At 69.2% G+C, this 57671-nt stretch carries 43 protein-coding genes and 11 pseudogenes (1 of these 54 running past the window's edge); 19 read left to right on the forward strand and 35 right to left on the reverse strand.

The features are described 5' to 3' along the window. From G6N16_RS00005 to G6N16_RS22080, 5 genes and pseudogenes are all read right to left on the reverse strand, one after another. Nucleotides 1-386: pseudogene (locus tag G6N16_RS00005) on the reverse strand (cytochrome P450); the annotation flags it as partial. Nucleotides 387-401: 15 nt separating this feature from the next. Next, nucleotides 402-1136 carry an acetoacetate decarboxylase family protein gene (locus G6N16_RS00010; protein WP_163787706.1) on the reverse strand — a complete coding sequence of 245 codons (735 nt, stop codon included), beginning with the start codon at nt 1134-1136 and terminating at the stop codon, nt 402-404. 43 nt (nt 1137-1179) lie between these two features. Further along, nucleotides 1180-1702 (reverse strand): annotated as a pseudogene (locus G6N16_RS22070) (LLM class flavin-dependent oxidoreductase). Between the two features lie 88 nt (nt 1703-1790). Then, a pseudogene (locus G6N16_RS22075) lies at nt 1791-1952 on the reverse strand (LLM class flavin-dependent oxidoreductase); the annotation flags it as partial. 58 nt (nt 1953-2010) lie between these two features. Beyond that, nucleotides 2011-2145, reverse strand: a pseudogene (locus G6N16_RS22080) (LLM class flavin-dependent oxidoreductase); the annotation flags it as partial. A 373-nt stretch (nt 2146-2518) separates the two neighbouring features. On the opposite strand from G6N16_RS22080, the pseudogene G6N16_RS22085 reads away from it, so the two are divergent. From G6N16_RS22085 to G6N16_RS00040, 6 genes and pseudogenes are all read left to right on the forward strand, one after another. Next, nucleotides 2519-2620: pseudogene (locus tag G6N16_RS22085) on the forward strand (DNA-binding protein); the annotation flags it as partial. A gap of 325 nt (nt 2621-2945) precedes the next feature. Next, nucleotides 2946-3098 (forward strand): annotated as a pseudogene (locus G6N16_RS22090) (OB-fold domain-containing protein); the annotation flags it as partial. A 168-nt stretch (nt 3099-3266) separates the two neighbouring features. Continuing rightward, nucleotides 3267-4323, forward strand: a pseudogene (locus tag G6N16_RS00025) (thiolase domain-containing protein). Continuing rightward, nucleotides 4323-5511, forward strand: a pseudogene (locus G6N16_RS00030) (thiolase domain-containing protein). The pseudogenes G6N16_RS00025 and G6N16_RS00030 overlap by 1 nt, the downstream one beginning before the upstream one ends. A 94-nt stretch (nt 5512-5605) precedes the next feature. Continuing rightward, nucleotides 5606-6748, forward strand: a complete 1143-nt coding sequence (locus tag G6N16_RS00035; protein WP_083030921.1) for a 3-ketosteroid-9-alpha-monooxygenase, oxygenase component — start codon at nt 5606-5608, stop codon at nt 6746-6748. A 29-nt stretch (nt 6749-6777) separates the two neighbouring features. After that, entirely contained in the window at nt 6778-7197 is a 420-nt protein-coding gene (locus tag G6N16_RS00040; protein ID WP_163787945.1) for a hypothetical protein, read from the forward strand. A gap of 23 nt (nt 7198-7220) precedes the next feature. On the opposite strand, the gene G6N16_RS00045 is transcribed toward G6N16_RS00040, so the two are convergent. The 5 genes and pseudogenes from G6N16_RS00045 to G6N16_RS00065 form a co-directional block, all read right to left on the reverse strand. Beyond that, nucleotides 7221-7748 carry an alkylhydroperoxidase, AhpD family gene (locus tag G6N16_RS00045; protein WP_083030920.1) on the reverse strand — a complete coding sequence of 176 codons (528 nt, stop codon included), beginning with the start codon at nt 7746-7748 and terminating at the stop codon, nt 7221-7223. A gap of 3 nt (nt 7749-7751) precedes the next feature. Continuing rightward, a pseudogene (locus G6N16_RS00050) lies at nt 7752-8276 on the reverse strand (redoxin domain-containing protein). Between the two features lie 96 nt (nt 8277-8372). Next, nucleotides 8373-9527 carry a sulfotransferase family protein gene (locus tag G6N16_RS00055; RefSeq protein WP_083030918.1) on the reverse strand — a complete coding sequence of 385 codons (1155 nt, stop codon included), beginning with the start codon at nt 9525-9527 and terminating at the stop codon, nt 8373-8375. 111 nt (nt 9528-9638) lie between these two features. After that, nucleotides 9639-10420 (reverse strand): annotated as a pseudogene (locus G6N16_RS00060) (SDR family oxidoreductase). Between the two features lie 4 nt (nt 10421-10424). Next, on the reverse strand, nt 10425-11552 hold the full coding sequence (locus G6N16_RS00065) for a hypothetical protein (RefSeq protein ID WP_083030915.1): 1128 nt from the start codon (nt 11550-11552) through the stop codon (nt 10425-10427). Between the two features lie 97 nt (nt 11553-11649). On the opposite strand from G6N16_RS00065, the pseudogene G6N16_RS00070 reads away from it, so the two are divergent. Then, nucleotides 11650-12568, forward strand: a pseudogene (locus G6N16_RS00070) (IclR family transcriptional regulator). 50 nt (nt 12569-12618) lie between these two features. Here the strand turns inward: G6N16_RS00070 and G6N16_RS00075 are convergent. The 4 genes from G6N16_RS00075 to G6N16_RS00090 form a co-directional block, all read right to left on the reverse strand. Continuing rightward, on the reverse strand, nt 12619-13209 hold the full coding sequence (locus tag G6N16_RS00075; protein ID WP_234805847.1) for a hemophore-related protein: 591 nt from the start codon (nt 13207-13209) through the stop codon (nt 12619-12621). 141 nt (nt 13210-13350) lie between these two features. Further along, on the reverse strand, nt 13351-14412 hold the full coding sequence (dmpG, locus tag G6N16_RS00080; protein WP_083030912.1) for a 4-hydroxy-2-oxovalerate aldolase: 1062 nt from the start codon (nt 14410-14412) through the stop codon (nt 13351-13353). Continuing rightward, nucleotides 14409-15341 carry an acetaldehyde dehydrogenase (acetylating) gene (locus G6N16_RS00085; RefSeq protein WP_083030910.1) on the reverse strand — a complete coding sequence of 311 codons (933 nt, stop codon included), beginning with the start codon at nt 15339-15341 and terminating at the stop codon, nt 14409-14411. Before G6N16_RS00085 ends, dmpG begins: the two co-directional genes overlap by 4 nt. 15 nt (nt 15342-15356) lie before the next feature. Continuing rightward, nucleotides 15357-16142, reverse strand: coding sequence for a 2-keto-4-pentenoate hydratase (locus G6N16_RS00090; protein ID WP_083030909.1), 786 nt, complete (start codon nt 16140-16142; stop codon nt 15357-15359). A 63-nt stretch (nt 16143-16205) separates the two neighbouring features. On the opposite strand from G6N16_RS00090, the gene kstD reads away from it, so the two are divergent. The 3 genes from kstD to G6N16_RS00105 all read left to right on the forward strand — a co-directional run bounded on the left by kstD (nt 16206) and on the right by G6N16_RS00105 (nt 20437). Continuing rightward, nucleotides 16206-17894 (forward strand): 3-oxosteroid 1-dehydrogenase, encoded by a 1689-nt coding sequence (kstD, locus tag G6N16_RS00095; protein WP_083030907.1) that lies wholly within the window; start codon nt 16206-16208, stop codon nt 17892-17894. Nucleotides 17895-17899: 5 nt separating this feature from the next. After that, a complete protein-coding gene (locus tag G6N16_RS00100; RefSeq protein WP_083030906.1) occupies nt 17900-18760 on the forward strand; it encodes an enoyl-CoA hydratase ChsH3 in 861 nt (286 codons plus the stop codon). 204 nt (nt 18761-18964) lie between these two features. Next, nucleotides 18965-20437 (forward strand): PPE family protein, encoded by a 1473-nt coding sequence (locus G6N16_RS00105; RefSeq protein ID WP_083030929.1) that lies wholly within the window; start codon nt 18965-18967, stop codon nt 20435-20437. Here the strand turns inward: G6N16_RS00105 and G6N16_RS00110 are convergent. From G6N16_RS00110 to G6N16_RS00135, 6 genes are read right to left on the reverse strand one after another with little or no spacing between them, the layout of a single operon-like run. Continuing rightward, the gene (locus tag G6N16_RS00110; RefSeq protein WP_083030904.1) at nt 20434-21594 is read right to left on the reverse strand and encodes a 17-hydroxy-3-oxo-4-pregnene-20-carboxyl-CoA lyase; all 1161 of its coding nucleotides are present in this window, start codon (nt 21592-21594) and stop codon (nt 20434-20436) included. The two genes, G6N16_RS00105 and G6N16_RS00110, sit on opposite strands and share 4 nt — an antisense overlap. Further along, nucleotides 21591-21998 carry a MaoC family dehydratase gene (locus tag G6N16_RS00115; RefSeq protein ID WP_083030903.1) on the reverse strand — a complete coding sequence of 136 codons (408 nt, stop codon included), beginning with the start codon at nt 21996-21998 and terminating at the stop codon, nt 21591-21593. Before G6N16_RS00115 ends, G6N16_RS00110 begins: the two co-directional genes overlap by 4 nt. Continuing rightward, on the reverse strand, nt 21995-22978 hold the full coding sequence (locus tag G6N16_RS00120) for a bifunctional MaoC family dehydratase N-terminal/OB-fold nucleic acid binding domain-containing protein (protein WP_083030901.1): 984 nt from the start codon (nt 22976-22978) through the stop codon (nt 21995-21997). Before G6N16_RS00120 ends, G6N16_RS00115 begins: the two co-directional genes overlap by 4 nt. 2 nt (nt 22979-22980) lie before the next feature. Continuing rightward, a complete protein-coding gene (gene fadE29 / locus G6N16_RS00125; RefSeq protein WP_083030900.1) occupies nt 22981-24153 on the reverse strand; it encodes an acyl-CoA dehydrogenase FadE29 in 1173 nt (390 codons plus the stop codon). Next, the gene (locus G6N16_RS00130) at nt 24154-25161 is read right to left on the reverse strand and encodes an acyl-CoA dehydrogenase family protein (protein WP_083030898.1); all 1008 of its coding nucleotides are present in this window, start codon (nt 25159-25161) and stop codon (nt 24154-24156) included. A 4-nt stretch (nt 25162-25165) separates the two neighbouring features. After that, nucleotides 25166-26407 carry a cytochrome P450 gene (locus G6N16_RS00135; protein ID WP_083030897.1) on the reverse strand — a complete coding sequence of 414 codons (1242 nt, stop codon included), beginning with the start codon at nt 26405-26407 and terminating at the stop codon, nt 25166-25168. Between the two features lie 181 nt (nt 26408-26588). Between G6N16_RS00135 and G6N16_RS00140 the strand changes: the two genes are divergently transcribed. The 4 genes from G6N16_RS00140 (at nt 26589) to G6N16_RS00155 (ending at nt 30244) form a co-directional block, all read left to right on the forward strand. Further along, the gene (locus G6N16_RS00140; protein ID WP_083030895.1) at nt 26589-27740 is read left to right on the forward strand and encodes a steroid 3-ketoacyl-CoA thiolase; all 1152 of its coding nucleotides are present in this window, start codon (nt 26589-26591) and stop codon (nt 27738-27740) included. Then, a complete protein-coding gene (locus G6N16_RS00145) occupies nt 27740-28120 on the forward strand; it encodes a DUF8021 domain-containing protein (protein ID WP_083030894.1) in 381 nt (126 codons plus the stop codon). The genes G6N16_RS00140 and G6N16_RS00145 overlap by 1 nt, the downstream gene beginning before the upstream one ends. Before the next feature lie 9 nt (nt 28121-28129). After that, entirely contained in the window at nt 28130-28609 is a 480-nt protein-coding gene (locus tag G6N16_RS00150) for a nitroreductase family deazaflavin-dependent oxidoreductase (RefSeq protein ID WP_083030892.1), read from the forward strand. Nucleotides 28610-28786: 177 nt separating this feature from the next. Then, nucleotides 28787-30244: a histidine phosphatase family protein gene (locus tag G6N16_RS00155; protein ID WP_083030891.1), complete on the forward strand. Its 1458-nt coding sequence runs from the start codon at nt 28787-28789 to the stop codon at nt 30242-30244. Nucleotides 30245-30325: 81 nt separating this feature from the next. Here G6N16_RS00155 and G6N16_RS00160 read toward each other — a convergent pair whose 3' ends face one another. Continuing rightward, nucleotides 30326-31240, reverse strand: a complete 915-nt coding sequence (locus G6N16_RS00160) for an SDR family oxidoreductase (RefSeq protein ID WP_163787707.1) — start codon at nt 31238-31240, stop codon at nt 30326-30328. Between the two features lie 40 nt (nt 31241-31280). Then, nucleotides 31281-32045, reverse strand: coding sequence for an SDR family oxidoreductase (locus G6N16_RS00165; protein ID WP_110810839.1), 765 nt, complete (start codon nt 32043-32045; stop codon nt 31281-31283). 74 nt (nt 32046-32119) lie between these two features. Between G6N16_RS00165 and echA20 the strand changes: the two genes are divergently transcribed. The 4 genes from echA20 to ipdC are packed head-to-tail and all read left to right on the forward strand — an operon-like array spanning nt 32120 to nt 35628. Beyond that, a complete protein-coding gene (echA20, locus tag G6N16_RS00170; protein ID WP_083030888.1) occupies nt 32120-32875 on the forward strand; it encodes a (7aS)-7a-methyl-1,5-dioxo-2,3,5,6,7,7a-hexahydro-1H-indene-carboxyl-CoA hydrolase in 756 nt (251 codons plus the stop codon). A 43-nt stretch (nt 32876-32918) separates the two neighbouring features. Further along, nucleotides 32919-33797 carry a cholesterol ring-cleaving hydrolase subunit IpdA gene (gene ipdA / locus G6N16_RS00175; RefSeq protein ID WP_083030886.1) on the forward strand — a complete coding sequence of 293 codons (879 nt, stop codon included), beginning with the start codon at nt 32919-32921 and terminating at the stop codon, nt 33795-33797. After that, nucleotides 33794-34558, forward strand: coding sequence for a CoA-transferase subunit beta (locus G6N16_RS00180; RefSeq protein ID WP_083030885.1), 765 nt, complete (start codon nt 33794-33796; stop codon nt 34556-34558). The genes ipdA and G6N16_RS00180 overlap by 4 nt, the downstream gene beginning before the upstream one ends. Then, nucleotides 34555-35628 (forward strand): (3aS,4S,5R,7aS)-5-hydroxy-7a-methyl-1-oxo-octahydro-1H-indene-4-carboxyl-CoA dehydrogenase, encoded by a 1074-nt coding sequence (gene ipdC, locus G6N16_RS00185; protein ID WP_083030883.1) that lies wholly within the window; start codon nt 34555-34557, stop codon nt 35626-35628. The genes G6N16_RS00180 and ipdC overlap by 4 nt, the downstream gene beginning before the upstream one ends. 7 nt (nt 35629-35635) lie before the next feature. Here the strand turns inward: ipdC and G6N16_RS00190 are convergent, their stop codons facing one another. Next, nucleotides 35636-36358, reverse strand: a complete 723-nt coding sequence (locus tag G6N16_RS00190) for a M15 family metallopeptidase (protein WP_234805846.1) — start codon at nt 36356-36358, stop codon at nt 35636-35638. Nucleotides 36359-36489: 131 nt separating this feature from the next. Between G6N16_RS00190 and G6N16_RS00195 the strand changes: the two genes are divergently transcribed. Further along, on the forward strand, nt 36490-37602 hold the full coding sequence (locus tag G6N16_RS00195; protein WP_083030882.1) for an NDMA-dependent alcohol dehydrogenase: 1113 nt from the start codon (nt 36490-36492) through the stop codon (nt 37600-37602). Nucleotides 37603-37607: 5 nt separating this feature from the next. Here G6N16_RS00195 and fadA6 read toward each other — a convergent pair whose 3' ends face one another. The 12 genes from fadA6 to G6N16_RS00255 form a co-directional block, all read right to left on the reverse strand. Further along, nucleotides 37608-38768, reverse strand: coding sequence for a steroid 3-ketoacyl-CoA thiolase FadA6 (gene fadA6, locus G6N16_RS00200; protein WP_083030880.1), 1161 nt, complete (start codon nt 38766-38768; stop codon nt 37608-37610). 9 nt (nt 38769-38777) lie between these two features. Beyond that, the gene (locus G6N16_RS00205; protein WP_110810834.1) at nt 38778-39377 is read right to left on the reverse strand and encodes a TetR/AcrR family transcriptional regulator; all 600 of its coding nucleotides are present in this window, start codon (nt 39375-39377) and stop codon (nt 38778-38780) included. Between the two features lie 120 nt (nt 39378-39497). Beyond that, nucleotides 39498-40676: a hypothetical protein gene (locus G6N16_RS00210; RefSeq protein ID WP_083030879.1), complete on the reverse strand. Its 1179-nt coding sequence runs from the start codon at nt 40674-40676 to the stop codon at nt 39498-39500. Further along, nucleotides 40673-41593 (reverse strand): hypothetical protein, encoded by a 921-nt coding sequence (locus tag G6N16_RS00215; protein ID WP_083030925.1) that lies wholly within the window; start codon nt 41591-41593, stop codon nt 40673-40675. The genes G6N16_RS00210 and G6N16_RS00215 overlap by 4 nt, the downstream gene beginning before the upstream one ends. Then, a complete protein-coding gene (locus G6N16_RS00220; RefSeq protein WP_083030877.1) occupies nt 41593-44076 on the reverse strand; it encodes a GAP1-N2 domain-containing protein in 2484 nt (827 codons plus the stop codon). The genes G6N16_RS00215 and G6N16_RS00220 overlap by 1 nt, the downstream gene beginning before the upstream one ends. Next, nucleotides 44073-46280, reverse strand: coding sequence for a SaeA-related protein (locus tag G6N16_RS21670; protein WP_083030876.1), 2208 nt, complete (start codon nt 46278-46280; stop codon nt 44073-44075). The genes G6N16_RS00220 and G6N16_RS21670 overlap by 4 nt, the downstream gene beginning before the upstream one ends. A 2-nt stretch (nt 46281-46282) precedes the next feature. After that, entirely contained in the window at nt 46283-48943 is a 2661-nt protein-coding gene (locus G6N16_RS00230; protein WP_163787708.1) for a hypothetical protein, read from the reverse strand. A gap of 2 nt (nt 48944-48945) precedes the next feature. Beyond that, nucleotides 48946-52497 carry a tubulin-like doman-containing protein gene (locus G6N16_RS00235; protein ID WP_083030873.1) on the reverse strand — a complete coding sequence of 1184 codons (3552 nt, stop codon included), beginning with the start codon at nt 52495-52497 and terminating at the stop codon, nt 48946-48948. Then, nucleotides 52497-55595, reverse strand: coding sequence for a vWA domain-containing protein (locus G6N16_RS00240; protein ID WP_234805845.1), 3099 nt, complete (start codon nt 55593-55595; stop codon nt 52497-52499). Before G6N16_RS00240 ends, G6N16_RS00235 begins: the two co-directional genes overlap by 1 nt. A gap of 5 nt (nt 55596-55600) precedes the next feature. Continuing rightward, nucleotides 55601-56179 (reverse strand): hypothetical protein, encoded by a 579-nt coding sequence (locus G6N16_RS00245; protein ID WP_083030871.1) that lies wholly within the window; start codon nt 56177-56179, stop codon nt 55601-55603. A gap of 19 nt (nt 56180-56198) precedes the next feature. Continuing rightward, complete coding sequence (locus tag G6N16_RS00250) at nt 56199-56924, reverse strand: DUF4190 domain-containing protein (RefSeq protein ID WP_083030870.1); 726 nt, start codon at nt 56922-56924, stop codon at nt 56199-56201. Between the two features lie 46 nt (nt 56925-56970). Further along, a protein-coding gene (locus G6N16_RS00255; protein WP_083030868.1) for a DUF4190 domain-containing protein crosses the window boundary here: on the reverse strand, nt 56971-57671 show its 3' portion. It continues 64 nt past the right edge of the window; 701 of the gene's 765 nt are visible here — the last part of the coding sequence; its start codon lies beyond the right edge, outside the window; its stop codon occupies nt 56971-56973.

The raw sequence follows: 57671 nt of genomic DNA on the forward strand, positions 1-57671 counted from the left end.
GCGCGGCGATCTGGCGGACGTAGTCGCATTCGCAAACCTCGATGACCGCGTCGATCAGCGTGTCGCAGCTCGATGGATCCCTTGTCCATCACCCGCTTGCGGGTGAAGCCGGAGTTGACGAGTTTACGGCGCAGCAGGTGCGCCGGGTCGTCCATGTCGATCATGTAGGGCATGCCGGGCTGGTCGGGGCGGATGCCCTGCGGCCGAGAACACCTCGGGTTGCGTTCGGCGTCGAGCACGGCCTGGTAGGTGGTGGCGGCGGCCAGCCCGTTGCGGTCCCGGAAGACCGGCTGGTTGGCCCGCATCCACTTGTAGGCTTCGCGGGCGCCGCCGTCGGCGTAGAACGTGCCGTCGGTCAGGTCGATGTCGAGCGTGGTCGCGGTCATGTGATTGATCTCCCCCTACTGCGGAATCTCTTGTGCGTCGCCGAAACTCATCTCGACGTTATCGGCGGTCTGGCTGAGGAAGGCGCGTTTGGGCAGGCCGAGTGCGCGCAGTTCGTCGGCGTACGGGTGATCGCCGAGTCGCAACCACACCGCCCGGGCGCATCCGCACCCGGTGGCCCGCGAATCGCCGAGGGTCTCCCGGGTCACCCCGTCGGTATGCGAATAGGTGCGGTAGACGGTCGGCTTGCCGGCAACCGCATTCGGCACCGGGACGCCGGGCCGGAACTCCAGATCGGCGATCAGTAAGCCGTCGTGGCTGACGTTGAAGGCCATCTCGTCGGCGCCGCGGACGGCGAACGCGGCACGGACCTTGGGGTAACCCCAGATGGTGCGCCCGGCCTCCAGGGTGAAGTCCTGGTCGACGGGCAGGTGGTGGATGAACGCCCCGGCCTCGGCCAGCCTCCGCGGCCCGCTCAGGGTCTGCCCCGGCGGGTTGACCATGACGTTGGTGCCGTACTCGAAGTACTGGCCCAGATCCGAGTCGGTGTAGTGCATCAGCATCAGCACGACGACGGCCTTGCCGGGACGCAGCCGGAACACCCGCAGCCCGCTGTAGTCGATCATCGCCTGCGCCGCGCCGGCGTCGACGGCGAACATCGCCGTGCGCTGGCGGGCCCGGCGCACCCGCACCGGCATGGTCAGTTCGGTGCCGGCGATGACGTGGCGGGATACGGGCGCTGTGTCGGCCATCACGCCAATCTAGAACGTGTTCTAATCCCGGCGCAAGGACGGGTTACATCAGCGCGGCGAGGTCGTTGATCTGCTCGACGGTCTTGGCGCCGACCACCATCATGGTCACGCCGGACGCCTGCCACGCCGCGATCTGCTCACGCACGTAGTCGATGTTGCCGACGATCGCGGCGTCGTCGACCAGTTCGTCGGGGATGACGGTGGCGGCTTCGTCCTTGCGGCCGGAGCGGAACAGCCGGGTGACGTCGTCGACCACCTCGGCGTAACCCATCCGGCGGTACACGTCGGCGTGGAAATTTGTCCTCGGCACCCATGCCACCCATGTAGAGCGCCAAGAAGGGTTTGATGGCGGCCAGCACCGCGGGCCGGTCGTCGGTGACCACCACCTGCGCGGTCGCGCAGATCTCGAAGTCGGCGCGGCTGCGCCGGGCGCCCGGGCGGGCGAAGCCCTCGTCGAGCCATTCGTTGTACATCGGTGCCAGCCGCGGGGAGTAGAAGATCGGCAGCCAGCCGTCGGCGATCTCGGCGGTCATCGCGATGTTCTTCGGCCCCTCCGCACCCAGCATGACCGGGATGTCGGCGCGGAGTGGGTGGGTGATCGACTTGTGGTTTGCCCAGGCCGGTGGCGCCCTCGCCGGTCAGCGGCAGCGGATAGTGCGGGCCGTCGCTGGTCACCGCGGCCTGCCGCGCCCACACCTGGCGCAGAATGGAAATGTATTCGCGGGTCCGGGCCAGCGGTTGGCCGAATTTCGCGCCGTACCAGCCCTCCACCACCTGCGGCCCGGACACGCCCAGGCCCAGGATGTGCCGAAGCACCGCTGAGGTGATCCAGGGTCAGGGCGGCCATTGCGCAGGCGGTCGGGGTGCGCGCGGACAGCTGCACCACCGAGGTGCCCAGCCGCAGCCGGGTGGTCTCCCGACCCCACCAGGCCAGCGGGGTGTAGGCGTCCGAACCCCACGCCTCGGCGGTGAAGACGGCATCGAAACCGGCGGCCTCGGCCGCGGCCACCAGTTCACCGTGATTGGTCGGCGGCTGCGCGCCAATAACCCAGCTGCAGTCCAAGCTTCATTCCTGCGCCCTTCTCCGGTCCTTGCGACACTTGTTAGAACCTGTTCTACTCGATGCCGTGAATGCCAGTGCTGCCAACCCTGCGCAGATCGACGGCCATCAGCCGCCGCTGACCGCGCCGCTGAAACTGTCCTTCGACTACACCCGTTCGGTCGGTCCGGTGCTCGGTGCGTTCTTCACCGCGCTGCGCTCACGACGCATCGTGGGCACCCGCGGTTCCGACGGCCGAGTGTTCGTCCCGCCTGCCGAGTATGACCCGGTGACCTACCAGCCGTTGACCGAGGTGGTCGAGGTGTCCCCGGTCGGCACCGTGGTGTCCTGGTCCTGGCAGTCCGAGCCGCTGGACGGCCAACCGCTGGACCGGCCGTTCGCCTGGGCGCTGATCCGTCTCGACGGAGCCGACACCGCGATGCTGCACGCCGTCGACGTCGCGGAGGGTGCACTGCGGACCGGCGACCGGGTGCACGCGCACTGGGTGGACGCGCCGGTCGGCGCCATCACCGACATCGCCTACTTCACCCGGCGAGGACGCCGAGTACCGCCGAGGCCGACGACCGCGACCCGGTGCGGATGCTGGTGGTGCCCTCGCACATCGAGATCGAGCACAGCGCCTCGCATCCGGAAGGGGTGTTCCTGCGTGCCTTGCAGCAGGGCAAGCTGCTCGGCGGCCGCACCAAGGTCGGCCGGGACGGCAAACCCGGGCCGGTGTACTTCCCGCCCAGGCCGACCCGGCCACCGGAATGGAACTCGACGAGTTTGTCGAGCTGCCCGACCGCGGCACCGTCACCACGTTCGCGATCATCAACATCCCGTTCCCCGGGCAGCGGATCAAGCCGCCGTATGTGGCGGCCTATGTGCTGCTCGACGGCGCCGATATTCCGTTCCTGCACCTGGTGACCGAGATCGACGCGGCCGAGGTCCGGATGGGCATGCGGGTGCAGGCGGTGTGGAAACCCGCGAGGAGTGGGGCCTGGGCATCGACAACATCTCGCATTTCAAGCCCAGCGGCGAACCGGACGCCGACTACGACACATACAAGCACCACCTGTAAGGGATCGAGAATGACAACCAGTGCCCGCGACGTGGCCGTCGTCGGTTTCGCCCACGCTCCGCACGAACGCCGCACCGACGGCACCACCAACGGTGTCGAGATGCTCATGCCGTGTTTCGCCAGCCTGTTCGCCGAGTTGGGCCTGCAGCAGACCGATATCGGTTTCTGGTGTTCGGGTTCCTCGGATTACCTTGCCGGACGGGCATTCTCGTTCATCTCGGCGATCGACTCGATCGGCGCGGTGCCGCCGATCAACGAGTCGCACGTGGAGATGGACGCCGCCTGGGCGCTGTATGAGGCTTACATCAAGATCCTGACCGGTGAGGTCGACACGGCGCTGGTATACGGCTTCGGCAAGGGCAGCGCCGAAACCTGCGCCGGGTGCTGGCCCTGCAGACCGACCCGTATACCGTTGCGCCGCTGTGGCCGGACTCGATCTCGATGGCCGCGCTGCAGGCCGGGCTGGATTCGGGTTCTTGGACCGCCGAGCAGATGGCCCAGGTGGCACTGGATTCGTTCGCGGCCTGCCCGCGGGTCGATCGGGTCGAGCCGGCCGCGACGGTCGCCGAACTGCTGGACCGCCCGCTCTACGCCGATCCGCTGCGTCGGCACGACATCGCGCCGATCACCGACGGCGCCTCGGCGATCGTGCTGGCCTCGGCCTCCGCGCCCGCGAATTGCGGGAGAACCCGGCCTGGATCACCGGTTTCGAGCACCGCATCGAGACACCCGTCCTGGGCGCGCGGGATCTGACCACCTCGCCGTCCACGACGGCCTCGGCGCGGGCGGCCACCGGTGGGGACACCGGCTTCGACGTGGCCGAGCTGCACGCGCCGTTCAGCCATCAGCAGCTGATCCTGGCCGAGGCCATCGGCCTGGGCGCCGGCACCCGGATCAATCCGTCCGGCGGTGCGCTGGCCGCCAACCCGATGTTCTCCGCGGGCCTGGAGCGCATCGGTTTCGCCGCCCGGCACATCTTCGACGGCACCATGCGCGTCCTGGCCCATGCCACCAGCGGCCCTGCGCTGCAACAGAATCTGATTGCCGTCCTGGAAGGTGCCAACTGATGGCCAACAAAGCTGCGGTCCTCGGTACCGGGCAGACCCGCTACGTCGCCAAGCGCACCGACGTATCGATGAACGGCCTGGTGCGTGAGGCCATCGATCGTGCGTTGGCCGATTCCGGCGCCACCATGGCCGATATCGACGCCGTGGTGGTCGGCAAGGCGCCGGACTTCTTCGAGGGCGTGATGATGCCCGAGCTGTTCATGTCCGACGCGACCGGTTCGACCGGCAAGCCGCTGATCCGGTGCACACCGCCGGTTCGGTGGGCGGCTCGACCGCGATCGTCGCGGCCAGCCTGGTCAAGTCCGGCAAGTACCGCCGAGTGCTGACCATGGCCTGGGAGAAGCAGTCGGAGTCCAATGCCATGTGGGCGCTGAGCATTCCGGTGCCGTTCACCAAGCCGGTGGGCGCCGGTGTGGCGGCTACTTCGCGCCGCACGTGCGCGCCTACATCCGTCGCTCCGGTGCGCCGAACCACATCGGCGCGATGGTGGCCGTCAAAGACCGGCTCAACGGGGCCCGCAACCCGCTGGCGCATCTGCACCAGCCGGACATCACCGTGGAGAAGGTGATGGCCTCGCCGATGCTGTGGGACCCGATCCGCTACGACGAGACCTGCCCGTCTTCCGACGGTGCGGCGGCCATGGTGATCGGCGACGAGGCCGCCGCGGACGCCCGGGTGGCCGACGGTCACCCGGTGGCCTGGATCAACGCAACCGCGCTGCGCACCGAGCCGCTGGCCTACGCCGGACGCGATCAGGTGAACCCGCAGGCCAGCCGGGACGCGGCGGCGGCGCTGTGGCGCGCGGCCGGGATCGACAGCCCGATCGACGAGATCGACGTGGCCGAGGTGTACGTGCCGTTCTCCTGGTACGAGCCGATGTGGCTGGAGAGCCTGGGGTTCGCCGCGGAGGGTGACGGCTGGAAGCTGACCGAGGCGGGCGAGACGGCGATCGGCGGGCGGATTCCGTTCAACCCGTCCGGCGGGGTGCTGTCATCGAACCCGATCGGCGCCTCGGGCATGATCCGGTTCGCCGAGTCGGCGATCCAGGTGATGGGCAAGGCCGGCGATCACCAGGTGCCCGGAGCCCGCAAGGCGCTCGGTCACGCCTACGGCGGCGGTGCCCAATACTTCTCCATGTGGGTGGTGTCGGCGGACAAACCCGCGGGGGACCTGGGAACGGGACCTTAGTCACCCGTTTAACCAGGTGAAGCCTGCGTTATTGCGTCCCGACGGGTACAAACTGTAACGTGTTCTAGTTAGAGGGCAAGGACTGGGAGGCGTCATGGCTACGGAGACCGCTGCGGGTATTCGCGATATCGACACCGGTGATCTGCCGGACCGCTACGCACGCGGCTGGCACTGCCTGGGCCCGGTGGCGTCCTTCCGGGACGGGCAGCCGCACAGCGTGCACGCGTTCGGCACCAAGCTGGTGGTGTTCGCCGACTCGAACGGCGACCTGCAGGTGCTCGACGGCTACTGCCGGCACATGGGCGGCGACCTGTCCCAGGGCACCATCAAGGGCGACGAGGTGGCCTGCCCGTTCCACGACTGGCGCTGGGGCGGCGACGGCAAGTGCAAGCTCGTCCCCTACGCCAAGCGCACCCCGCGGCTGGCCCGCACCCGCAGCTGGCACACCGACGTGCGCGGCGGGCTGCTGTTCGTCTGGCACGACCACGAGGGGAACCCGCCGCAGCCGGAGGTCCGCATCCCCGAGATGCCGGAGTACGACAGCGGCGAGTGGACCGACTGGAAGTGGAACTCGATGCTGATCGAGGGCTCCAACTGCCGCGAAATCATCGACAACGTCACCGACATGGCGCATTTCTTCTACATCCACTTCGGGCTGCCTACGTACTTCAAGAACGTCTTCGAGGGCCACATCGCCAGCCAGTACCTGCACAACGTCGGCCGCCCCGACGTCAACGACATGGGCACTGCCTACGGTGAGGCCAGCCTGGATTCTGAGGCGTCCTACTTCGGCCCATCGTTCATGATCAACTGGCTGCACAACACCTACGGCACCTTCAAGGCCGAGTCGATCCTGATCAACTGCCACTATCCGGTGGATCAGAACAACTTCATGCTGCAGTGGGGCGTCATCGTGGAGAAGCCCAAGGGGCTCGACGACGCCACCACCGACAAACTGGCCACCGCGTTCACCGAGGGCGTCAGCAAGGGCTTCCTGCAGGACGTCGAGATCTGGAAGCACAAGACCCGCATCGACAATCCGCTGCTGGTCGAGGAGGACGGTGCGGTCTACCAGATGCGGCGCTGGTACCAGCAGTTCTACGTCGACGTCGCGGACGTGACGCCGGAGATGACCGACCGGTTCGAGCTCGAGGTCGACACCACCGCGGCGGTGGCCAAGTGGAACATCGAGGTCGAGGAAAACCTGGCGCAGCGCGCGGCCGAGCAGGCACAGTGACCCCCGACGTCGACCGGATCGCCCGGTCGATGGTGGCGCTGCACGGCGGTCATGACGATCACGATCACCCGCTTCCCGGCGACGCCGTGCACGACGCCCGATCATGGAGCAAGGCACCGGATTTCGCCGGCGACCCGGATCGGGCCGCGGCCGTGCACGCGGCCACCGCGGCCGACCGGCAACGCTATCTGACCGCGGGCCTGACCCCGGTGGACTGCCGGTTCTGCCACGCGACGGTGGCGGTGCGCAAACTCGGTCCGGAATATACGGCCGTGCAGTGGAATTCGGGCTCGACGTCGCAGTGCGCGCATTTCGCGGCCATTCGCGAACAGGGCGGCAATCCCAGCCGGGAGCGGTCCTGCCCGCGGCTGTCCGACAGCATCAAACACGCCGTCGCCGAGGGATGCCTGGAAGCGTTCTCCAGTGCGCCATCCCCCGGCGACGGGTGATTGTTCTTTTGTGACAGGCGGTTTTACGCCAGGGCGTCGGCGACGGCCAGCGCCTGGCCGACACCACCGATGATCGACGCCACCCGGATCGCCTCGAAGATGGCGGTCTTGGACAGCCCACCCTCGCGGACGACCGCCTCGTGGGAGGCGACGCAGTGCTCACAGCCGTTGATCGACGACACCGCCATCGACCACAGCTCGAAATCGACCTTGTCCACGCCGGGGTTGCCGATGATGTTCATCCGCAGGCCCACCCGCTGGTCATCGTAACGACCGTCCAGGTAGCCCCGGGCGCGGTAGAACACGTTGTTCATCCCCATGATGGCGGCCGCGCCGAGAGCGGCGTTGTAGGCCTCCTCGGAGAGGATGTCCAGGGCGTCCTCGGTGATCTCCTTGATCAGCCGCGGGTTGCGCGTGGCGGCCGCAGTGGCCACCAGCGCTCCCCACAGCTGCTGCTCGTTCAGCTCGGTCGAGCGGACGATCGAGCCGAGGTTGAGCTTGAGATCCTTGGCGTACTCGGGAAGTGCTTCCTTGAGTGCGTCGACGCTCAAGGTTTACACCGCCTCGTTGAGCAGCTCGCCGACGTTCAGCGTCGGGTCGCCCTTCTTCCAGTTGCAGGCACACAGCTCGTCGGACTGCAGCGCGTCGAGCACACGGAGCACCTCGTCGACGTTGCGGCCGACCGACGCACCGACACGAACTGGATGACGTTGTTGGGGTCGATGATGAAGGTCGCGCGGTCGGCAACACCGTCGGCGTTGAGCACACCCGTCCGCGACGAGCTTGAGGTCGCTGGCCATCGGGAACCAGCGTCTTGAACGGCGAACTCGTTGTCGATGGAGACACCGGTTGGTGTCGCGGTCCTCGAAGTCGACCGAAGGCGGCGATCTCGGTCGGGCAGAGAAGGTGAAGTCCTTCGGCCAGAAGAACACCACGCGCCACTTGCCGGGGTTGTCGTCGCTGGTCACGGTGGTGAAGTAGTCATCGGGCGACTGGGCGTTGACGGCGGACAGGTCGCCACCGACCACCGCGGTCATGTTGTAGGCCGGGAACTCGTCGCCGATCGTCAGCAAAGGCATGTCACACTCTCTCATTGGATTGAATCAAGTTTACGACTCCATTGTGCCCACAAAGCCCTGGCCGCGAAAGGGCCTTTCGGCCCTCTGTAAGTAAGCTCACAATTGGGCGAAGCGCTCCCGCACCTGCTCCACCGTCAAACCGTAGTCGGCCAGTGAATACTCATGTTTCGGTGCCCGCGGGCCGCGCCGGCTCTCGTCATGCATGTCGACCATCGCCGTTCGCGCGTCCTCGGTGAGCTCCAGCCCGAAATGCCCGTAGATACCGGCCACCGTCGCGATCGGATCCGCGACGAACTCCCGGTAGTCGACATCGCAGAACTGCGCCGGATCGTGCCGGGCGCGCTCGGCGTTGAACAGCTCAAGGCCCCGCGACCAGGTGTCGAGGGCATCGGCGCCGATCTGCGCTCCGACGAAGCTGTTGGACCAGCCCGCGGTGGTGTGCGCCGACAGGGAACACATCGAGGCCATGATCGTCTCGGCGGGCCGGTGGCACTGGACGACGAGCGCGTCGGGGTAGGTGGCCATCAGCGCGTCGAGGGCGAACAGGTGGCTGGGATTCTTCAGCACCCAGCGCTTGCCGACGTCGTTGAGCCCGATCAGCTGCAGGTTACGGCGGTAACGGGCATAGGATTTCGTCCAGTCCCGGTCGGCCAGCCAGTGCGCATAGCTGGGCAGGTGCGCCAGCGTCTCATAGGACACCGAGTGGAACGACTGGCGCAGCAGCTGCCAGCACTCCTCCACCTCGGCCGCGGACATGAAATGCAGGCCCAGGTATTCCGGATCGTCGTTGTGCGCCTTGGCGAATTGCTCCTCGAGAGACGCGAAAACCGGGTCTTCCGACCAAGTTTCCCGCGGCGGGCGCGGCTGCGGGAACTCAGCCAGCCACAGCTGAAGCCCCTGATGGGCGGGGTCCGCGGTCAACAGCCGGTGCAGCGCCGTGGTGCCGGTGCGCGGCAGCCCGGTGACGAAGATCGGCCGCTCGATCGGCACCTGCGCGTACGACGGGTTGGCCTTCCAGGAGGCCTCCGACATCAGCCGGGCCACCAGCGCATTGCGCAGGAAGAACCGGCTCATCTTGGAGCCGAGCTCGGTCAGGTCGGCGTCGCGGCGGTAGGACTCCAGCAGGACCGCCAGCGCCTCGCGGTAGTCGTCGTCATCGGACCCGAAATCATCCAGGCCGACAGCCTTGGACGCCGAGGCGTGCAGATCCTCGACGGTCCCGACATCGGTACGGGGGGAGCTCAGGCTCATTCGCTCACTCCTCCTCGCTGCTCGTTCCTCGCAGCGCATCGTCGATTCGCTGGGCTCATTCGCTCACTCCTCCTCGCTGCTCGTTCCTCGCAGCGCATCGTCGATTCGCTGTCATGCCTTGTACTCCCCGCAGTTCACGTCGAGGGTTTGCCCGGTGATCCCGCTGGACAGATCGCTGGCGAAGAACAGGATGGCCGAGGCCACCTCGTCCTCGGTGGGCAGCCGCTTGAGGTCGGAGGAGGCGGCCGTGGCGTCGTAGATCGCCTCGACCGTGGTGCCGTACTTGCCGTCCTGGTGGGCAAAGTAGCCCTGCAGCGTCTCGCCCCAGATATAGCCCGGCACAACCGAGTTCACCCGGATCCCCTGCTCGCCGAGCTCGGAGGCCAGCGACTGGGACATGGCCAGCAACGCCGATTTGGCCATCTTGTAGGCGCCGTACTTGGGCTGCGAATGCCGGATCACCATCGAGTTCACGTTGACCACCGAGCCTTTCGTGCCGGCCAGCGCTTCGGTGAAGCCCTGGGTCAGCCGCAGCGCACCCAGCACGGTCAGCTCGATGGCGTCGCGGATGTGGTCGAAGCTGGTGACGGCCAACGGTTTCATCGAAGGCACCCGGAAGGCGTTGTTGATCAGGACGTCGACCCGGCCGTAGGCGGCCAGCGACTGCGCCACCAAGTTGTCCACCTGATCGGCGTCGGTGATGTCGGTGCCGACGCAGACCGCCCGGCGCCCCAGCTCGGCCACCTCGGCGGCGACGGCTTCCAGCCGCTGCACGGTGCGCGCGGCCAGCACCACATCGGCCCTGCCGCGGCGGCCCGACGTGCCAGCGTCGACCCCAGTGCGGGGCCGACCCCGCTGATCACGACGACCTTGTCGTCCAACAGTCCGCTCATCGGTTTACCCCAGCATCCTTTCGGCGATCTGACGCTGCCGCAACGCGATTCGCGCACGCCAGCCCTCCGGTGAAATCCGGTTCGATTGGTGGTACGGCAGCACCCGGTCCAGCTGGTCGACGTCGACCACCTCGACGGTCGGTCCGTCGTCGGCGGTGAGCTCCCGCGACAGCCGCTGCCAGCGGAACTGCAGATAGCCACGGCGATGGCCCAGCGTCTCGCACCAGTTGGTCAGGCCCGGGTCGGTGTCGGAGACGACGATGCGGACCTTGCCGTCCGGATCGGCCTGCGCCTGGGTGCCGTTGAGCGAGGTCTGGTGGTTGATGTAGTCCAGCGAGATGTACCAGAGGCTGCCGAGCTGAAAACCCAGATAAGGCGCGTCGGTGACGGGCAGGGTGATGACCATGGCCTGATCCGGCCGCAGGTCGTAGTGCCCGACCGAGGAGTACTGGGTGGCCAGTCCGCCCGGGGTGAGCCGCGGTGCCACCATGGTGTTGACCGGCAGGTTGAGATAGAACCACTGCGGGAACATCAGCCAGGTTTTGACCCGCTGTACCAGCTGTTTTCCGGCCACCGCGTAGCGCTTCTCGATCATTGCGCGGTCCAGCGGCGCCGGGGCGGTGCCCGCGGTGTCGGTGCGCTCGACGGTGATGTACCCGCGCCGCGCCGACCAGTCGTTGTAGACCTCGCGGATCAGCAACTGCGACGGCGTTTCCGGGGTGATCCGCCACTCGAAGCTGCCGTCCTCGGCGATATCGAGCTCCCGGTCATCGAACGCGGCCTGGCTGGCCGGCACCTGCGCATCGGTGTACTCGCCGCCCAGCAGCTGGAAGCTCAGATCGGTGGTCTCCCCGCGTCTGCCCCGCACGACGTACTCGTGCCCGGCGGCCACCCGGGTGCCGAAGTACAGGGTGTCCGGGTTGTCCAAGCCCATCTTGGTGAACGGCCCGGTGCCCGACTGCAGGAAGGGGTAGTCGCGGTCATAGTCGAAGGCCAGGTGAATGCAGCCGGAGATGCAGCCGGCCAGATACTGCAGGCCCTCCAGCAGGTCGGCCTCGGTTTCGATGTGCGGCGCTTCGGCGACCAGGGATTCGGCCTCGGCGATGGCGTCGATCAGGGGTTGGGAAAACATCGGACTCCCATGTTGTTCCAATATCCTACCGATGCGGTAGATTCTTGTACTGACAGTAGAACCTGTTCCAGTCGTCGTCAATCGCGGAGGTCCCTCGATGTCGGTTGCCCAGGAGGCCGGCGGCACGCGCCGCAGCTCGCCGCCCACCGAGCGGGTCGTCGCCGTGCTGGAATTCCTCGCCGCCCACCCGAACGACCGGTTCGGTCTGTCGGAGCTGGCACGCCGGTAAGGCATCACCAAGCCCACCTGCCTCGGCATCCTGATCACACTCACCGAGGCGGGCTACCTGGTCCGCGACGACGGCGACAACGGCCGGGACAAGACCTACCGGCTGGGGCCGGCGCTGATCGCGCTGGGGCATCGGGCCCAGGAGGCGATGCGGGTCAGTCCCGCCGCCCGTGCCGAACTGCGCTGCCTTGCCGCCGAATTCGGCACCGGCGCGGCGGTGTCCGCGGTGATCGACGACCGGATCACTGTGCTGGATCTGGTCGGGCCGCCCGGCGTCGACGTCGGCGTGTCCGTCGGCCAGTCCTACCCGTTCGCGCCGCCGGTCGGGCTGATGTTCGTGCTGTGGGACCCGGCCGCACTGCGGGCCTGGCTGGCCAAGGCACCCACCGTGCCGTTGCGCACCGACTCGGCCCGGCTGGATCTCGTCGTCGACTCCTGCCGGTCGGTACTACCTGGTGGAACGGCTGACCCCGGCGGGCCGGCGACTCTATTCCCTGATGGCCGGGGTGTCCGGCACGCTGCCCGACGAGTTGGTGGCCCTGCTGGGTGAACTGGTCGCCGATATCGGCGAGCGGGTCTACCTGCCCGGCGAGGCGCCGGCTACCCGTCACGACGTCAGCGTCATCTCCGCCCCGGTCTACGACCACCACCAGCGCCAGGTGATGGTGGTGTCACTGCACATCGGGCATGCGCTGACCGACGCCGAGATCACCGCGCGGGCCCGGGCGCTGGTGGCCACCGCGGATCGAGTGACAGCGCAGCTGGCGGGCAACAAGCCGAGCCCGTGAACGGCGAACGCCGGCCCCCGGGAACGGGGACCGGCGTCGACGGTGCCGGATCAGAGCGACGCGAGCGCAGCCAGGGCGTCGGTCGGCGAGACCTGCAGACCGCAGCGGTCCTTGAACGCGTTCAGCGGCGCCTGGATGCCGCGGATCGCATTGGCCTCGGTCGGGTGCTCGTTGAAGTAGCTGTCCATCTGGCCCACGGCGACGAACGCCGGCTGACGGGTGATCTCGATCAGCGCGGAGTTGGTGTCGGGGTGCTTGGTCAGGTAGTCGGCCAGCGCGGTGTTCACCGAGGCCGAGGTCTTGGCCAGCGCGGCCGCGTTGCAGTCGCCGTCGGCGGCGGCCGCCGGGGTCTCGTTGGCGGAGCTCGCCGGGGACTGGTTGGCCGAGCTCGCCGGGGTCTCATTGGCCGAGGTGGCCGGGGCCTCGTTGGCCGAGCTGGCGGGAGACTGGTTGGCCGAGCTGGCCGGGGACTGGTTGGCCGAGCTGGCCGGCGCCTCGTTGGTGGACGGCGTCGGGTTGGACGGCGAGTTGGGATCGGCGAAGGCCGACGGGCCCATAACGGCGGATCCGGTGGCGACGCCGATGGCGGCGACGGCGGCGAACACGCCCATGCGGGCACGGGTCACGGTAGGACGGGTCACATTCACTCCTGATTTCTTCGGCGGTTCCCAGCGGGAAACTCACAGCCGTTTTGCGGCGTTCTCACCAGGTCTCTCGTTGCGCCGGCGCCCGGTGTTACATCCGGCGCCCGGATCAGGCCGCCGCGACCGGCCGTCACCCACCTACCTGGTGGGGGTGACGACCTTGCCCTCGGCCATCTCCCGCTTGATCTCCAGGGCGATGTCGATCAGCTGGTCCTCCTGGCCGCCGATCAGCTTGCGTTGCCCGGCCCGGTGCAGCAGCAGGTGCGGTGGCACCCCGTAGCGCTCACCCTGGCGGATGGCGTGCTTGAGGAAGCTGGAGTACACCCCGGAATACCCCATGATCAGGGCATTGCGGTCCAGCAGGCACTCGGTCGGCATGGCCGGGGCGACCACCTCCTCCGCGGCGTCGGCGATGTCGAAGAAGTCGATCCCGGTCTTGACACCGATCTTGTCGAACACCCCGATCAGCGCCTCCACCGGCGCATTGCCCGCACCAGCCCCGAAGCGGCGGCACGACCCGTCGATCTGGCGGGCCCCGGCGCGCACCGCCTCCACCGAGTTGGCCACCCCCAGACCGAGGTTCTCGTGCCCGTGGAACCCGACCTGGGCGTCCTCGCCCAGCTCGGCGACCAGCGCCGCCACCCGGTCCGACACCCCGTCGAGCACCAGCGCGCCGGCAGAGTCGACGACATAGACGCACTGGCAGCCGGCATCGGCCATGATCCGGGCCTGAGCGGCCAACTTCTCCGGGCTGATGGTGTGGCTCATCATCAGGAACCCGACGGTCTCCAGCCCCAGCTCGCGCGCCAGCCCGAAGTGCTGGATCGACACGTCGGCCTCGGTGCAGTGGGTGGCGATCCGGCAGATCGAGCCACCGTTGTTCTGCGCCTCCTTGATGTCCTCCTTGGTGCCGACACCCGGCAGCATCAGGAAGGCGATCTTGGCGTCCTTGGCGGTCTCGGCCGCCAGCTTGATCAGCTCCTGCTCCGGGGTCTTGGAGAACCCGTAGTTGAAGCTGGATCCGCCCAGGCCGTCACCGTGGGTGACCTCGATGACCGGCACCCCCGCGGCATCCAGCGCCCCGACGATGGAGCGCACCTCGTCGGCGGTGAACTGATGGCGCTTGTGGTGCGATCCGTCACGCAACGAGGTGTCGGTGATCCGCACGTCCCACAAATCGCTCATGAAAATCTCGCTCATCGGACAACCCCCGTGCTCTGCTCGGCCATCTGCTTGGCCATTTCCTCGCCGACCTTGGTGGCCGCCGCCGTCATGATGTCCAGGTTCCCGGCGTAGGGCGGCAGATAGTCACCCGCGCCCTCCACCTCGACGAACGTGGTGACCATATGGTTGCCGCCGTTGACCACCGAGGGCTCGTCGAACTGCGGTTCGTTGAGCAGCCGGTAGCCCGGCACGTAGGTCTGCACCTGGGCCACCACGTCCTTGATCGACGCGGTGATCGCATCCTGGTCGGCGTCCTCGGGGATCGCGCAGAAAATGGTGTCGCGCATGATCATCGGCGGATCGGCCGGATTCAGGATGATGATCGCTTTACCGCGCGCCGCACCACCGATGGTCTCCACACCCGCAGCCGTGGTCTTGGTGAACTCGTCGATGTTGGCGCGGGTGCCCGGCCCGGCCGACGCCGAGGACACCGACGCCACGATCTCGGCGTAGGGCACCGTCCCACCGCCGGCGGTCACCGCACGGTTGACCGCGTACACGATCGGGATGGTCGCCTGCCCACCGCAGGTGATCATGTTGACGTTCGGCGCATCCAGGTGCGCATGCAGATTCGCCGGCGGGATCACCGCCGGGCCGACCGCGGCCGGGGTCAGATCGATGGCCCGGATGCCGGCCTCCGCATAACGCGGCGCTGCGGCCCGGTGCACGTACGCGCTGGTCGCCTCGAACAGGATGTCGGGCTTCTCATCGAGTTCCAGCAGCCAGTCCGCTCCCAGGTGGCTGGTCTCCAGCCCCAGTTTGCGGGCCCGCGCCAGGCCCTCACTGTCCGGGTCGATACCGACCATCCAGCGCGGCTCCAGCCACTCCGACCGCAACAGCTTGTACAGCAGGTCGGTGCTGATATTGCCCGACCCGACGATGGCGACCGACGCCTTTTTTGCCATGTCCCTACCCGCTCCCTACTCGAACGACAGCCGAACCGACCCCAGGCCGGTGAAATCAGCGACAAACTCATCCCCCGGACGCGCATCGATGGCTCGCATGCACGCCCCCGGCAACACCACGTCCCCGGCACGCAGCCGCACCCCGAAGCTGTCGACCTTGCGCGCCAACCAGGCCACCGCGGTCACCGGGTTGCCCAGCACCGCGTCGCTGCGACCCTCGGCGATGACCTCACCGTTGCAGCGCAACACCGCGTCGATGGCGGTGATATCGATGTCCTTGGGCGACACCCGCCCGGTGCCCAGCACCCAGCCCGCGGAGCTGGCGTTGTCGGCGATGGTGTCGCACAACTTGATCTGCCAGTTCTTGATCCGGGTATCGATCAGCTCGATGGACGGGGCGAACGCCGCGGTGGCGGCCAGCACGTCGTCCTCGGTGCAGTTGGCGCCGGGCAGGTCGTCGGCGAGGATGAAGCCGACCTCCACCTCCACCCGCGGATACAGGTAGTTGGCGACGGGCACCGGGATGTTCTCGAACACCGCCATGTCGTCGAGCAGGTGCCCGTAGTCCGGTTCGTCGACGCCCATCATCTGCTGCATCGCGGCACTGGACAGGCCCACCTTGTGGCCGATCACCCGGGCGCCCTCGGCGACCCGCTGACGGATGTTGATCAGCTGGATCTCATAGGCGTCGACCACGTCGATGCCCGGGTGCCCGGCGGTCAGGGGGTCGATCGCGACCCGGCTCCGCTCGGCCTCGGCAAGGTCGGCGGCGAGCTCCGCACGGGTCTGGGCAGCCAGCATTTTGCTAATTCCCTCGTATTGGTCGACCGGGACAGTTGTCCCTGCACCGCGTCATTCTATAACGTGTTCTACATGAGTCAGGAGTTCGATGTCGTAGTGGTCGGCAGTGGTGGTGCCGGCATGGTCGCCGCCCTCACCGCCGCCCATCACGGTCTTTCCACAGTAGTTGTTGAGAAGGCCCCGCACTACGGCGGTTCCACCGCCCGCTCCGGTGGCGGAGTATGGATCCCGAACAACGAAGTGCTGCGCCGCGACGGAGTCTCCGACACGCCTGAGGCGGCCCGCACCTACCTGCACGGGATCGTCGGCGACGTGGTGCCGGCCGAGAAGATCGACACCTACCTGCAGCGCGGCCCGGAGATGCTGTCATTCGTGTGCAAGAACTCCCCGCTCAAGCTGTGCTGGGTGCCCAACTACTCCGACTACTACCCGGAGGCCCCGGGTGGGCGGCCCGGCGGCCGCTCGGTGGAGCCGAAGCCGTTCGACGCCCGCCGCCTCGGTGAGGACATGGACGGCCTGGAGCCCCCCTACGGCAAGGTGCCGCTGAACGTGGTGGTCATGCAGCAGGACTACGTCCGGCTCAACCAGCTCAAGCGGCATCCGCGCGGGGTGCTGCGCAGCCTGAAGGTCGCCGCGCGCACCATGTGGGCCCAGGCCCGGCACAAGAACCTGGTGGGCATGGGCCGTGCACTGATCGCGCCGCTGCGGGTGGCGTTGCGCCAGGCCGGGGTCCCGGTGCTGCTCAACACCGAGCTGACCGACCTGTACGTCGAGGATTCCGTGGTGCGCGGCATCTACGTCCGCGACACCAACGCGCCCGAGGATGCCGAACCGCGGTTGATCCAGGCCCGGCGCGGAGTCATCCTGTGCAGCGGCGGTTTCGAACACAACGAGGCGATGCGGCACAAGTACCAGCGCGCCCCGATCACCACCGACTGGACCGTCGGCGCCGTCGCCAACACCGGCGACGGCATCGTGGCCGCCGAAAAGCTCGGCGCTGCACTCGAACTCATGGAAGACGCCTGGTGGGGCCCGACGGTCCCGCTGGCGGGAGCGCCGTGGTTCGCACTGTCGGAACGCAATTCGCCCGGGTCGATCATCGTCAATGCGTCGGCCAAACGGTTCATGAACGAGTCGATGCCCTACGTCGAGGCCGTCCACCACATGTACGGCGGCAAGTACGGCCAGGGCGACGGACCGGGTGAGAACATCCCGGCGTGGCTGATCTTCGACCAGCAGTACCGCGATCGCTACATCTTCGCCGGACTGCAGCCCGGGCAGCGGATCCCGAAGAAGTGGACGGAGTCCGGGGTGATCGTCACCGCCGGCACCCTCGACGAACTCGCCACCGCGACCGGCCTGCCGGCCGGTGCGCTGCACGCCACCGTCGAGCGGTTCAACGGGTTCGCCGAGACCGGTGTCGACGAGGACTTCCACCGCGGCGAAAGCGCGTACGACCGCTACTACGGCGACCCGACGGTCAAGCCCAACCCGAATCTCGGCAAGATCGGGCATCCGCCGTACTACGCCGCCAAGATGGTGCCGGGCGATCTGGGCACCAAGGGCGGGGTGCGCACCGACGTGTACGGCCGCGCGCTGCGCGACGACGACACGGTGATCGACGGTCTGTACGCCGCCGGTAATGTCAGCTCACCGGTGATGGGCCACACCTATCCCGGACCGGGCGGCACCATCGGGCCCGCCATGACCTTCGGATACCTGGCGGCCCTGCATGTCGCTGGAAAGGCCTGAACCCCATGCCCATCGATCTCGACGTCGCCATCGGCGCCCAGCTGGAGCCGGTTGAATTCTCCTGGACCAGCAGTGATGTCCAGCTGTATCACCTGGGTCTGGGTGCCGGCTCAGATCCGCTGGACCCGCGCGAACTGCGTTACCTCATCGACGACACCCCGCAGGTGCTGCCGACGTTCGGCAACGTCGCGCAGACGTTCCACCAGACCACCCCGCCGGAGGTGAAGTTCCCCGGCATCGACATCGAGCTGTCCCGGGTGCTGCACGCCAGCGAGGGCATCAGCGCACCCGGACCGATCCCGCCGACGGGCACCGGTATCGCGGTCACCACGTTCACCGAGATCTGGGACAAGGGCAAGGCCGCGGTCATCTGGTCGGAGACCGCGGTGACCGATCCGTCCGGCACCCTGCTGTGGACGCAGCGCCGTTCGATCTTCGCCCGCGGCGAGGGCGGCTTCGGTGGCGATCGGGGCCCGTCGACCAGCGCCGAAACCCCCGACCGCGCACCGGATCTGGAGATCGACATCCCGACCCTGCCGCAGCAGGCGCTGCTGTACCGGTTGTGCGGTGACCGCAACCCGCTGCATTCAGATCCCGCTTTCGCCTCCGCGGCCGGCTTCCCCCGACCGATCCTGCACGGTCTGTGCACCTACGGGATGACGGCCAAGGCGCTGACCGACGCGCTGGTCGACGGCGACGCCGCGGCCGTCGGTTCCTACAGTGCGCGGATGGCCGGTGTGGTCTTTCCCGGCGAGACCTTGCACCTGTCCGCCTGGAAGACCGACGCCGGATACCTGGGCACGCTCACCGTGCCGTCGCGGGACAACGCGGTGGCGCTGTCCGGGGTGGAGTTCAGTCCGCGCTAGCACCCGGGGCCCACCGAACGACGTTCACGCCCCCCGTTCCGCAACCGCGGAACGGGGGGTCTGTCGTATGCGCGGACGCTTAATTGAAAATGATTTTCATGTTAGATAAGGTCGGCGGCGCACAGGAAAGCCAATCAGCCGGAGAAGCGAGGACCGCGTCGTGCACCGACCATCGAGGGCCGGACGGTGATCGCCCCGGTGTGGATGGCCTCGCCCCCGGAGGTGCACTCGGCGGCGCTGAGCAGCGGACCGGGCCCCGGCCCGCTGCTGTCGGTCGCGGCCACCTGGTCATCGTTGGGCCTGGAGTACGCCGCCGTCGCAGAGGAGTTGCGCGCGGTGCTGGCAAGCACCCATACGACGGCCTGGCACGGCCCCAGTGCCGAGAGGTACGTCTTTGCCCACGAGCCCTACCTGGCCTGGCTGACGACGGCGGCCACCCACAGCGCGGAGCATGCCGCCCGGCACGAGACAGTGGCCTCGGCCTACACCGGCGCCCTGGCCGCCATGCCCACGCTGGCCGAACTGGCCGCCAACCACGCCGCCCACGGTGTCCTGGTGGCGACCAATTTCCTTGGCATCAACACGATCCCGATCGCGCTGAACGAGGCCGACTACGTGCGTATGTGGATCCAGGCGGCGACCGCGATGGCCACCTACGATGCCGTCTCCCAAGCTTCGCTGGCGTCTGCCCCGCAGAGCAGCGCCGCGCCGCCGATCCTGCACCACGACGAGCACGACCACGACGGTGACCACGACCACGACGGTGACCATGGCGATCATGACCACGACCATGACCACGGCGGAATCCACGACGGCGATCTGGATCCGACCGACCCGCAGTGGTGGCTCGACTTCGGTGGCGAACTGGGCGAATTCGCCGAGATCATCCTGACCGACCTGCTGACCAACCCGGCCGCGCTGCTGACCGACCTGCCGATCATCATGGCCGACCTGACATTTCACGCCAGCCAGCTGGCCGCCACGCTGAGCCAGTTCGCGCCGGCCCTGATCCAGCCGGCCCTCGGCCTGGCCATCACCAACCTGGGGTGGGCAATCGGCCTGGCCGGCTTGGCCGGCGTCCAGCCCGGCCTACCGACTCTCGCCACCGATGCGCTGCCTCCCGACCCGGTGGCCGCAACGAGCACGGGAAGCACGCCCACCAGCGCCACCGGCGGCGCCGCGACGACGCCCACCGGTCCCCCGCCCGCGTCGGCCTCCGCAACCTCTGCCGCACCCACCTCGGCCGCCCCGGCGGCTCCGGCCGCCGGGGCCGGTCCCGGGTTCGTCCCGCCCTATGTGATCGGGCCGCTTTCCGCCTTCGGCCGGGCCCGGGTCGCCACCGCGGCCCGCGCGGTCCGCACGGCACCGAAATCCGATGACGCCGCCGAGGAATCCGTCGCGGCAGCCCGGGACCGGGATCGGGCACGGGCCCGACGGCGCCGGGGCGCTCGCACCCCCGGCAACGAATTCACCGATCTGACAGCGGGTATCGGCGTTCTGCCGGAAACCTCGGCCCAGGAATCCGACAGCGGTGCCGGCCGCCTGGGGTTCTCCGGGGTGCAGACCGACCCGGTCGGTGTGCCGGCGAGCGGTCTGACCACCCTGGCCGCCGACGACCTGGGCCGCGGACCGACCGTTCCGCTGCTACCTGAGGGCTGGCGCGACGAGACCGGCTAGCCCAGGATCAGGCCCGAGGTGGGCACGCCGGTGCCGGCGGTCACCAGCACGTGCTCGACGCCCGAGACCTGGTTGACCGAGGTACCGCGCAGCTGGCGCACGGCCTCGGCGATGCCGTTCATGCCGTGCAGGTAGCCCTCGCCGAGCTGGCCGCCATGGGTGTTGATCGGCAGCCGTCCACCCAGTTCGATGGCGCCATTGGCGATGAAGTCCTTGGCCTCCCCGGCGCCGCAGAAGCCGAGCTCCTCCAGCTGCAGCAGCGTGTAGGGGGTGAAGTGGTCATAGAGGATCGCGGTCTGGATGTCGGCCGGGGACAGTCCGGACTGCGCCCACAGCTGGCGGCCGACCACGCCCATCTCGGGCAGGCCGAGTTCGTCGCGGTAGTAGGAGTACATGGTGAACTGGTCCGCACCGGCGCCCTGGGCGGCGGCCTCGATGACCGCGGGCCGATGCCGCAGATCGCGGGCCCGCTCGGCGGTGGTGACCACGATGGCCACCCCACCGTCGGTCTCCTGGCAGCAGTCCAGCAGGCGCAGCGGGTCGGCGATCATCCGCGAGTTCTGGTGGTCGGAGATGGTGATCGGCTTGCCGTAGAAATGCGCCTTGGGGTTGGTGGCGGCGTGTTTACGGTCGGCGACCGACACCGCACCGAAATCGGCGCTGGTGGCGCCGTATTCGTGCATGTAGCGCCGGGCGATCATGGCGACCGAGGCGGCCGGGGTGCTCAGCCCGTGCGGGTAGGACCAGCTGTATTCCACGCCGCGGGAGTCGGCGTTGACGGTCAGGCCGGTCATCACCTGACCAAACCGGAATTCCGAACGCTCGTTGAACGCCCGGTAGGCGACGACGACCTCGGCGACGCCGGAGGCCACCGCCAGCGCGGCCTGCTGCACCGTCGCCGCCGCCGCACCGCCGCCGTAACCGATCTGGGAGAAGAAGCTCAGCTCACCGATGCCGGTGGACCGGGCCACCGCGGTCTCCAGGTTGGAGTCCATGGTGAAGGTGACCAGGCCGTCGACGTCGGCGGGGCTCAGGCCGGCGTCGTCGAGCGCGTCGGTCACCGCCTCGGCGGCCAGCCGCAGTTCACTGCGCCCGGAGTTCTTGGAGAAGTCGGTGGCGCCGATACCGGCGATGGCCGCCCTACCGGAGAGTGTCATGCGGGGCTCCCCAACGTGAGAGTGGCGGTGGCGACGACGTGGTCACCGAGGCTGTTGGCACCGGTGACCTTGACCGTCACCAGGTCCGCGTCGACCTCGGTGACCTCGCCGCGGAAGGTCACCGTGTCGTAGGCGTACCACGGCACGCCCAGGCGCAGCTTGATGGACTTGATGCGCGCGGTCGGGCCCGCCCAGTCCGTCAGGTAGCGCTGCACCAGCCCGGTGTCGGTCAGGATGTTGACGAAGATGTCCTTGGAGCCCTTGGCCTGGGCCTTGTCCCGGTCGTGGTGGACGTCCTGGTAGTCGCGGGTAGCGATCGCGGTGGACACGATGAACGTCGGGTCGCCGTAGAAGGCGAGCTCGGGCAGCGCGGTGCCCACGGTCACGTCGGTCAGTGGGCTCATCGCTGGTCTTCCTCCCACGCGTACAGGGTCCAGCCCGGGCTGACGTCGCTGTCGGGAAAGTCGAGATAGGTTGCCCGGACCGGCATGCCGATGTGCACGGCGTCCGGATCGACGCCGCGCAGTTCGCCGAGCATCCGCACGCCCTCCTCCAGTTCGACCAGCGCGACGACGAACGGGCAGGTGCGCCCGGGGACCTTCGGGGCGTGGTGCACGACGTAGCTGTATACGCTGCCGCGGCCCGAGGACACGACGTAGTCGTCCGGGCCGTAGGACTCTTCGCGGTCCTTCCACAGCGCCGGGATCGGCGGGTGCACCAGGGTGCCGTCCGGCCGGCGCAGGATGCGCAGTTCGTGGACGTTGACGCCGTCCCAGAAGAATTTGGTGTCCCGCGAGGAGGCGGGGCGCATCAGTTTGTCGGGGTCCAGGTCGTCGGGAACGGCGGCGGCCGCGGTGTCCGAGGCGCCGTCCCGCGGCAGGAATTTCATGATGCGCCACATCATTTCGGCGACATCCTCGCCGGTGTCGACGGTGCTCCAGACGATCTTCTGGGTGACGAAGTAGGCCTCGCCGAGCGCGGTCTGCTTGGGCCCGACGACGTCGGTGATCTCCGCGGAGATGCTGACCCGCTCCCCCGGCATCAGATAGCGGTGGTAGGTCTGCTCGCAGTTGGTGGCGACGACGCCGACGAATCCGGCGTCGTCGAACAGGTTCATGATCAGGCCCAGCGGGTCGTCGTCGGGACGGACGCCGCCCAGGCCCATCATGGTCCACACCTGGATCATCGCCGGCGGCGCGACGACGCCCGGGTGCCCGGCCGCGCGTGCGGCGTCGGCGTCGAGGTAGATCGGGTTGGTGTCACCGATGGCGTCGAGCCAGTGATGCATCATCGGTTCGTTGACGGGTTCCCGCCCGGCCCGCGGGGTGCTGCGCCCCGCGGCGACGATCGCGTCGATGCCCGCCTGCAGCTGCTCTGGTGTCATTGTCATCGCGGCACCCGCGGGACCTTGAGGCCCGAGGCGGCGATCATCTCGCGCATCACCTCGTTGACGCCACCACCGAAGGTGATCACCAGATTCCGTTTGGTCATCTTGTCGAGCCACTCCATGATCGCGGCGGTATGCGGATCGGCCGGGTTGCCGTAGGCGAGGATCTCCTCGGACAGGCGCCCCACCTCTTGAATGCGCTCGGTGGAAAAGACTTTCGTCGCCGCGGCGTCCGCCACGGCGATGGTCTCCCCGGACGCCGCGACCTGCCAGTTCAGCAGTTCGTTGATCCGCCAGATCGACCGGATCTGGCCCAGCAGCCGGCGAACGGCGTCGTGGGCGATCGGCGCGGCGCCGTCCGAGCCCGGGGTACGCGCCCAGGTGTTCACCTGGTCGTAGATGCCGGCGACGCGCCCGGCCGGCCCTAGACCGACCCGCTCGTGGTTGAGCTGGGTGGTGATCAGCTTCCAGCCGCCGTTCTCCTCGCCGACCAGCATGTCGGCGGGCACCCGCACGTCGTTGTAGTAGGACGCGTTGGTGTGGTGCGCCCCGTCGGACAGGATGATCGGCGTCCAGGAGTATCCCGGATCCTTGGTGTCGACGATCAGGATCGAGATGCCCTTGTGCTTGGCCGCCGTCGGGTCGGTGCGGCAGGCCAGCCAGATGTAGTCGGCGTCGTGCGCGCCGGTGGTCCACATCTTCTGCCCGTTGACCACATAGTGGTCGCCGGACTCTCCCCTACGGCGGACGGCGGTGGTGCGCAGCGACGCCAGGTCGGTCCCGGCCTCCGGCTCGGAGTAGCCGATCGCGAAATGTACGTCGCCGGAGAGGATTCCGGGCAGGAACTTGCGCTTCTGCTCCTCGGTGCCCAGGGCCTGCAGGGTGGGACCGACGGTCTGCAGGGTCACCATGGGCAACGGGATGTCGGCGCGGTTGGCCTCGTTGATGAAGATCTGCTGCTCCACCGGACCGAACCCGAGGCCGCCGTATTCCTTGGGCCAGCCGACGCCGAGCTTGCCGTCGCTACCCATCCGCTTGATCACCGTGCGGTAGGCCTCGTTGTGCCGGTCGGACTCCATCGCCTTGGCTTCTTCGGGGCTGATCAGAGTCGAAAAGTATTCGCGCAGTTCAGCTTGCAGTGCCCGCTGCTCGGGGGTGAGGTCGATATACATTTACGCTCCCACCCGATCCAGGCGGTCGAGCTGCTGCGCGGGTCCGCCGAGTAACCGGGTCAGGTCCTTGATCGATGAGTAGTAGCGGTCCATCGGGTAGGTGATGTCCATGCCCATGCCGCCGTGCAGGTGGTGACACAACCGCATCGCCGGGGGCGCCTGCGAGGCCAGCCAGTAGCCGAGGATCGCCAGATCCTCGGCGGCGTCCAGACCTTCGGACAGCCGCCAGGCGACCGAGGTGGCCAGCAGGTCGATGGTGCGCGAGGCGATGTACACTTCGGACAGCTGCGCGGCGACGGTCTGGAAGGTCGACAGCGGTCGGCCGAACTGCTCGCGGGTAGCGACGTAGTCGGCGGTCAGCCGCAGCGCCCCGGCCACCAGTCCGGCGCCGAACGCGCCGATGGCGGCCAGCGCGAGTTCGTTGACCCGGGCAGGCGTCGCGCCCGCCAGTACGCCGTCGACCGGGGCGTCGGTGAAGGTCACCACGTACTCGTCGGAGCCGTTGGAGGTCGGCGTCTTGACCAGCGCGACGCCGGCGGCCGTCGGGGCCACCACCGCCACGCCCGCGTCGGCGCTCACCAGCAGCCAGTCCGCGCCATCGGCATACGGCACACCGATTTTGGTGCCGGTCAGGCGCCCGTCGGCCAGCATCACCGACGGGGTGGCGGGCAGTGCGGTGCCGGGCTCGTGCAGCGCCGCGGACAGTCGTGTGCCGTCGGCGACCCCGGCCAGATACCGGTCCTGCTGGTCGGGGGCGGCCAGCTCGAGTAGCGGAATGAGCCCGAGCCCGAGGGTGGCCAGCGCCGGTCCGACGTGACCGGTCCGGCCGACCTCGGTCAGCGCGGCGGCCATCTCGGCCAGCCCCAGCCCGTCGCCACCGAGGCGCTCGGGCACACCCAGCGCGGTGACGCCACCGTCGACCAGGCCCTGCCAGGAGTTGTCCTTACCCGCTACGGCGGTCACCACGTCGACCACGGCCTGCTGTTCAGGCCCCGGCGTGAAATCCACTGCGCTACGCCTCTTTTCCGGTGTAGTCGACCTGCCAGTGCTTGATCCCGTTGAGCCAGCCCGACATCAGCCGCTCCGGCTCCCCGATCGGGGTCAGGTCCGGCATATGGTCGGCCACCGCGTTGAAGATCAGGCTGATGGTCATCCGGGCCAGGTTGGCGCCGATGCAGTAGTGCGCTCCGGTGCCCCCGAACCCGACGTGCGGGTTGGGGTCGCGCAGGATGTTGAAGGTGTAGGGGTCCTCGAACACCGACTCGTCGAAGTTGGCGGAGCGGTAGGACATCACCACCCGCTCGCCTTCCTTGATCTTCACCCCGGCCAGCTCGGTGTCGCAGTTGGCGGTGCGCTGGAACGCCGAGACGGGGGTGGCCCAGCGGACGATCTCGTCGACCGCGGTCTCTGGGCGCTCCCGCTTGAACAGCTCCCACTGGTCGGGGTTCTGCGCGAAGGCGATCATGCCGTGCGTGGTGGAGTTGCGGCTGGTCTCGTTGCCGGCGACGGCGAGCATGATGACGAAGAAACCGAACTCGTCGTCGGAGAGGTGTTCGCCGTCGATATCGGCCTCGATCAGCTGGGTGACGATGTCGTCGGTGGGGTTCTTGCGGCGCTCCTCGGCCATCTTCATGGCGTAGGTGATCACCTCGAACGACGACATGGCCGGGTCGATGTCGGCGAACTCGGGGTCTTCACCGGCGGTCATCTCGTTGGACCAGCGGAACAGCTTGTCCCGGTCCTCCTGGGGAACGCCGATCAGCTCGGCGATGGCCTGCAGCGGCAGCTCGCACGCCACCTGCTCGACGAAGTCGCCGACCTGGAGGCTGGCGGCGGTCTTGACGATGTTCTGTGCGCGGGCGTTGAGCTCGTCGCGGAGCCGGCCGATGGCCCGCGGGGTGAAGCCGCGCGAGATGATCTTGCGCAGCCGGGTGTGGTGCGGTGCGTCCATGTTGAGCAGGACGGCCTTCTGCACGTCGACGGCCTCGCGGGTCATCGTCTGCGGCCAGGTCGGGATGGCACCGTTCATCGCCGAGGAGAACACGTCGCTGCGGCGCGACACCTCCTTGACGTCGGCGTGCCGGGTCAGCAGCCAGTAGCCCTTGTCGCCGAAGCCGCCGGAACCACCCGGGATGTCGACCCAGTGGATCGGTTCGGACCGGCGCAGTTCGGCGAGCTGCTCCACCGGCAGGCCGGCCAGGTTCAGTTCGGCGTCGAGCGGATCGAAGGTACTCGGGAAACTCAGGTTCGCCATTGGTCTCACTCCTAGTTTCTGCGGGGCGTCTGCGTGCCGAATCGGCAACGCTCCGGTGGGACCGGATAGACGATACGGTCTAGTGCCAATTAGAACCATTGAAACATGCCCTGACCGCAGATCAAAGGCATGAACGCATCGTCGCTTGTCAGAGTAATGGAACGTGTTCTAGCCTGGCTCTATGGGTAAACCTGTGATCGTCGAAGCCACCCGCAGCCCGATCGGAAAGCGCAATGGTTGGCTCTCCGGACTACACGCCACCGAACTGCTCGGGGCGGTGCAGAAGGCACTTGTGACCAAGGCCGGCATCGACCCGGCCGACGTCGATCAGGTTATCGGCGGTTGCGTCACCCAGTACGGCGAACAGGCGAATAACGTGACCCGGCAGTCCTGGCTGATCGCCGGGCTGCCCGAACACGTCGGCGCCACCAGTGTCGACTGCCAGTGCGGTAGCGCCCAGCAGGCCAATCACCTGATCGCCGGGTTGATCGCCACCGACGCGATCGATATCGGCGTCGCCTGCGGCATCGAGGCGATGAGCCGGGTGGGACTCGGCGCCAACGGCGGCGGTGCCCGGGCTGCGTCCTGGGACATCGACCTGCCCAACCAGTTCGAGGCCGCGGAGCGGATCGCCAAGCGCCGTGGCATCACCCGCGCCGATGTGGACGCGCTCGGCCTGGCGTCGCAGCGCCGCGCCCGACGGGCCTGGGACGAGGGCCGGTTCGACCGGGAGATCTCGGCCATCGAGGCGCCGGTGATCGACGAGAACAAGCAGCCGACGGCCGAACTCAACTGGGTCAGCCGCGATCAGGGCCTGCGGGAGACCACCGCCGACGGGCTGGCGTCGCTGAAGCCGGTGATCGAGGGCGGGATCCACACCGCCGGCACATCGTCGCAGATTTCCGACGGGGCGGCCGCGGTGCTGTGGATGGACGAGGACAAGGCCAAGGCCCTCGGGTTCACGCCTCGGGCCCGGATCGTCAGCCAGGCCAATGTCGGCGCGGAGACCTACTACCACCTCGACGGCCCGGTGCAGTCCACCGCCCGGGTGATGGAGCGCTCCGGGATGTCGCTGGCCGATATCGACTTGGTGGAGATCAACGAGGCGTTCGCGTCGGTGGTGCTGTCCTGGGCGAAGGTGTACGACGCCGACATGGACAAGGTGAACGTCAACGGCGGCGCGATCGCCCTGGGCCACCCGGTCGGCTCCACCGGCGCCCGGCTGATCACCACCGCGCTGCACGAGCTGGAGCGCACCGATAAATCCACCGCGCTGATCACCATGTGCGCCGGCGGGGCGCTGTCCACCGCGACGATCATCGAGCGTCTCTGATGCCGCTGACCGACGCCGAGCGGATCGCCGCGGCGCAGGCCTATATCAGCGCCCTGGCGTCCCACCGCGGCGACGACGTGCCGTTCGCGCCGAACTGCGTGCGCTTCGAGCTGGGGATCAAGACCGGGCGGTCCGGGGATCACTTGCGTCGGTCGCTGAACAACGGCCCACAGTTCAAGCTGATCCGGGAGGTCAGCACACCGGAGTTCACCGTCGACGGCGACCGGATCCGGGCGGTGTTCGAGCTGTCCACCAAGCCGTCGCTATTCGGACGACGGGTCGGGGCCAAGGTCGACGAGACGTTCCTGATCCCGGCCGACGCCGCGGCCGCGCGGATCCATCACATCGACGCCAGCATCCGACCCACTCTCACCAGCTAGAGTGCCGTCATGGCCAATCCACCGAAACCGCTGAGCCCCAAGCAGGTCGAGCGACTCAACGCACCGTCTACCGGCACGGCGATCAAGTGGATGTCGCGGATCCAGACCTGGATCTTCAAGAAGAGCGGGGGCCGGTTCGGCGACAAGTTCCTGCGTGGCGCCGCGGTCGGCATCCTGACGACGATGGGCCGCAAGTCCGGTGAGCCGCGGGACAGTCCGCTGCTGTATCTGCAGGAGGGCCGGCGCATTGTGCTGGTCGCCTCCCAGGGCGGCCGGGCCACCGACCCGATGTGGTACCTGAACCTGAAGGCCAATCCCGAGGTCACCTTCCAGACCAAGGGGGAGACGCTGTCGCTGGTGGCCCGGGACGCCACCGACGCCGAGCGTGACGAGTACTGGCCCAAGCTCGACGCCATGTACCCGGATTTCGTGAACTACCGGTCCTACACCGACCGCAAGATCCCGATCATCATCTGCGACCCCGCGTAGCGGGTATTCACCGCAATCGAGCACCGAGGCCGTTCGGATCCGGCCCGCGGATGACGGTGCCGAGCATTCCGCTACCCATAGTAGCTAAATAGACGCACCTCGTTGTACAGTGACGCCACACACGTTCGGGAGGGGACGTGTTGTCGGCCACACCCGGGGGACCGAGGGACTCGATTCATGCACCACACCAATACGCAAAGGCTGCGCCACGGCCTGATCGCCGCCGCGACCGCGCTCACCGCGTTCTGCCTACTGATGCTCACCGCGATTCCGTCGTGGGCGATGACCGTGACGTTCATCCGGCACGGGGAATCGTTCGCCAACGCCGGAAACAGCATCGACACCTCGATCCCCGGACCCAGCCTGACTGCCCAGGGCCAATCAGAGGCTGCGGCCGTGGGAACTGAGGCCTGGGTCGCCAAGTACGGCACCATCGACGCGATCTTCGCGTCCACCATGGTTCGCACCCAGGAGACCGCAGCCCCGCTGTCCAAGTATTTGGGCACCGACCCCGGCCATCCGATGCCGATCACAGTCCTAGGCGGTACCGACTACATCAACGAGCACCCCGGAACCCGGATCGGCGTTCAGGAGATCACCTCCGGCATCTTCACCGGGCTGCCCGAGAAGGACGGCCTGGGCCGCATCGGCTACATCGTGGCGCCGCTCATGTGGACCATGGGCCTGCAGTTCGTGTCCGTCCCCGGCGGGGAGAACGGGCTGGCGTTCAACGAGCGGATGACCAACGCGCTGAACGTGATCGAGCAAACCACTCCGGAAGGCACCGACGGCAAGCAGAACGCCGCGGTGTTCTCCCACGGCGCCACCATCATGATGTGGACGATGATGAACGTCGACAATCCCGATCTGCTGCTGCTCATGCAGCATCCGCTGGGCAACACCGACGTCGTGGTGGTCACCGGCAGCAACGAGGAGGGCTGGCACCTGGAATCCTGGGCCGGTCAACCCGTCGGCGACGCGAACTACCCGACCCAGATGCTGGTCAACCTGCGCAGCCTGATCGTGGCCCCGCAGCAGGCCGTCTACAACATGCGTAAGCCGGTGCTGAACCTCGACCCGGGCACCATTGCCAGCACCGCGGGCGACGGCATCGTCAACGTGGGCAAGGCCGGCGTGACGTTCGTGAAGGATTCGGTCAACGACACCATCAACGCGATCCGCGGGCTGGTGCCGAGCACCCTGTCGTCCGCGACCACCACGGTGTCGAAGACGACACCCAATGCACTGCGGGCCAATTCGCCCACCATCGCCGCCTTCGCGGGCACCGTGCCGGCGACGGAGTCGACCCCGATCACCGACCAGCCTGACGCGGCGGTCAACCCGGGCTCGCAGCTGAAGTCGATGCTCAACGACGCCACCGGCCAGGGACGCGCGACGCTGAGCACGGTGCGCGCCAACGCCGCCGAGCGGGCCGTTGCCCGGGCCCAGCAGCGGCAGGTGGTCCAGCAGAACGTCCGGGATCTCGGCACCACGGTGACCTCGGCCGTCGAGCGTGCCGGCCAGAACCTGGGCGAGGCCGTCGGCATCAAGCCCAAGGCCAAGACCGCTGCTACGCAGGCCGACCCCAAGCCCGCCAAGCAGCGAATCAAGCGCGCCGACCGCGACGCCGCCTGAACCCCTCAGAAAACCCGGTGCCGGTGTGCCAGCCCAACGGCTGGCACACCGGCACCGGCAAATCGGCGGTGAAACCTGTTGTTAGGCGCCGTAGACCGGCACCGGGGTGCGGGCCTGTGCCAGCAGGTCGGTGACGACGGGCCCCAGTTCGGCCGGGTCCCAGCGGTCGCCCTTGTCGATCTGCGGTCCGTGCGCCCAGCCCTCGGCGACGCGGATCTTGCCGCCCTCGACCTCGAACACCTGGCCGGTGACGTCGCGGGATTCGGTGCTGCCCAGCCAGACCACCAGGGGGGAAACATTCTCCGGCGCCATGGCGTCGAACGCCTGGTCCTGGGTGGCCATCATGTCGGCGAACACGGTCTCGGTCATCCGGGTCCGCGCCGACGGGGCGATGGCGTTGACGGTCACGCCGTACCGGCCCATCTCGGCGGCACCGATCAGGGTGAGCGCCGCGATGCCGGCCTTGGCGGCACTGTAGTTGGCCTGACCGATGCTGCCCTGCAACCCGGCACCGGAGCTGGTGTTGATGATCCGCGCATCAAGACTTTCCGCGGACTGGCCGCCCTTGACCTTGGCCCGCCAGTACGCGGCGGCGTGCCGCATGGTCGCGAAGTGCCCCTTGAGGTGCACCGCGATCACCGCGTCGAACTCCTCCTCGGAGGTGTTGGCGAACATTCGGTCGCGCACGATGCCGGCGTTGTTGACCAGCACGTCCAGCGTGCCGAATTCGGTTACCGCGGTGTCGATCAGGGCCTGGGCCTGGTCCCAATCCGAGACGTCGGACCCGTTGGCGACGGCCTCGCCCCCGGCCGCGACGATCTCGTCGACCACCGCCTGGGCCGCGCTGCCGCCACCGGCGGGCGAGCCGTCCAGTCCGACGCCGATGTCGTTGACCACGACCCGGGCCCCCTCGGCGGCGAAGGCCAGCGCATGCGCGCGGCCGATCCCGCCGCCGGCTCCGGTGACGATGACTACCCGGCCGTCAAGCAATCCCATTGCTGCTCCTTGTCGAAGTGTGTCGCTGTTGTGTGCGTGGTTATTTGTTGGCGCTGGAGGCTTCCAGATAGGACGGCGGTTCGCCGCCGCCGTGCACCTCGAGGCTGGCGCCGCTGACATAGGCGGCCAGGTCCGAGGCCAGATACGCTGCCGCCCAGCCGACGTCGGCGGGCTTGGCCAGCCGGCCCAGCGGCACGGTGGCACCCACCTTGGCGACCGATTCCGCGTCGCCGTAGAACAGCTCGGACTGTTCGGTCTCGACCATGCCGACCACGACGGTGTTGACCCGTACCCGCGGCGCCCACTCCACCGCCAGCGTCGCGGTCAAATTCTCCAGGCCGGCCTTGGCCGCCCCGTAGGCCGCGGTTCCCGGCGTGGGCCGACGGCCACTGACGCTGCAGATGTTGATGATCGATCCGCCGCGGTCCTGGGTCTGCATGTGCCGGTTGGCGTGCTGGGCGACCTGCAGCGGGCCGATCAGGTTGAGCTCGATGATCTTGCGGCTGAAGTTGGCCGACGCCTCGGCCGCCGCCACGTAGGGCGAGCCGCCGGCGTTGTTGACCACCACGTCGATGCGGCCGTGGCGCGCCACCACGGCATCGAGCATGTCGCGCACGGCGTCGTCGTCGCGGACGTCGCAGGCGAAAAATTCGTAGGGGGAACCGTCGACGGGGCGGCGGGCGCAGGTCAGCACGGTGGCCCCCTGGGCGGCGAACACCGCGCTGATCCCCGCGCCGACTCCACGAACACCGCCGGTCACCAAGACCACGCGGCCGGTCAGGCCAAGATTGATCGCCGGGTCGATGTTGCCAGCGTGTTCCGTCACTGTGTTAGCGTACCAAGCAAGTGCTTGCTTAGCCGACAGGCCCAGGAGACCCCATGACGATCACGTCCGCAACCACCGAACCGGGCATCGTCTCGGTCACCGTCGACTACCCGCCGGTCAACGCCATCCCCTCGGCGGGCTGGTTCGAACTGGCCGACACCATCACCGCCGCCGGGCGCGACCCGAACACCCACGCGGTGATCCTGCGCGCCGAGGGGCGCGGCTTCAACGCCGGCGTGGACATCAAGGAAATGCAGAACACCGAGGGCTTCGGCGCGCTGATCGACGCCAACCGCGGCTGCTACGAGGCGTTCCGCGCGGTCTACGAATGCGCCGTCCCGGTGATTGCCGCCGTCAACGGATTCTGCGTCGGCGGCGGTATCGGCCTGATCGGCAACGCCGACGTCATCGTCGCCTCCGACGACGCCACCTTCGGCCTGCCCGAGGTGGAACGCGGGGCCCTCGGCGCGGCCACCCACCTGTCCCGGCTGGTGCCCCAGCACATGATGCGCCGGTTGTTCTTCACCGCCGCCACCGTCGACGCCGCCACCCTGGCGCATTTCGGATCGGTGCACGAGGTGGTGCCGCGCGCCGACCTCGACGAGGCCGCCCTGCGGGTGGCCCGCGACATCGCCGCCAAGGACACCCGGGTGATCCGCGCGGCCAAGGAGGCGCTGAACTTCATCGACGTGCAGCGGGTCAACGCCAGCTACCGGATGGAACAGGGCTTCACCTTCGAGCTCAACCTCGCCGGCGTCTCCGACGAACACCGCGACGCCTTCGCCGGGACGGACAAGGGCAAGAAATGACGACGCAGAGCGAGGTACGAGCGATGAGGAGCACTGGCGCCAGATGACGAACAAGACAACCACTCTCGATGCGGCCGTCGCCGAGATCGAAAGCGGGATGACGATCGGCATCGGTGGCTGGGGGTCGCGGCGCAAGCCGATGGCGTTCATCCGCGCGCTGCTGCGCACCGACGTCACCGACCTGACCGTCGTCACCTACGGCGGTCCCGATCTGGGCCTGCTGTGCTCGGCGGGCAAAGTTCGCCGGGTCTACTACGGCTTCGTTTCGCTGGACTCGCCGCCGTTCTACGACCCGTGGTTCGCCCACGCCCGCACCACCGGGGCCATCGAGGCCCGCGAGATGGACGAGGGCATGCTGCGCTGCGGACTGCAGGCCGCCGCGCAGCGCCTGCCGTTCCTGCCGATCCGCGCCGGACTCGGTAGCGACGTCCGGGCCTTCTGGGGCGACGAACTCAAGACCGTCACCAGCCCCTACCCCACCGGCGAGGCCTTCGAGGAACTCATCGCCATGCCGGCGCTGAACCTCGACGCGGCGTTCGTGCACCTGAACCTGGGCGACGAGACGGGCAATGCGGCCTACACGGGCATCGACCCGTATTTCGACGACCTGTTCCTGATGGCCGCGCGGCGCCGGTTCCTCTCCGTCGAACGCATCGTGCCGACCGCCGAACTGGTGGAATCCACCGTGCCGCAGCAACTCCTGGTAAACCGGATGATGGTCGACGCCGTCGTCGAAGCTCCCAACGGCGCGCACTTCACCACCAACGAGCCCGACTACCGCCGCGACGAGAAGTTCCAGCGGCACTACGCCGAGGCCGCAGGTTCTCCGGAGACCTGGACCGAATTCGTCAAGACCTACCTGTCCGGCAGCGAAGACGACTACCAGGCCGCAGTCCGCAAGTTCAAGGAGGCACAGGCATGACCGCCCCAACCCGCGCCGATGTGTGCGCCATCGCCTGCGCCGACCTGTTCCGCGACGCCGGCGAGATCATGGTCTCTCCGATGACGACCGTGGTGTCGATCGGCGCCCGGGTGGCGCGGCTGAGCTTCTCCCCGGACATCGTGCTGACCGACGGCGAGGCCCGGCTGATCGCCGACACCCCGGCGATCGGCGCCCCGGCCGCCATCGAGGGCTGGATGCCGTTCGGCCGCGTCTTCGAAACGCTGGCTTGGGGCCGGCGGCACGTGGTGATGGGCGCCAACCAGATCGACCGCCACGGCAACCAGAACCTGTCCGCATTCGGGCCGCTGCAGCATCCCAGTCGGCAGATGTTCGGCGTGCGCGGCGCACCCGGCAACACCATCAACCACATCACCAGCTACTTCGTCGGCAACCACACCACCCGGGTGTTCGCCGACGCCGTCGATATCGTCTCCGGAATCGGTTGGGACAAAATCCAATTCGACGACGACGGTAATCCCGTCAATCCGGCCTACCGGTTCGTCAACGTGTACCGGGTGGTGTCCAACCTGGGCGTCTTCGACTTCGGCGGTCCCGGGCACAGCATGCGCGCGGTATCCCTGCACCCCGGCGTCACCGCCGAGCAGGTCGCCGAGAACACCGCCTTCGAGGTGGCCGGACTGGACGCGGCCGCGGTGACCCGGGAGCCGACCGCCGCCGAACTCGAGCTGCTGCAGCAGATCGACCCGTTGGGATTGCGGGCCAAAGAGGTCCGGGCGTGAGCACGCTGAAGACCGCGCTGACCGAGCTCGTCGGGATCACCCATCCCGTCGTGCAGACCGGGATGGGCTGGGTGGCCGGGGCGCGGCTGGTGGCGGCGACGTCCAACGCCGGTGGTCTGGGCATCCTCGCGTCGGCGACCATGACGCTCGACGAGCTCGCCACCGCCGTCACCAAGGTCAAGGCTGCCACCGACAAGCCGTTCGGCATCAACATTCGGGCCGACGCGGGCGACGCGAACGACCGCGTCGATCTGCTGATCCGCGAGGGAGTCAAGGTCGCGTCGTTCGCCCTGGCCCCCAAGCCCGACCTGATCGCCAGGCTGAAAGAGGCGGGCGTGGTGGTGATCCCGTCGGTCGGCGCCGCCAAGCACGCCAAGAAGGTGGCCGGCTGGGGCGCGGATGCGGTGATCGTCCAGGGCGGTGAGGGCGGTGGGCATACCGGCCCGATCGCGACCACGCTGCTGCTGCCGTCGGTGCTCGACGCCGTCGCCGGCACCGGGATGCCGGTGATCGCCGCGGGCGGGTTCTTCGACGGCCGCGGTCTGGCCGCGGCGCTGTCCTACGGTGCCGCCGGCGTCGCGATGGGCACCCGGTTCCTGTTGACCGCGGACTCGACCGTGCCCGACGAGGTCAAGCAGCGCTACCTGGCGGCCGCCCTCGACGGCACCGTGGTGTCCACCCGGGTCGACGGCATGCCGCACCGGGTATTGCGCACCGGGCTGGTGGAAAAGCTGGAAAGCGGTTCGCGGTTGCGCGGTTTCGCCGCCGCGGTGGGCAACGCGCAGAAGTTCAAGAAGCTGTCCGGCATGACCTGGGCGTCGATGGCCAAAGACGGCCTGGCCATGCGGCACGGCAAGGAGCTGACCTGGTCGCAGGTGGTGATGGCGGCCAACACCCCGATGCTGCTCAAGGCCGGTCTGGTCGACGGCAACACCGAGGCCGGCGTGCTGGCATCCGGTCAGGTGGCCGGCATCCTCGACGACCTGCCGTCGTGCGCCGAGCTCGTCCCGGCGATCGTCGCCGAGGCCGTCGAGCACCTGCGCACCGCGGCCGGGTTCATCACCGACTGACCAAAGGTCAGTGCCCCGGCAACTCGAAGTGCTGGTAGTCCTTCGGACTGCGCCAGTCTCCACCCCAGGTCCAACCTCGGTCGGTGAAGGCGCGCACCGCGGGGTCCCCGGCGTGCAGCATGCCCGGGTCCTTGCGGGTCCGGTCCAGGTAGGGCTCGGCGTTGCTCGGCTCATAGGAGCCACCGAGATTCACCATCGGATTGATCAGCGGGTTGATGTCGACGGCTCGGCCGTAGGCGTGCTGGGACCAGCTGCGGGACCCGGGGATTCCGCGGCAGTTGAACGCCGAGGTGTTGTCGGCCTCCATGGACAGTTCGTCGTCGGCACCCGGATAGTGTTGTGCGGGCTCCATCTTGGTGATCGGGAAGGCCATCTCGCGCAGCCTGCCGAAGATCTGCTGGACCTGATCGACGATGTCCCGGTGCACGATCAGGTAACCGCGCTGCGACTGCCCCTTGGGGTCGATGTAGTCGATCTCGACACGGCGCAGCTGATCGGGGCCGACCGGGCACCCGGGGCGCCAGCTGTCGCCGAGTTCGGCGGCGGTCACCGTAGACACCCGTGGCGGCGGCGTCGAGGTGACCACCGTCTCGGCCGCGGCCGGTGCCGAGGACGCGGCGGAGTCGCCGGGCTCGGAGTTCCCCGAGCACTGGGTCAGACACGCCACCGTCGCCAGCGCCGCCAGCGCCCGCCCGATCCGGGCACCGGCCCCCGCCGCATGTGTGTTCACCGAAAGAATGTAACGCGCCGTGGATTTCCCACCGATCTCGGCGAAACCCGGCGTCGGGTCGCGGGGCGTTCCTAGACTCACCACAAAACGACGACTCGCCAGCAACCGAGCCGGTGGACGGGAGCCAATCTGTGAAGACCAATGCCGCCATCCTGTGGGAGTTCGGGGGCGACTGGTCGGTCGAGGAGATCGACCTCGACCCGCCGCAGGAGGGAGAGGTGCTGGTCTCCTGGGAGGCGACCGGGCTGTGCCACTCCGACGAGCACATCCGCACCGGCGACCTCCCGACACCGCTGCCCATCATCGGCGGGCATGAGGGCGCCGGCACCGTGCTCGAGGTCGGTCCCGGGGTCCGGGATCTTGCCCCCGGCGACCGGGTGGTCGCCTCGTTCCTGCCGGCCTGCGGCCGCTGCCGGTTCTGCTCGACCGGTCACCAGAACCTTTGTGATCTGGGCGCTTTCATCATGGGCGGCACCCAACTCGACCATACCTACCGGCGTCGGGCACGCGGCCAGAACATCGGTGCGATGGCGCTGGTCGGGACGTTCTCGGAATACGGCACGGTACCCGAAGCGTCGATCGTTAAGATCGACGACGACCTTCCGCTCTCCCGGGCCTGCCTGCTGGGCTGCGGGGTCACCACCGGGTGGGGCTCGGCGGTCAACACCGCCGACGTGGCCCCCGGGGACACCGTGGTGGTGATCGGCCTGGGCGGGATCGGCAGCGGCGCCGTGCAGGGTGCGCGGTTGGCCGGGGCCGAGAAGATCGTCGTCGTCGAACCGGTGGCGACCAAGCGCGAGCTGGCATTCCTGTTCGGCGCCACCCATTTCGTGGCCTCGATGCCCGAGGCGACGGCACTGGTCGCCGACCTGACCAGGGGCGTGATGGCCGACTCGGCGATCCTGACCGTCGGACTGCTGGAGGGTTCGATGGTCGAGGAGGCCGCCAATATCGTCCGCAAGGGCGGCGCCGTCGTGATGACCGCGCTCGGCCGGCTCGACGACGCCGCCCTGACGCTGAACATGGCGATGTTCACGCTGTTCCAGAAGCGGCTGCTCGGCAGTCTGTACGGCGAGGCCAATCCGCGCGCCGACATCCCCCGCCTGCTGAGCCTCTATCGGGACGGCAAGCTGCTGCTCGACGAGACCGTCACGCACGAGTACACGCTGGCCGAGGTCAACCAGGGCTACGCGGACATGCGCGCCGGCCGCAACATTCGCGGCGTGGTGCTACTGGAGCACTGACCGGGTCAGAGGCGTTCGATGATGGTGACGTTGGCGGTGCCGCCACCCTCGCACATGGTCTGCAGGCCGTAGCGGCCGCCGGTGCGCTCCAGGGTGTTGAGCATGGTGGCGAACAGCTTGGCACCGGTGGCACCGAGCGGATGGCCCAGCGCGATGGCGCCGCCGGAGGGGTTGACCTTGGCCGGGTCGGCGCCGGTCTCGGCCAGCCAGGCCATCACCACCGGGGCGAACGCCTCGTTGATCTCGACGGTGTCGATGTCCTCGATCGACAGCCCCGTCTTGTCCAGGGCGTAGCGGGTGGCCGGGATCGGTCCGGTCAGCATCAGCACCGGGTCGGCGCCGCGGGCGCTGATGTGGTGGATGCGAGCCCGGGGCTTCAACCCGTGATCCTTGACGGCCTGCTCGCTGGCCAGCAGCACCGCCGAGGCGCCGTCGGAGATCTGACTGGCCATCGCGGCGGTCAGCCGGCCGCCGTCGACCAGGGTCTTGAGCCCGGCCATCTTCTCCAGGCTGGATTCCCGCGGCCCCTCGTCGACCCGGAACGGGCCGTCCTCGGTCTCGATGGTGATGATCTCGTTGTCGAAGTTGCCGGCTTTGATCGCGGCGAACGCACGGTTATGGCTCTGCAGCGCAAAGCGTTCCATGTCCTCACGGGACAGGTTCCACCGCTCGGCGATCATCTCCGAGCCGCGGAACTGCGAAATCTCCTGGTCACCATAGCGTTTGAGCCACTCGCGGGACTCGTTGGTGGGCGAGGTGAAGCCGAACTGCTCGCCGAGGACCATCGCCGAGCTGATCGGGATCTGGCTCATGTTCTGCATGCCGCCGGCGACGATCAGGTCGGCGGTACCGGACATAATGGCCTGGGCGCCAAAGGAAATCGCCTGCTGGCTGGAGCCGCACTGGCGGTCGACGGTGACACCGGGGACCGCCTCGGAGTAGCCGGCCGCGAGCCAGGACAGCCGGCCGATGTTGCCGGCCTGCCCGCCGATGGCGTCCACGCAACCGGCCACCACGTCGTCGACGGCGTCCGGGTCGACGCCGACGCGGTCGATCAGACCGCGCCAGGCGTAGGCGCCCAGGTCCACCGGGTGAATGCCGGACAGCGCACCGCCGCGCTTGCCGACGGCGGTCCGAACGGCATCGATCACATACGCTTGCCCCATCACAACTCCCTATTTCTCGGCTCCACTCGGCGCGATACCGCCGAGGACGATCTGCAGGTAATGGCGGCCGACCTGCTCGGCGTTCAGCGGCCCGCCCGGGCGATACCAGCGCACCGAGACCCACGTCGTGTCCCGGATGAACCGGTAGACCAGGTCGACGTCGATATCGGTGCGGAACACCCCGGCGTCGACGCCCTCGCGAAGCACCTCGAGCCACATCTGCCGCTGCTCGCGGTTGCGCTCGTCGAGGAACTCGAAGCGCGGCTGGCTGGAGACCCGTTTGGCCTCGTCCTGGTAGATGACCACCTGGGCGTGCCGGTGTTCGATGGCCTCGAAGGAGACCATGAACAGCCCGCGGAACCGGGCCAGCGGATCAGGTTCGGTGTCGATCACCTCGCGGTAGCGGGCGAACAGCCAGTCCAGGAAGCTGCGCAGCACCTCCTCGACCATCTGCTCCTTGGAGGAAAAGTGGTGGTAGAGGCTGCCGGAGAGGATCCCGGCGGCGTCGGCGATGTCGCGAACCGTCGTCGCCTTCAGTCCGCGCTCGGCGAACATCTGCGCGGAGAGCTCCAAGAGCTCATCGCGCCGGCTGGGCGGTTCTCTGTCCACTCGGCCAGCGTATCAACCAAGCGCTTGCTCGGTACAGCCGGACTACAGCGCGGGCTACAGCGCGCCGCACTTCCGGCGGACCACGGTGCCCCTCCCGCCGGGGAGCGCCGGCAGGCGTGGTTAGAGCGCTCCGAAGCTGGAGGTGACCCAACGCAGCGGGTCCGCGCAGCGGAACGGCGCGATGCCCTTGTGGTTGAGCCGGTTGCCGACGGGTGGCTGGCCCAACGCCGACACCACGAAGAAGCGGTGCGGCAGGTGGACGCCGCTGGCCGGGTTCTCCACCGCAGCCAGGATCGAACCGCCGTGCAGCCGCTGCAGCAGACTGCGGACCTCTTCGTGCAGCAGGGCACCGTCGGCGTCGTCGTAGGTCTTCGACGAGGAACTGTCCCGCATGAACGCGGCGCCCGGGTTCGACATCACCCGGCTCCACGCCGAGCCCTGCACGTCGGCCAGCACCCGCAGCGCGTCGAACTTGGACAGGATCACCGCCAGCCGGGGCCGGCCGTCGCCGACCGCCAGCAGCAGGTTCGACAGCACCGACCGCGGGTCGCCGCCGCTGAACGACTGCGGCGGCAACAGGTCGTGCAGCTGTTCCCGGATCATGTCCACCCGCAGCGGGTCGAACATGAAGAACAGGGCGTCGGCGTTGCGGAAGAAGTGGAAGTGCGGCGCGTGCAGGTCACCGGCTTCCAGGTCCTCACCGGCGACGTCGCGCAGCACCACGAACCGGCGCAGCCCGTTCCAGGAGCCGATGCTGTAGACCAGCGGCTCGCGCTGGTACGACGCCTGGGTGTGCGACGCCGGGGTCGGCGGGATGAGGCCGCGCTGCTCGAACAGCGGCCGTTCGTAGATGGTGGCGTAGGCGTTGGCGGTGGCCGGAGTCGCCGGTTCCATCGACACCCCGAGTCGCTCGCAGAGCTGCTCCAACTGCTTGATCAGGACCGCGACGTAGAGGCTCTTACCGGTGGCGCGGGCACCGGCCATCGCGATGCAGATGGCCTGTCCGGAGCGCCAGCCGGTGGGCAGCACGAAGTGGCATACCGGGCAGATCTCGATCGCCGGACCGCCGAGCGCCTGGCTGGCCTCCATCGCCGACGACGGCAGCGGGCCGTGGTAGCCCGGCGGCCGCCGGACCTCGTGCATGGCGCCGATGTCGACCGGGGCGCCGTGATAGGCCGCGCCGACCCGGTCGGCGTAGCGGCGCTGCCCGGGCACATTCGGCGACACCGTCCACAGGTAGGCGTTGTCGTCGATGATCGAAAAGCAACGTGGGCACTTGGTGACCAGGCCGGGGATCATGTCAGTACTCGCAGTAGGGCGGCGGCGACCTTCTCCAGTTCGCCGGTGTTCTCGGTGAGGAAGCGGTCGATCGGCACGCCCTGCGGCGCCGGGACGAGCACCGGGCCGGCCGCCGCCAGCCGCGGGTCGTCGCCGATCCGCAACGCGGGAAACCGGCCGCCGGCGGCGAAGTCCCGGCCGTCGGTGATGGCCACGGTTCGGGGTCCGTCGGGGATCGCCGACCAGCGGGCACCCGCGGAGAAGCGCACCTGCGCGCGGCCGACGGCCTGTGCCAGCTCGGCCAGCGGCGCGGTGATGCCGACCGGTGCAGACCCGACCAGCACGGCGTCGACCTGGTTGATCCCGGCGACGTCGGCCACGCCGATGATCACGTCCACCGCGGCGGCGACGCTGCCGTCGGCAAAGGCCGGCAGCATCGACGCCGACGCGTCGACGGCGATCCGCAACGAGCCGCCGCGGCTGCGCTGGCGGGTGCCGCTGCCGCGGCGGGCGGCGGTGCGGGCCATATTGGCCAGCGGACCCAGCGGGGTGTCGGCCACCGCGCGCGCTTCGACCTCGATGACCGATCCGGCCGGGCTCAGACCCGCCAGTTCCATTGCGCCGGCGCCGGAAACGTCGACCGGCTCGAAGGTGACCTGCACCGGGTCGAGGTCGGACGTCGACTCCGGACCGATGCCCAGGTGCACGACGGTGCCGTGCGGAAACGCCGGGATGCCGGCCGGCTCTACGCCGACGGTGATCGGTCCGGAGACCGTCGGCAGGACCACCAGCTGGGCGTTGACCCGTACGATGTGCTGGCCGGGTTCCGCGGCGATGTACAGCGCGGCCCCGCCAACCTGCCCGGCGATCGAAATTGCCAACGGTTCGTTGGGGATCTCCACCCGGGGCGTCCGCGCCCCCAACAGATAGATCGGCATCACTGACTCCACTGTGTCTGGGCGGGAACGGGATGGGCCGGAACGGGATTCGCCGATTCGGCCTGCCACCCGGACAACTGCTTCTTGAGCATGCGGCTGACCCGGCGACCCTCCCCGTCGGGGCCGGCCAGCCGGGCCGCGGCCTCGGCCACCGCGCCCGGATCGACGCGGCCCGCCCACCGGGGCGCCACCGCGGCCAGTACCGGCCCGACCCCCGGCGACGGAAGCCCGGAGTCGGCGGACAGTGCGGCGGCGGCGAGCAGCGTCGCCGGGTCGATGACACCGTCGGCCAGCAGAGTGTCGACCTGCCCGATCGCCTCGGCGATCAGCGTGTCGTCGATGGGCGCGCCTGCCAGCAACCGCGGCGGCCGGGCACCGACGGTGGCGCCCAGGACCGACAGCACCAGCACCCGCCGGAGGAAGGCGCGGTTGACCGCGCCCGGGGCCAGATCGGCGACGTCGTCCCAGAACGGCACGTAGGCGGCGAAGTGGGAATCCAGGTAGTTCAGCGCCACCCAGTCGGCCGGGGACAGCGCCCACACCGCGGCGACGGCCACCGACTCGTCGCCCGGCACCGCGGCGATCACCCGGGTGGCCAGTTCGGTGGTGTCGGCGTCACCGGCGCCAGCGGCCAGCGCGCGGGCGGCGGCCCGGTCCGGGAACGGTCCGGTGGTGCCGCCGGCGGCCAGCAGTTCGGCGATGGTCCAGCCCTCGGTGCCGGCGATCGGGGTGAGCCGGTCCGGACCGGTGCCCAAGCGGCGCAGCCACCAGTAGGCGAGCTTGCGGTCGCCGGGATCGGCGGAGCCGCTCTGCACGGCGCGCACGGCGTGCAGCACGGTCGCGGTCCAGCCGGCGGCGCCCGGTTCGGCGGCCGCGGCGGCGGACACCGTCGGGCGTGGCTGGCCGTCGACCAGCCAGCTCACCAGCCGGGGGTGCAGGCCGCGCAGCGCGTTGTTGGCGGCCTCCGGGCTGCCGACCAGCCGGGCCGCCAGGGCGGCCCGCAGCTGCGGCGACACCGGGCCGGGCAGCCGGGCGATCAGGTCCGGGCCGACGTTCGGATTCGCCAGCGCCGGTGCGATATCGGAGCTCAGCAGCGGTTCGGCCAGCGCACCCAGGCCGGCCGCGGTAAGCAGGTCGGCTGCGCGCAGCAGCCGGATCGGTCCGGCGCCGCGCAGTGCGGTCAGCCGTGCCACCAGGTCGGTGCAGACGGGTTCGCCCAGGGCCTCTACGCTCAGGCCGGTCTGTGGCAGCGGTAGCGTCCCGGGCCGGTCCAGCCAGGCCGGGTCGGAGCACGCGCGGGTCAGATACACACCGGTCAGCGCGGTGGCCAGCACCCCCGTCGCCGCCGCGGCGGCACGTCCGGCCTGCTCGGTGGTGGTGCCGGCACGCCGGACGACCTCGCCCTCGACCAGGGCGACAACCTCCGGTTGCACGGCCAGTCCCGGCGGCGCCCACTCGGCGACCACCGACCGGGCCTCCGGCACGGCGTCGGCGAATTCTTCGCGAGCCAGCACCGACAGTGCCATCGGCAGCGCCGGGTGCAGTCCGGTGTCGTCCAATCGCGATGCGGCGTCGTCGATCTGGTCGAACATCACCGTCGCGTCGGTCGGGTCGATCAGGGCGACCTGCGCCATCGCCGACCACTCGGTCACCGGCACCTGCTGGCCTCGGGAGGTGCGGTGCGGCTGACCGCCCAGTGCCCCGAGGGACACCGGCTCGGATTCACCGAGCACGAAGAATCCGCGTTCGGCGCAGGCGTCGAGGTCGGATTCGGGTACCGCGATCAGGAACTCGGTGTTGCCGGCGGTCAGCTCGTCGGGCCGGTCGAAGGTCGAGAAGCTCAGTGCAGCAGCCGTTCCCGTGGACATGAACCGACTCACCAAGCCGATCCACAGCGCGGCGTGCTCGAGCGAGGAAACGCCCAGCACCACCGAGGAGTTCGAGCGCATGGCGGCCAGCACGGCGTCGAGCAGCACGCACGCGGTGCCGAGCCGCCAGACCGTGGCGTCGCAGGCGAAGTCGACGACGGCCTGGGTGCTGACCAGTGCCGTCGTCTCCGGAATCCGGTCGCCGAGTTCGGCTTCCCGGACGGCGGTCGGGCCGTAGGGGGTCAGCCAGCCCGGCGATCCCCAGCGTTCGATCGGGCGCACCGCCGAAGGCACCGGCATCCGATCCAGCAGAACGTGGGCGAAGACGTTCCCGGGGCGTCCGGTGCTGTCCGGACCGGCGGGCACGGTGTGCCAATACGCGGCACCGGCGTCGATCGGCCGGTAGCCCAGTCGCCGCGGCAGCGCCGCGATCTGCTCGGGTGTCGGGTACTGAGGAAGCGGCTCAACGGGATTGAGCGTGGTGTGCACCCCGGTCACCAGCACGTGCTGTTCGGCGGGAGTGATCGACCCGGTGGTCTGCTTCACCTGCCAGCCGCCGGCCGAGCCGGGGGTGTCGAACGAGGTGTAGGTCAGTTGGGCGAAGCGGTCGGTCATGACTGGGGCTGCCCGCCGCGCAGGCGCAATGCGTCGACGTGGGGGTCCAGCAGCGCGAACCGGCGCAATCGTTGCGGATCCAAGTCGGCGAAAAGCCGAATCCACCCCGTCAGCCCGCGCACATCGCCCCCCCATGTCTCATTGCTGCCGGCCTTTGCCAGCGTGCTCCACTGGAACGTCTTGACCGCACCGGATGCCGGGCGTCCCTCGTCGTCGAGGCGCACCATGTCGACCGGCGTTCCGTCGGTGGAACTCAACGGAATTCGATCGGGGTTGTGCACCATGACGAACGGGGGTGATCCGAACATGTCGTTCTCGGACCGGATGCGGACCGCGGCCAGCGCCGGCATGCCGGTGGCGGTGTCGGGAATGGTGCGCAGTTCGTACCACAACCGGGCCAGCCCGCCGTATTCGATGGAGGCCGGAGCGCCCTGCACCGGGCGCCCGGCGCTGTAGGCCACCGGGAGAAGGTGCAGCGAGCAGCCGGCCGGCGGCAGGTCGTTGATGAACTGCATTCCGCCACTGCGCTCGTAGTCGGCCAGCGAGATCTCGAAGCTGCGACCGGTCAGCCCGCGCGCCGGGTCGTGTCCCTTGGGGGCGATGAAGATCCGGACCGCGGCCGCGCCCTGCGGCCAGTCGAAGGTGAGCACCTGCTTGTTGCAGTACTCCACCAGCGACACGTCGGTGATCAGCCCGGTGCGCACCGACGACTCGGAGCGGCCCAGCCGCGCCCGCCCGTCGAGCACGGTCACCGGGGTGAAGTAGGCGCGATGCCACTCGTGCGGCCAGGGCACCCCGGCCATGGTGGACTTCACCGAGCCGTCCGGTTCGCGGCGCTCGGCCACCGGGTGGGTCAGCATTGCCGAGCGCGGCAGGCCGACGTGTTCGAGCGCGCTCTCCTCCAACTCGGAGTCACGCGCTCCGGCGGCCGGCGGTTCGGCGGTTCGGTACAACAACACGCGCCCGAACTCCGGTGCGGTCCATTCCAGGTCGAAGACCACGTCCTTGCGCTCGGCGTGCATGGTGACGCTCAGGTCGTCGACCGGGACCACCACCGCCGACACTCGGATGTCGGCGTCGACGTAGTCCGACAGCCGCACCTGGCCGTCGACCTCGACTTCGCAGCGCAGCTGGTAGACGTAGCGTCGGCCGCGTTCGATCTCCTGGTCGATGAAGCCGGTCAGATTCGGTGTGCCGGCCTGGATGCGGAAGGCGGCACCGGCCCGGGAGGCCAGTTCGGCGGGCATCCGGTAGATGTGCACGGCGACCACGCCCGGAGGCGCCTGCCACTGGCCGATCACTCGGCCGGAGTCCTCGCGGACCTCGACCTGGCTCAGGCCCCCGACGACGACACCCGCGGCGTGCAGCACCGGCTGGGCGGCCATCGCCGCGGCCGCGTCCTCGCCGACATAGGCCCACACCTGCAGGTGCCGGATGGCCGAGGTCAGCGCGCGGGCGTCGCGGGCGGCGGCCTCGCGAGTGGCCGCGATCTGGAATCCGTGATCCGGTGAGTAGCCGCGGGATTCCTCGCTGGACACCACCCGGTAGATGACGTGGGATTCGCCGGACGGGTGCTCCGCCCAGCTCAGGTCCAGGCCGCCGCCGGGGGCACGGCGCAGCCGGATGTCGGGGACCCGATCGGGCATCGGTGCGAACTGGAAGGGCGCAAACCCGGACTGCGGCACCGGTTCCGGCCGGGGAGCCGCGGTGGGCGCAGGCTCGGCGGGCCGCGGGGCCTCGGTGGGCGCCGGGGCCCCGGACATGGCGCTGGTTTCCGGCTCATCGACACCGGACTGCACCGGCGGCAGGGTCACCGGCGGCGCGATGCGCGGCGTGGAGCCGGTGCCCGGCGCCGGGAGACGGATCATCGCGGTGGCCTCGGAGGGGTCCGGGGCCGGCGGGGCGACGGGCGCCTCCGGTGCCCGGTGGGCGCCGGGCTTGCGCTCCGCCGCGGCGGTGGGGCCTGCCGGCTCGGCGCCGGACAGCACCCGGGCCATATCCTCGGCGTGCTCGGCGACCGCGCCGGGCAGCATTTCCCGGAGCTGGTCGACGTCGGTGCGCCCGGAGCGCAGCACCAGCCGGATGTGAGCCTCCTTGAACGCGGCCGGCGAGACGGTGCCCGCCGCGATCAGTTCCTCGCGCCAGCGCAGCAGCGCCGCCAACCGCGGATCGTCGGTCTCGTTGTTCGGCTGTGAATCGCCCATTGCTAGAACACCATCGATTCGGACGGCGGGGTGTCCTCGCCGTCGGTTCCCAGGGCCCGGATCGCCGTCGTCGGCTCGAACTCGTGCGATTCGACGGCCTGGGCGAACATCGCGAACTCGTAGCTGGGCAGCCCCTCACCCACCTGTACGACGACCGCGCGGTACTCCAGCCCGCTGCGCGCCACATCCCCCTCGTCGACGGCGACGGCGCCGCGGCCGGCGGTGGCCGCGGCCGGGGTGAACAGCGCCGCGTCGAACGGAACCGGCACGCTCGCGCGGCGTTTGTCCAGCAGTCCCGCGCTGAACTCCGCCGGGGAGACCTGGCGACCGGTGGTGGGCACGAACACCCCCGCGGTCAGCGCCTCGGCGATGCCGCTGGCCGGGTCGTCGAACATCGCCTGGACCCGACCCCACAGCGCGGTCGCGCCCTCGGACTGCACCTGGTGGGTGGCCACCGCGTGCGACCAGCCGTCGAGGCCGGAACCGCTGCCGACCCCGCCCATCCGGAACAGGGCGGCCGGGTCCTCGCGGACCTGGCGGGCCGCGGTGGCCAGCATCTGCTCCCACGGGCCGGTCAGCCAGCCGACGCCGTAGAGCCGACGCTGCAGGTTATGCGCGGTCGCCTCGGCCTCGGTCTCCACCGGTGCGGCCACCCCGACCTGGGTGGAGCGGGGCAGCCCGTCGAGGATGTGCGGGCGGCGCGGCCGCGGCGGCGCGACCGGCCCGAACGGCATCCGCAGCACCTCGCCGAGCACCCGGTTCCAGGCCAGCAGCTGGCCGTAGGCCGCCGACAGCCGGCTCAGGTCCTGCACGGCGCTGCGCAGGTTGAACTGCATGGCCTCCAGTTCGCCGAGCCGGGATTTTCGCAAGCTCAGCTCGGCGAACAGGTGTCGCTGCCCGACGATGAACAAGATCAGCGCGGCGATGAAGTAGATGACGACGATGGAGCCACCGACCCAGGCGACGAACTCCCCCGTCCACCAGGTGTGACCCCAGTGGAAGATGAGACCGCAGAACAGCACGATCAGCGCGACCAGCACGGTCCAGCCGGCAGTGCTGATGATCAGCGAGATGATCCGCTGACGTTCCCGCAGCTGCGCGTCGACGTCCGGGCGGGCCGCGGCGACGCGGATCTGCTCGACCAGGGTGGACACCTCGGCGCGAGCACGGCCCATGAAGTCGGCCATGATCGAGCCGACCTGGGCGGCGTAGCTGCGCCCGACGGTGCCGTCCCACTGATGCAGGGCCTCGAAGGTGTGCCGTGCCTCGACCCCGGCGGCGGGGTCGGAGAAGTTCGACTCCAGCCGGCCGCGCAGTTCGGCCGTGCCCAGCACGTCGCCGCCGGCGAGGGCGGGGATACCGACGACGGCGGCCAGCGAGGCCGGGATGTCGGTGAAGGCGTCGGCGGCCGAGGGCACCACGTCGGCGGCCCGGGGCAGCACGCCGATACCGGCGCCGACGGCGATCGGTTCCATCGCCGCGCTGCGCCGGCCGCCGTCGGCCAGCGTCAAGGCGCCGTTGACGTAGTCGTTCCACAGCCCGGACAGGTCGGTCTGCACGAGCTGACCGGCACCCGGCTGGGCGCCGAGTTCGGAGCTCATCGCGTCGGCGCCGCGGCCAAGTTCCTGCCAGCTGGCGACCTGTGCGTTGGCGACCACCGAGTAGGCCGAGTCGGTGCCACCGAAGACCGCGTGCTGGACGGTGCTGGCCAGCACCGACTGCACCGAGCCGAGCATGCCGGACAGCCAGGCGGCCGGCGCATTGCGCAGTGCGGCACCCAAAAACGACATGAACGCCTTGAGCGCCTCGGCCGAGGAGATGGCCTGCACGTCGGTGGCGCCGACCTGCATTCGGCTGCCGCGCAACACCTCCCGGTGCTTGGTCATCAGCGCCCGGGCGGCGGTCTGCGCGGCCAGGCCAGTGTCCTGCACGTAGACGACGTTGCCCGCCGAGCTGCGCGGCAACGGCAGCCGACCGCCTGCGTCGAACAGCTGTATGCGCAGCTGGTCCTCCACGCCGAGGGCGTCCAGCTGGCGGTAGTAGGCCCGCACCGCGCGCACGGTGTGCCCAGGCAGGATCGGCAGTTCGTCGAACACCGATCGGCCGATGCCGCTGTACAGGCCGGCGGCGGCGGCCACCACCGGGGACACCAGGGTGGCCACGTCCAGCGGGTCGGCCAGCCGTTCGACCACTACCGAGCCCAGCGTCGGGCCCGCCGAATCCTCCGGCGCGATCAGCAGGTTGTGCCAGCCCTCCAGCACCATCGCCGGGTCGTAGCCGCGGGGTTCGGGGATGCCGCGGGTGTAGAGGATGCGCAGCAGGGTGATCGGGGTGCCGACGACGGCGGCGCGCACCGCCTGCTCCAGCGCCTGTTCGGCGGCCCGCGGCGCCCGCCAGTCGGCCGGTGCGTCGGCGGGCACCAGCACCGCCACCCGCACCCGCTGATAGCGCTGCTCGGTCAGGATGCGTTGCAGCACATCGGCGTGCGACCGCCCGCCGTGGACGAAGGTGGCCGGGATCGAGGTCCTGCCGATGTCGGCGGGATCCACCCAGACGAACGGGTCGACCAGTTCGACCGCCGAGTAGTCGGCGAGGACCGAGATGATTTCCGAGGATTCACCGCGCGGCACCAACAGCACGGTCATTGAATTCGGGTTGCTCATCCTCAGAACGTCCCACCCTCAGGGATATGCAGGTCCTCGCCACCGCCGTCGGCGCCGCCGGATCCGGTAGCACCGGCGAGCGGGGTGGCCACCAGCGATTCGGCCTCGCGGATCTTGGCGCACAGGGTGTCGGTGGCCCAGTACACGTCCGGCGCCAGGTCCCGGAAGATCGGGGTTTTGCTGGCCTTGGCGCGGGTGGTGACGGTGGTGAAGACGCCGCCCTCGGCCGCCCCCGGGCTGCCGGCGGGCAGGTACTCGGCGGCCAGGTCGCGGACCGTCTCCAGCCACTTGACGGCCGCATCGGCCCGCTCGGACACCGTTGTGGCGGAGGCGATTTCCGGGATGCGCGAGGCCAGCTTCCCGGTGCTGCCGTTGCGCAGGAAGTCCGCCAGCCGGGACACGGCGGCCAGTTCCACGATGCCGCTGGCCGGGTCCTGGGAGTTGGAGTCATACAGCTCGCGCAGCACCCGGTACGGGCGCAGCGACCGCATTGCCGGCGGCTCCAGCGACTGGGCGATAGCCAACAGGATGCCCTCCAGCACCGCGGGCAGCCAGTCGTACTGGGCGGTGAACTCCGATGGCGGGGTCAGCAGCGGGTTGGGGAACGGCACCCACTGCTGGTGCTCGTCGTCGTAGACCCGGACCGGCTCGGTGTAGGGCGACGGCGGGATTTGGATCCGGCCGGTGACCTGCCCGAGGAACCAGCCGGCCGTCATGGTGCGTCGCTCGTCGTCGCCCATCGGCAGCGAGGCCTGCAGCGGGCGGGACCGGCGCAACCGCCAGAACGGCACCCGGGCCGGACCCGCGGTCGACGACCATTGCTGGGCAACGGGTTTGAGCACCGAGTCGAACGCCAACGGCGAGTAGTTCGGGTACGAGCCGAAGATGTCGATGTGGGTGACGCTGTCCTCATCCGACATGGCGCGCCCGTAGTTGTCCCGGGTGGCCTGGTCGATGCGGGGGTTGGACTTCAGCGCATCGGCGAGCTCATTGGCCACCGCCTGCCCCAGGAACGGGATCTCGGAGAACTTGTACCGGTACTCCAACTGCTGACCGGGGTGCACCGCCTGCAGGCTCTGGTCGTTGACACTGGCCAGCGGCCGGGCCAGCGACAGCGCCTCGTTGAACTTCACCACCACGTCGTGACGACGGGAGCCGAGCTCGGATTCCGAGGCGCCCACGCCCTGGATGAAGTCGCGCAGCGACACCTTGCAGAACTCGTCGAACGCCTCACCCGGGCGGGCGATGTAGGTGCGCGCCCGGGCCAGCAGTTCGGCCGGCCGGGTGTGCACGTCGTATTGCGCCATCGCCGGAACCAGTGCGGCACCGGTCTCCGGGTCGGAGCCGAAGGCCCGGCTCACCCAGGTCGACGTCAGATCGACCAACCCGCCGGGCGCCGGCACACCACCGGTCGTCGGCCACAGCCCGGAGATCACCCGCGCGGTGCTCTCGGCGACCGCGGCGTAGAACGGCGGCGAGCCCGGACCACTGACCAGCGCCTTGGGCAGGTCGAGTTCGTAACGCGCCTTGAACGCCGTCGAATTGATCAGCAGCACTTCGTTGTTGGCCTCGGCGAACCGGCCGGGCACCAGCTCGTCGGCGTCCGACGGCCAGGCTACGTACTGGTCGGTGGCCAGCCGGGCCAGACCGACGTCCGAGGGCTGCTCGGCGCGGGCGTTCTCCAGCAGCACCTGGGCCTCCGACAGCGCGGCGCTCAGCGGTGCCAGCACCTCGCCGCCGAACACCTTGAACACCTCGGCGATCTTCTGCGATGCGCTGGCGTACAGGGCGCGGCGGATGTTGCCCTGGAACCCGTCCAGCGCGGTGAACAACACCTGGTCGGCGTTGGCCATCACGCCGTGCAGCGACATCAGGGTGCCCTCGACGTTGGGCGCCAGCGCCACAATGTCTTTCGGCCCCATCGAGCCGAGATCACCCATGGCCGTTGCCAGTTGGTCGTCAATGAAGCGGCGCAGCAGGTCCACCATGCCGCGCGCATACGGCAGGGAGAAGTCCGCGACGGCCCGGGTGACGGCGGTGTTGACCCGCTCAGCGAATTCCCTGTGCCAGGCGAACGCCAGCGCGTAACCGGCTTCGTTGACCGCCTGGGCCAGCGGGCCGCGACGGTTGGCGACGGCCTGGCGGAAGATCGGCACCCACTGCTCACCGGCCATCCCCGCCGGGTTCGGCAGATACGGCCGCAGCTGGCGCTCGATGATGGTGTTGCAGACCCCGGCGACCTGGCGCGGCGGCAGCGCGAGGTTCGTCATCCAGCCGCCGAGCACCCGGATCCGGCTGTTCTCGTCGCCGGTGGTGGGCGGCAGGCCGATGCCGTTGCAGATCGCGCCCCACTGGCTGTCCAGCAGCGAGTCGAGCTGCTCGGTGCCCGAGGCCGGGTTGCCCGGCTGCAGGTGACCGAACAGCAGCTTGTCGGCGGCGCTGCGGGCCAGCCGCTGCGCGGCGTATTCGGCGTAGCGATCCCGGCCCATGCTGAGGCTGGCGAAGCCGTAGGTGCCCCAGGGCAGCGGGTCCCACACCTTGTTGCCCCAGCCGAGCAGGTCGCGGTCACCGGCGGGCGAGGCGGTATTGCCGAGGTCGTAGGAGACGAATTGGTCGCTGGCGGTGCCGGACATCATCAGCCCGGCCAGGCCGCGGCCCAGCCCGCGGTACACCGCGTTCTGCGAGCCGTCGCCGAACAGCGTACGGTCGGCGCCGACGTAGCGCCCGACCGGGAACACGCGGGCGAACGGGATCGGCTCGCCGTCGCCGTGCTGCTGGCCGAGGGCCCGCAGGATGCGGACGTCGTGGTCGCGGGCGGCACCGGACTGGCTGGCGACGATCTCGCCGAGCATGGCCAGCGCGTTCGCGCGCACACCGATGCGGGCGCTTTCCGGCAGCGAGTCGAAGATGTCGGGCGTGACCATGAAGACACCCATCAGCTTGGGGTCCAGGCCCTGCACCAGGGTCAGCAGCCGGCAGATGTCCAGCGCCATGGATGCACCGGCGCCGCCGGCCATCGACGAGACGACGAGCACCAGCGGCGGCTCGTTCGGGTCGAACCGGCCCATGCCGGGGACCTTCAGCCGGGCCATCTCCGACATCGCCTCGACGCGGAACAGCTGGTCCCAGGCGGTCTGCAGGCGCTGGCGGACCTCGCCCGCCTTGCTGAGGGTGATCATCCGGCCGATGGCCCGGTACTGCCCGGCGCCCGCCGAAATGGGGTTGGTGACGCCCTCGGGTGAGCGAGGCGCCCAGGTCCCGATGGCGTCCAGGGCGCCCTCGGCCGCCAGCCGCTGCGACAGCGCGCTGTCCAGCGTGGCGTAGCTGGAGCCCTGCGGCCCGGTGCCGACGTAGGTACCGCCCTGCGCCGGGACGTTGGCCAACCCGTCGGGACCGGATTCAGCGCCGCTGGGGACGTCGATGTGGACGAACTGCCAGCCCGTCGGCAGCGAGTGCACGCCGGCGGCCAGCAGTTCCGAACGCAACTGGTCCATCATGTAGCTGAGAGTGGCGCCACCGGAACCACCGCATCCCACGACCAGAAAACGTCGCATCAAGCTCCTCCTCGGTACGGGTCAAACGGGTTGATCGGACGCTGCCGGGTCGTTTCGGAGTCGTCAGCGGGTGCGGGTTGGTTCCCGAACCGGGGGTGCGGGGCCTCCATCGTCTCGCCCTGATGGTCGATGGCCGACGGCGGCACCGGCTGGTCGTAGATGCCGGGACCGGGCCGCGGGGGTTGCTGCATCGGGGGATGCTGCGGCGGCGGCTGATGCTGCATCGGGGGTTGCTGGGGAGGCCGCTGGTGCTGCATCGGGGGTTGCTGCGGCGCCTGCGGCGGCAGCGGTGCCGCGAACGGGTCGGTGAATCCGCCGCCCTGGCCGCCGAATCCGCCGCCGGGCGGGCTACCGAAGCCACCGCCGGAGGGAGCACCGAAGCCACCGCCGGGCGGGGGACCGAAGGACGGCGCAGGAGACGCACCGAAGGCATCTCCGGCGAACGGATCACCGCCGAAGGGGTCGCCGCCGGGGCCGGTCATCGGGTCGCCGCCGAACGGTGACGGGTCGGACGCACCGGCGCCGACCGGCACCAGGTTCGCCGCGCCGGCCCGGGCCCGCAGGCCCGACAGCATGTCGGGCAGCTTGCGCTCGATCTCCTCGAACAGTTTTTCCCGGGCCGGGATGTCCGTCTGCCCGCCGACCATGATCAGCACCTCGGCCCGGTCCTGGGGGCCGCGCGGATCGTGCAGCAGCACCCACTTGCCGTGCACGGCCAGCGGTAGCACCGCCTGCACGCCCGACTCGTCGGTGGACGGCAGCTCCGAGCCAGCCGACAGCAGGCCCGGTGCGTCGACGCGCACGTGCGCGGTGCCGAACGGGCTACGGCCCAGCACCACCTTGAGGGTGACGCCCTCGACGGTCAGCGTGCGAACGCCGCTGGCCAGCCCGGGCACCGGGGTGACCAGGTCGGTTTCGGCCAGTTCGAAGGGCTCGCCATCGCGCAGCAGCACCCCGTGGTCGATCTCCACCGGGATGCGCTGGGCCAGCATGGGAGCGCCCGGGATCTTGCCGACGTACCACTTGGACAGGTACAGCAGGGCCAGCGGGATGCCCGGGCCCAGCAGCAGCGCGGCGATCAGAGCCAGCACGAAGTTCAGCGGGCTGATCGGCTTGATCATGTTGGCGTTGAACGCCACCACCATGGTCTCGGACTCGTTCGGCTTGTCCTTCGGGGCGATGTTCAGCGTCACCTTGCCGTTGAGGCTGGCGTTGTCGGCGTGGTCGGTCGACAGGTCGACCTGCAACTCCGCCTTCTGTCCCTCATCGATCTTCAGGCAGTTGGTCCCACCGTTGCTGGGTGAGGTCACCGCAATGGTGCCCAGAGCCTCCGGCGCCGCCGGCACATCGGGCTTGCTGCCGTCGGCGATCCACACGCAGCCCGGACCGGTGACCTCGAGTTTCGCGGTTGCCTTGGTGCCCTCGACATCGCCGAACTTGATGGTGTCACCCGGTACCGGCATACCCAGCTTGGGCTGCAGGGTGATCGGGATGTCCTTGTTCTGCGGGCTCAGCACGGTACCCTCGATCGGCTTGCCCGCGGCGTCGAGCACCGGTTTGCCCTCGGGGTCCAGCGGTGCCGCAGTCTTGATCGTCAGCGACATCTTCACCGTCGCCGCACCCGGCTTGAGCGAGGTCAGGTCCACATCGACCGGGGTGGCGATGGCCGTCTTGGGCACGTCCTTGAGCACCTGCACCGGGGCCGAACCGTCGACGGCGACCGAGGCCGACAGGGTGGCGTCACCGGCGATGGAGCTCGGATCGATCGGCTTGTTCTTGCCGTCGACCAGGCCGAACACGACGCCCTTGGTGACCTGCCCGGCGCGCCACGGCTTCGCGTCGTCGATGGTCACCGCCGGGAAGATGTCGGTGGTGATGTGGATATTGGTCTTGGAGATGGCGTCGGCGTGCTGGCCGGTGGTATCGACGTAGACCAGCGCCCACTGCCCCACCCAGGCGGGATTGTCGGGTCCGGCGATGGTGATCTCCTGCGCCGAATCCGACTTCCACTCATAGGTCACCGGGATGCCGTCGAGCGTGGTCTCGGACTTGCCGTCCTTCTTGGGCAGATCCACCTTGGCGCCGGTCGGCGAGTACAGCCACGGCTCGATACCGGCGACGCCGCCGGAGCCGAGGATGGTGACCGTCTTGACCGAGCGGTCCAGCACGAAGTTGTGCCGGCCTTCCTCGCACGGCTGGCCGGGCTGGCACACCGGCTTGGTGTCCTCGATCTTCGGGTCCGGGTTCAGCGCGTCGAACGCGAACAGCATGTCGTCGATGTTGGAGACGCGGTAGAACCCACCGGGGACCGGATCGGTGATGCTGCCGCAGGATTTGCCGGCCACCCCCTTGCCGGTCGCGATCGCCGACAGCACGTCGAAGTCCTGGTCCGACTGCTGATCCCCCAGACCGACCGCCAGCATGACGATCTTCGAGGTGCGCAGCTGATCGGCCAGGCCGCCCTTCTTGCAGATCGCCTCGGTCGCGGCGGTGATGGCCTGGTTGACGCCGTCATCGCTGTTCAGGTCCACGCCGGGGGCGTAGCTGCGGGTACCCGGGCGCTTGGTGAAGTCGATCTTGCCGTCGGTGAACCAGGCGATGGCCTGGCACCGGTTGGCGTCGCCCTTGGCCCGGGTGGCCAGCTGGCTCCGCGCGCCGTCGAGCGCCTGGAAGTAGTCGGTGTCGGCGCCGGAGTTGTTGTTGGCCAGCTGCGCCAGCTGGTTCTTGACGTTCTCGACGGATCCGCCGTTGAGGCCGGTCCAGTCCTGGCGCATCTGGAAGTCCTCGGAGAACCCGGCGATGGCGACGTCGAGTTTGGCCGAGGTCCGGTCGGCGTAGCGGGCCAGCGTGTCCAGCAGGTACTGGCCGGCCTTGACCCGCGCCGCGGCGGGGTCGGTGTCTTTGAGGCTGCCGGACTCGTCGATCAGCAGCAGCAGGTCGCCGGCCTTCTGGCCGGCCAGGCAGGCGCCGTAGCGGTCGACGGCGCGGTTGTCGGCTTCGGCGCGGGCGATGCCGGCGAACAGGCCGGAGGAGGCCAGTCCGAACAGCAGCGCCAGGACCGCCGACAGCAGCAGGAATCGAGACAGAGCGGATCGCATCGGGGCTATAACCTTCCCGCCCACAGGGCGATCTGCCAGGCACCCAACGCGATGCCCACCGCGCTCACCGCGAGCACCGCCCAGTACCCGTTGGACAGCCAGGCCGGCGCGGAATAGACCGAGTTCATCCGGCGCTTGGTATCGGCCGCGCTGAACCAGGCCAGCATGCCGATCGCGGCGGGCCCGGCCAGCAGCCAGCCCAGCAGCGCCAGCACCACCGAGTTGTCCAGCGGGATGGCGACCAGGCCCAGGATCACTCCGAGGATCGCCACCCCGAGTGCGCCGAACATCAGCTTGGTCGGCGGTCCGGCCACCGTGAGGTCGCCGATCATCGGCGTGCCCTCGGATCCCCCGAATGGCGAACCGCCTGGTGCGATGACGTCGCCACCCGCGCCGAACGGGTCGAATCCGCCGCCTCCGGGGCGGGTCGCCGTCGGCGGCGGGTTGAAACCACTGGACTGCGGGTTGAAGCCGCTGGATTGCGGCCCGGCCGGCGGCGCCATCGGCGCGCCGAAGCCACCCGAGGGCGGCGCGGCCGAGGACTGACCGAAATCGCTGAAGTCGAACGGATTTGACGGCGGCATAGTTTTTCCGGATACCTCGTCAGTACTTATTCAGGCAGACCGCGAACGAGCGGTCCGGGGGCTCGGCGGCATAGGTGGTGTTGCAGGCGGAACCCGACGAGGCGATGGACACGACGGTGTACACCCCGCTCATGCTCTCGCAGTCCACCTGGAACAGGTCGAGCGCATAGGCGCCGGTATCGCGGGACTGGATCTCCACGCACATCCCGACGGTCGCCTGGCTCAGCTCGATCTTGTCCCGACGGCGCGCGGGCGCCTTCGTGGTGGCGGTGACGGTCTTGGTCGACGGCGCCACTGTGACCCCGGCCTTGCTGGTGGTCGCGGTGGTGGCGAGCGGCTGCGTCGGGCCGTCGTCGCTGGCGAAGAACAGCCAGCCGAAGATCGACGACAGGATCAGCAGGATGATCAGCGCGACGGTCAGCACGTAGCCGATCACCAGCCCGGCGATCGCCGACGGCCTGCCGCGCTCACCGGTTCGCTTGATCTGCGGCAACGCCAGATGACCCAGCACGATCCCGGCCGGCGGCAACAGCACCCCGAAGATCGGCGACAGGACCGCGTAGGTGTTCAGCTTGGGCTGCGCGGGAGGTACCCCCGGCGGAAATCCCGGCATACCGGGCATCCCGGTCCCGAAACCGGGCGTGCCGGTACTCACCGGCACCCCGTAGCCCATCGACGGACCGGCGTCCATACCCCCGAAGGGGTCCCCCATCTGCGGCCCGAACGGGTCGCCACCGTAAGTCACTGATGCAGTCTAACGAACCGCCGGTAACAGGCGTCGCGGCAAAAGGTCAACCCGCATATTTGACGTAGCAGGCGAAGACGGTCTTTTCGTGGTTGTAGAGCATGCTGGTGCGGCACTGCGCTTCCGTCGGTACGACGTCGGTCACCTGGAAGACCCCGTCACGGACCTCACAGCTGGCCCGGTACGCCTTGATGAACTGGGCTGACTCGCCCTCTTCCGGGTTCGGCCGCAGATTCTGGATCTCCACGCAGTCACCGACCCGCAGCTCCTCCACTCGCACCGTCGGCCGGGTGGTGGGTTCGACCGTCACCACGCTGGTCGAGGTGCGCGGCGGGGCTGTCGTCGTGGTCCGGGTGGTGGTGGTCGTCGACTGGTGCGGCACCGTGGGCTCCGATTCGCCGTGGCCGCGCAGCAACAGCAGCCAGACCAGCAGGGCGATGATCGTCAGCAGGATGATCACGTAGGACAGCGTCAGGCCCAGCACCGCGCGCCTGCGCCCGGCCTGGTTTCGCTCCTTGATCTGGTTCAGGGCGAGGTGCCCGAGCAGCGCACCGACCGGCGCGAACACGAACGCGAACACCACCGACAACGTGGCCAGGGTGTTGACCTCGCCCTGCGGCTCGGTCGGCGCGGGGAATCCCCCGGGACCCGGATAGCCGGTGGACATCGGGGCGTCGCCGAAAGGCGCACCGTAGCCGCCCGACGCGGGCTGGTAGCCGCCCGGCTGGGACGGTCCGCCGCCGAACG

The organism is Mycolicibacterium insubricum (genome assembly GCF_010731615.1).
In the GTDB taxonomy this organism is placed as follows: Bacteria; Actinomycetota; Actinomycetes; order Mycobacteriales; family Mycobacteriaceae; genus Mycobacterium; species Mycobacterium insubricum.

Excerpts from the sequence above, each read along its gene's own strand:
- G6N16_RS00010 (WP_163787706.1), bottom strand. The coding sequence starts at position 1,136 with ATGGCCGACACAGCGCCCGTATCCCGCCACGTCATCGCCGGCACCGAA.
- G6N16_RS00035 (WP_083030921.1), top strand. The coding sequence starts at position 5,606 with ATGGCTACGGAGACCGCTGCGGGTATTCGCGATATCGACACCGGTGAT.
- G6N16_RS00040 (WP_163787945.1), top strand. The coding sequence starts at position 6,778 with ATGGTGGCGCTGCACGGCGGTCATGACGATCACGATCACCCGCTTCCC.
- G6N16_RS00055 (WP_083030918.1), bottom strand. The coding sequence starts at position 9,527 with ATGAGCCTGAGCTCCCCCCGTACCGATGTCGGGACCGTCGAGGATCTG.
- G6N16_RS00065 (WP_083030915.1), bottom strand. The coding sequence starts at position 11,552 with ATGTTTTCCCAACCCCTGATCGACGCCATCGCCGAGGCCGAATCCCTG.
- dmpG (WP_083030912.1), bottom strand. The coding sequence starts at position 14,412 with ATGAGCGAGATTTTCATGAGCGATTTGTGGGACGTGCGGATCACCGAC.
- G6N16_RS00085 (WP_083030910.1), bottom strand. The coding sequence starts at position 15,341 with ATGGCAAAAAAGGCGTCGGTCGCCATCGTCGGGTCGGGCAATATCAGC.
- G6N16_RS00090 (WP_083030909.1), bottom strand. The coding sequence starts at position 16,142 with ATGCTGGCTGCCCAGACCCGTGCGGAGCTCGCCGCCGACCTTGCCGAG.
- G6N16_RS00100 (WP_083030906.1), top strand. The coding sequence starts at position 17,900 with ATGCCCATCGATCTCGACGTCGCCATCGGCGCCCAGCTGGAGCCGGTT.
- G6N16_RS00105 (WP_083030929.1), top strand. The coding sequence starts at position 18,965 with ATGGCCTCGCCCCCGGAGGTGCACTCGGCGGCGCTGAGCAGCGGACCG.
- G6N16_RS00110 (WP_083030904.1), bottom strand. The coding sequence starts at position 21,594 with ATGACACTCTCCGGTAGGGCGGCCATCGCCGGTATCGGCGCCACCGAC.
- G6N16_RS00115 (WP_083030903.1), bottom strand. The coding sequence starts at position 21,998 with ATGAGCCCACTGACCGACGTGACCGTGGGCACCGCGCTGCCCGAGCTC.
- G6N16_RS00120 (WP_083030901.1), bottom strand. The coding sequence starts at position 22,978 with ATGACACCAGAGCAGCTGCAGGCGGGCATCGACGCGATCGTCGCCGCG.
- fadE29 (WP_083030900.1), bottom strand. The coding sequence starts at position 24,153 with ATGTATATCGACCTCACCCCCGAGCAGCGGGCACTGCAAGCTGAACTG.
- G6N16_RS00135 (WP_083030897.1), bottom strand. The coding sequence starts at position 26,407 with ATGGCGAACCTGAGTTTCCCGAGTACCTTCGATCCGCTCGACGCCGAA.
- G6N16_RS00140 (WP_083030895.1), top strand. The coding sequence starts at position 26,589 with ATGGGTAAACCTGTGATCGTCGAAGCCACCCGCAGCCCGATCGGAAAG.
- G6N16_RS00145 (WP_083030894.1), top strand. The coding sequence starts at position 27,740 with ATGCCGCTGACCGACGCCGAGCGGATCGCCGCGGCGCAGGCCTATATC.
- G6N16_RS00150 (WP_083030892.1), top strand. The coding sequence starts at position 28,130 with ATGGCCAATCCACCGAAACCGCTGAGCCCCAAGCAGGTCGAGCGACTC.
- G6N16_RS00155 (WP_083030891.1), top strand. The coding sequence starts at position 28,787 with ATGCACCACACCAATACGCAAAGGCTGCGCCACGGCCTGATCGCCGCC.
- G6N16_RS00160 (WP_163787707.1), bottom strand. The coding sequence starts at position 31,240 with ATGGGATTGCTTGACGGCCGGGTAGTCATCGTCACCGGAGCCGGCGGC.
- echA20 (WP_083030888.1), top strand. The coding sequence starts at position 32,120 with ATGACGATCACGTCCGCAACCACCGAACCGGGCATCGTCTCGGTCACC.
- ipdA (WP_083030886.1), top strand. The coding sequence starts at position 32,919 with ATGACGAACAAGACAACCACTCTCGATGCGGCCGTCGCCGAGATCGAA.
- G6N16_RS00180 (WP_083030885.1), top strand. The coding sequence starts at position 33,794 with ATGACCGCCCCAACCCGCGCCGATGTGTGCGCCATCGCCTGCGCCGAC.
- fadA6 (WP_083030880.1), bottom strand. The coding sequence starts at position 38,768 with ATGGGGCAAGCGTATGTGATCGATGCCGTTCGGACCGCCGTCGGCAAG.
- G6N16_RS00210 (WP_083030879.1), bottom strand. The coding sequence starts at position 40,676 with ATGATCCCCGGCCTGGTCACCAAGTGCCCACGTTGCTTTTCGATCATC.
- G6N16_RS00215 (WP_083030925.1), bottom strand. The coding sequence starts at position 41,593 with ATGCCGATCTATCTGTTGGGGGCGCGGACGCCCCGGGTGGAGATCCCC.
- G6N16_RS00220 (WP_083030877.1), bottom strand. The coding sequence starts at position 44,076 with ATGACCGACCGCTTCGCCCAACTGACCTACACCTCGTTCGACACCCCC.
- G6N16_RS21670 (WP_083030876.1), bottom strand. The coding sequence starts at position 46,280 with ATGGGCGATTCACAGCCGAACAACGAGACCGACGATCCGCGGTTGGCG.
- G6N16_RS00230 (WP_163787708.1), bottom strand. The coding sequence starts at position 48,943 with ATGAGCAACCCGAATTCAATGACCGTGCTGTTGGTGCCGCGCGGTGAA.
- G6N16_RS00235 (WP_083030873.1), bottom strand. The coding sequence starts at position 52,497 with ATGCGACGTTTTCTGGTCGTGGGATGCGGTGGTTCCGGTGGCGCCACT.
- G6N16_RS00240 (WP_234805845.1), bottom strand. The coding sequence starts at position 55,595 with ATGCGATCCGCTCTGTCTCGATTCCTGCTGCTGTCGGCGGTCCTGGCG.
- G6N16_RS00245 (WP_083030871.1), bottom strand. The coding sequence starts at position 56,179 with ATGCCGCCGTCAAATCCGTTCGACTTCAGCGATTTCGGTCAGTCCTCG.